The sequence below is a fragment of the Catenulispora rubra genome, from assembly GCF_015356825.1.
Lineage (GTDB): Bacteria > Actinomycetota > Actinomycetes > Streptomycetales > Catenulisporaceae > Catenulispora > Catenulispora rubra.
The window spans coordinates 1-57135 of the sequence record NZ_JAACYW010000023.1 but is presented as its reverse complement, the minus strand read 5'-3'; the positions used below and the strand labels follow the sequence as shown (position 1 = coordinate 57135).

Below are 57135 nucleotides of genomic sequence, written 5' to 3'. Positions count from 1 at the left end.
CCGCTGAAGGACGTGACTGTGGGACTGCGGTCACGTCCTTCAGCCTTGCTGGGGCGGCAGTCCCGCTTCCTGCTCCCCCGCCGCGTCGCGCCGGAAGCGCCAGACCAACTCCTTGGTGCCCCTCATCCGAGTGAACACGCGCGCCAGTTCGCCGCCGAGACTCACGCCGGCACCGATGGCCAGGCCCAGGGAGATGGCGGCCTCCAGTGAGTCGATGCCGCGGTGGCTGTCGCCGCTGGTGATCTCCAGCATGGCGAAGTACACCGCGGAGCCGGGGAGCAGGGGCCCTACGGCGGGAATCACATAGGGAAGCGCTGAAGTGCGGAAGCGGAGTGCGACGAGGTAGCCGATCAGGCCGACGATCATCGCGGCCAGCCCGGTCGCGACGACCGGGGACAGGCCCCACTCGACGGGATACGTGGCGGCCGCCCAACTGAACGCAGCGCCGATGGCGGCGAACGGCAGTATGCGCCGCGGAGTGTGCACCGCTACTGCGAACGACACTCCCAGAGCCGCCGCGACCAGGGCGATCAGAGGCTCGGCGCGGACCGGCGCCAGATGCTCGTCCACGATGAAGCTCGCCCCGACCTGGCGGCCCACCTTGAGCACCAGCGTGATCCCGGTGACCAGGGCGCCGACCAGGAACACCACTTCCAGCAGCCGTGCGGAGGCGGTGATGTAGAAGCCTGTCAGCCCGTCCTGGATCGCCGCCACCAGCGCCCGCCCCGGCAACACCGTGAACACCCCGCCGACGACCACCGCCGAGCTGTTGATGCGGACCCCGAGCCGGTCCAGGATGATCGCCGCGATCGCCCCCGGGACCGCCGCCACCGCCAGCAGGTAGAAGGACGGCAGGCCGGTCTTCGCCAGCTGTCTGTACAGCCAGTCCCCGAGGATCGCGCAGCCGAAGGCCACCAGGCTGGCCAGGTACCCGCCGCCGACCAGCAGAGCCGCGGTCGCGGCGATGGCTCCGAGGCTGCCGACGATCACCCACGGCGGATACGGGTACTTGTTCCGGCGGATGGCCGCCAGCCGTCGGTACGCCTCCTCCAGCGTCATCCCGTCCGTGCTGATGTCCACGGCGAGCCGGTGCAGCTCGGCCAGGCTCGTGTAGTCCACGGTCCGCCGCCGCACCACCCGCTCCAGCGAGAGCGGCGTGTCGGTCAGGCTCAGCTGGTAGGACAGCGTGACGACGGTGAAGGTGACGTTGGTCTCGCAGCCCGAGAGCCCGTACGCCTCGGTGATGCCGACCATCGCGACCTCGACGTCCTCGCTGCCCTCGCCGCTGGCCAGCAGCAGCTCGCCGATCCGGAGGCCGAGGTCGATGACGCGCGCCGCCGAGGACGGCTCGACGGCGCGTTCCTCCAGGCCGGGGGCACCGGGTGCGCCGGCGCGGATCCGGGTGCGGTGCTCGTGGGATTGCACGCACGAAAGATATCGAATCGACTCGTATCCGCTTGATCACCCATGGTGATGCCCTGATTCACCCGGCTGCCCTGAGCAGTGCGGTTATGGAACATCCGGACCCACAGTGAATGATTGTCCGATGATTCGCCCGCTCTTGTCCCGCTTCCCCGCCCGCAAGCAGGCCCTCGCCGCCGTCGCCGTCCTCGGCGCGGTCGGCATCGCCGCGACGGCGTGTGCGAGTGGCGGCTCCGGCGGACGGAGTGCGACGGGGTCCGGCGCGAGACCGGCGCCGACGCGGACCAGTCCGGGTTCCAGTCCTGGTCCCGACAGCCAGAACGGGTCGAACTCCTCCGGCGGCTCGACGTCCCCGTCGCAGCCGCAGTCACAGCCGCAGTCACAGTCGCACGGCGGCGGGTCCAGCTCCGGCGGCCCGAGCACCCCGAACACCTCTGGCACGACGCCGATCGCCCCGAACACCACCCCCGGCTACCGCCCGCCGGCCACGCCCCGCACCAACGCGAACGTCGACTGTTCGGTCGCCAAGTGCATCGCCCTCACCTTCGACGACGGCCCCGGCCCGGACACCGGCCGGCTGCTGGACCTGCTGAAGGCGCAGAACGTCCCGGCCACCTTCTTCGTCCTCGGCGACCAGGCCGTCAAGTACCCGGCCCTGGTCAACCGCGAGTACGCGGAGGGCAACGAGGTCGGCAACCACACCTGGGACCACAAAGACCTCTCGACCCTGTCCGCCGTCGCGGTCCAGAACGAGATCAATCGCGCCGCCGACGCGATAGCCGCGACCGGCATACCGCGCCCGACCTTGGTCCGGCCGCCCTACGGCGCGGTCGACGACACGGTCCGCACCGTCGCAGGCTTCCCGTTCATCATGTGGCGCGTCGACCCGGAGGACTGGAAGTACCCGGACCCGACCCGTATCGCGGACCAGATCGTCGGCCACGCCAAGCCGGGCCGCATCGTCCTGTCCCACGACACGCACAAGACCACGGTCGACGCGATGCCCGCGGTGATCCAGCGGCTCAAGCAGCAGGGGTACACGTTCGTGACGGTCAGCACCCTGATGAAGGGCACGGCGCTGCAGAACGGGAAGTCGTACTTCAACCGGCCGGCGGCGAGCAGCACGCAGCACTGAGCAAGTCTTAGAGAGCAAAAACCGCTGGCCCGCCGGAGGAATCCGGCGGGCCAGCTGTGCTCTAGCTGTTCAGTTGTCAGACGCTCGCGAAAGCGTCCGGTACCACAAGCAGGTTCTTAGAACTTGCCGATGGTGGTGACGTTCAGCAGGGCGGCGATCTCCTTGGCGACGGCGGGCGAGATCGCCGCGTTGCCACCGAAGATGTTGATCTCCTGGGTGGAGAAGCCGGCCACAGCGGCCGCGGTGGAAGCCGGCAGCACCTTCGGGTCGGTCAGCAGCAGCGGGCCGCCGACGGTGGCCTGGTAGGCGCCACCGGTCAGGGCGTCCGCGAAGACGGTGCCGGTGGCGATACCGATCTGAGCCCCCTTGCCGTTCGGCAGGAAGTGCGACGCGACCATGGCGGCGGTCTCGTAGCGGGTCGCGCCGACGGCGGTCGAGTAGGTGCCCGCCGAGCCCTTGATGGCCGTCATCGCTGTGGCGGCCTGGCCACCGATGGCGGCCACGTTCTGCTCGCCGGCGTGCAGCTTGCTCTGCACGTAAGCCTGGGTCGCCGGGTCGAAGGTCTTGAAGTTGCTCAGAACCACGGCCGAGCCGCCGCTGCCGGCGCCGAACACGTTGGCCGCGTACGGGCCCGCCGCCAGCGCGTCGGCGAAGCCGTCGTGGTTGGTGCCCTCGTCGCCGCGGGCGACGATGACGTGCGACGGGTCGTTCATGGCGTCCTTGGACGTGGCGACGTCCAGGGCGGTCGCGAAGCGGTCCGCACCGGCCAGGCGCTCGGTGGTGTAGCCGAGCTTCTGGAGCTGCTTCTCGATGCCCTCGTTGAGCGCCATGGTGCCGCCCAGCAGGAAGATCTTGGTGCCCTTGGTCGGCAGCACGCGCTGGATCTCGGTCAGCACCGCGGAGTTGGTCGTGGTGGCCAGACCGTCGGTCAGCAGCAGCGGGCCCTGGACCTTCTTGGCCAGCGGCACGGCGACCAGCGCGTCGGCGAAGTCGTTGCCGGTGGCCAGCACGACGGCCTTGGCCTGGGTGCGCGTGTCGGTGGTGACGCCGGTGCTCGCCCACTGGTGCTGCGAGATCTGGACGCCGGTGTCGTAGCGGGTCGCGCCGGCGGCCTGCACGACGACGGTGTCGCTGACCTTCACGGTGAAGGTCTTGGTCTGCACCGAGGTCTTGGTCTTCAGACCGTCGTCCAGGGTCACCGTGACGGTGTAGCTGCCGTCGGCGGCGAAGGTGTGGGTCAGGTTCGCGTCGCCGGTCTTGATCAGCGCCGGGTCACCCTTGATGGTCGCCGGGGTGCTCTTGTCGCCCCAGCTGATCGTGGTGACGGCGCTGTTGGCGACCGACTTGTCGACCGACGAGCCGGTCAGGTCCAGGGTCACGGCCTTGCTCTTGGTGACCGTGCTCGCCGACAGCGACGCGGCGAGCGTCTCGTCGGTCACCGTGACGGTGGTGGTCTTCGTGATCTCCGCGTTGGTGCCGTCGTTCACCTTCACCGTGACGGTGTACGTGCCGGGAGCGGTGTAGACGTTGGTGAGCGACGCGGTCTTCACCGCACCAGTCGTCGTGTCGAACACGAGCGGCGTGGTCGCGCTCTTCGTGCTGTCCCACGAGATGGTGCCCGTCGTGGCGGCCACGAGAGTCGGGTCCACCGAGGTGCCGGCCAGGCTGGCGGTCGCGGTCAGGCTGCTCGAGCCGGTGCCCGCGGTGACCGCGACAGCCGCGGCCGGGGCAGCGGTCACCGCGTTGGTGTTGCCGTGCGCCTGCGGCGCGGTCGCCGCGTTCGCCGCACCGGCGCCGACGACGCCGACGCCGACCGCGGCCAGGGTGGTGGTGATGGCCAGCGTCGAGAGGCGCTTGCGTGCCACAGAGTGGTTGTTCTGGTTTCCCATTATTGGGGGGACCTCCGGAATGGGCCGGGTGCCTGGGACGGGCTTCTCCGGCGTTTCTGGTCTGCAATCTTCAGTTGTGTGGTGCCCCGGTCGCCTTTCGGTGCCGGGGCCTGGTCGCGGGGCGGTGGCGGACCTCGTGGGTCCGTCGCCCGGCCGCGGCCAAGCTTTGGGGGTGCTGGCCGGTCAGGCCATGTGGCCGTGCACTGCGTCGGTCACGGCCTGGACCGTGGTGCTGCTGACCGCCACCGGGCCGCCGAAGACCTCGACGGTGCCGGAGGGGCCGACCGAGGCTTCGATGCCTTGGAGGGCAGCCCAGGTCGCGGGGGCGAGCAGGTGGGTCGGGGTGAGGACCAGCGGGCCGCCGGCCTGGGCCAGGTAGGCCGCGCCGGTGAGGGCGTCGGCGAAGTTCTCGCCGGTGGCGACGCCCGCGGCCTTCTCACCCTTGAAGGTCGCGGCGACCAGCGCCGCGGTGAAGTAGCGGTCGAAGCCGGGGAAGCTCGCGCCGGGGGCCACCGTGACGTGCGCGATCCGGGCCGCGGTGACCGCTTGGCCGCCGACCGCCGCCACGGCGTGCGCCTTGGCCAGGTAGGTCTTCACGTCGGCCGGCAGCTGCATGCCTTCAGTCAGCAGGATCGCCGCCGGGTGCGCGGCGTCGGCGCCGAAGACGTCCGAGGCGTACGGGCCGGCCGCGAGTGCGTCGGCGTAGTCCGCGCCGGTCGCCAGCACCACGTTGCCCGGGTCGCCGAGCCGGTCGGCGATCTTCAGCGCGGTCTGGTAGCGGTCGGCGCCGCCGATGCGGGTCACGTTCACCGAGCCCAGCGCGGAGACCACCGACTGCGAGACCGCGTTGGTGCCGCCGAGCACGTACACCGTGCCGCCGGGCTTCAGGACCCGCTTGATCTCGGCGGTGACCGCGGCGTTCGGGCCGGCGGTCGGCGTCAGCAGCAGCGGGCCGCCGACCTGCTTCGCCAGCGGCACGCCGGCCAGCGCGTCCGGGAAGGTCCCGCCGGTGGCCAGCACGACGGCCGGCGCGGAACCCGCGGCGAGCTTCGAGGAGATCGCGATCGCGGTCTGGTAGCGGTCGGCGCCGGAGATCCGCGAGACCGCGGTGCCGCCGGGCGTCCCGGACGTCGGAGTACCGACGGTGACCTGCTGCGTCGAAGTCGCGGACGCCCGGTCCTGGTCGACGACCGTGGTCTGGACCGAGTAGACACCGGCCGCGGTGTAGGAGTGGGCGACCGGAGTCGCCAGGTCCTGCGCGGTCGGGTTCTCGATCACGAGGGTTGATCCGTCACCCCAGTTGAGGGTGAGCTTGGCGATGGTCCCGCCGTGCGCCGGGGCGCACTTGGACAGATCCGCCGAGACCGCCAGAGAACCGGTCGTGGTCGTCACGGTCGTCTGCGCCGACACGATCGTCGCGGTGTACGACTGCGTCGCGTCAGCCGAGTCCGTACCGTCGGAGACGGTCAGCTTCACGGGGTAGGTGCCGGCGGCCTTGTACGTATAGAGGACCGTCACCTCACCGGTGTGGCCGGTCACCGGACCGCTGACCAGTTTCGAATTGTCCCCGAAATCCAGCGTGTAGGTCAGTTTCGCAGCGGGATCGGTGTCACCGGCGTGGACGGTGAAGACCGTCGCCAACGGATTGGTGCTGCTCGTGTCGTGGCCGATCTGCAGGGCCGCCGATATGAGACCGAGGGACGCCGGAGTTGATGCCGATGCCGGAAGCGGAGCCGCCGCCGCGAAGGAAGGTGCCGCCACTCCCATGCTGACCGCAGACGCGGCCACGGCGGCGACAGCCAGCCGGGCCTTGGTCGTGACATGCATGCGGTTCCTCCGTGGGCGGGGCGCGGGGCGGCAATATCTGATCCGCCCACGCAACCCTCCCCAGAGCCGGGAATCTGCGCATCCTGCGATCTGCGTAGAAAGCCATGGGACTAGATACGTAGCACTCCATGGTTGCCCCCGCGCAGGTAAAGTCTTCGAAACAGCTTTGTGACAATCACCGGACGTGGGGCCGATCCGGTGCGGTCACAGGGGTCATTCCGTCCAGTTCCCGGTGGCGAGCGCCACTCGCAATTGTTCGCTGTACGGTGCCAGATCGAGCCCTTGTTCAGCTAGCCATGCATCCGATTTATACGTGTTCCGATATCGATCGCCGCCATCGCACAACAACGTCACGATGGATCCCCGGCCGCCGACGGCGCGCAGCTCGCACATCAGCTTCACCACGCCCCAGAAGTTGGTGCCGGTCGATCCGCCGGCGTCCCGGCCGGAGAGCTCGGACACCAACCGCATCCCGGCGATCGACGCCGCGTCGGGAACCCGGATCATCCGGTCCACGACGTCGGGCTGGAACGACGGCTCCACCCGGGGCCGCCCGATCCCCTCGATCCGCGAACCCCTGCCGGTGACGTAAGAAGGGTCATGGCTGCGCCAGCCCTCGAAGAACGCCGAGTTCTCCGGGTCCACCACGCAGAGCTGCGTGGCGTGCCGCTGGTACCGCAGATACCGGCCGATCGTCGCGGACGTCCCGCCGGTCCCGGCCCCGACCACGATCCAGCACGGACAGGTGTGCCGCTCCTGGCTCATCTGCTCGAAGATCGACTCCGCGATGTTGTTGTTGCCCCGCCAGTCGGTGGCCCGCTCGGCGTAGGTGAACTGGTCCATGTAGTGCCCGCCGCCGGACTCCTCCGGGGCCGAGGCCGCGACCCGCCGCGCCTCCTCGTACAGCGCGCCGGGATCGTCGACGAAATGGCACCGACCGCCCTGGAACTCGATGAGCTCGCACTTCTCCTTGGACGTCGAGCGCGGCATCACCGCCACGAACGGCAGGCCCAGCATCCGCGCGAAGTACGCCTCGGAGACCGCGGTGGACCCGCTGGACGCCTCGACGATCGTCGTGCCCTCGCGGATCCAGCCGTTGCAGAGTCCGTAGAGGAACAGCGAGCGGGCCAGCCGGTGCTTGAGCGAGCCGGTCGGATGCGTGGACTCGTCCTTGAGATACACGTCGATCCCCCACTCGGGCCACGGATCCGGGAGCCGGAGCGGGATCAGGTGCGTGTCCGCGGAGCGGTTGGCGTCCGCCGAGACGCGCCGGATCGCCTCGTCCACCCAGGCGCGGCCGGACTGACAGAGGGGGTCGGAGACATCCGTGCTTTGCTGCATGGCCTCATGCTAGATCGTCGGTCTGACAGGAAACGCCCGAAACGGGAGATAACGCCTGCTGGAAGATCAGGAAAAGGCGGAGCCGCGGCAGCCCTGATCTGCCACGGCCCCGCCGTCTGAGGGGTGAGAGCGCCGTACGGCGCTCAGCCCGCGTTCTCCACGCCGCCCTTGCGCGCCGCCGCCAGCTCCGCCGCGTAGACCGCAGCCGGCGACACCGCCAAGTAGTCCAGCGCCGACTGCGTCGAGCCGTGGAACGAAGGGTGGTAAGACGGCTTGAGGTACTTCGGCACCTCCACGACCAGGCTCCCCAGCGAGGGCAGCCGCCCGCGCCGTGCGGCGTCGCGGAACCGTCCCAGGAACTCGCGCTCGGTCATCCGACTCGGCCGTCCCGGCCGCAGCCCGTGGGGATCGTGGGCGACCATGTACTTCGCACCGCGGCCCCAGATCCAGGCGAACGCCATGGAGGTCACCAGCATCGCGCGGGTGCGCCGGGCGTAGGAGCCGTCCAGGTGCATGAACACGTCGTAGGCCACCGACCGGTGCTCCACCTCCTCGGCGCCGTGCCAGCGCAGCAGGTCCAGCATCACCGGGTCGGCGCCGGCCGCGTCCAGGCCGCGGGAGTCCACGATCCACTTGCCGAGCACCGCGGTGAAGTGCTCGATCGCCGCGATGATCGCCAGCCGCTCGCGCAGCCACTTCTTGCGCGCGAACGGCGGCATCGTGCTGTCCCCGAGCAGCTGCTCGAAGAGCCACTCGATCTGTTCCACGAACGGATCCGGGTCCAGGCCCTGCACCTTCATGTGGTGCAGCACGTTCTGGTGCGCGACCGCGTGCGTGCCCTCCTGCCCCATGAAGCCCTTGACCTCGGCCTTGAGCTGCTCGTCGCGGATGTCGGGCAGGATCTGCTTGTAGACGTGCACGAACCAGCGCTCGCCGGCCGGAAGCAGCAGGTGCAGCACGTTGATGATGTGCGTCGCGTACGGGTCCTCGGGGATCCAGTGCAGCGGCGTGTTCTCCCAGTCGAACTTCACGCGCCGCGGCTTGAGATCCGGGTGCCGGTCGAGGTCCGGGGAGGTCGCCGAGTCCGCGACCACTGGAGTGTCAGCCATGGGATTGGAGCTCCTCAGCCAGTCGGGTCGATCTTCGCCATCCGGCGCGCCAGCGCCGGGGACAGCCGGGAAATGGCCTTGCTCGCCCTGGCCTCCAGCGCGACCGGCACGACCGGCTTGTCGCGCCGGACGGCGTCCACGATGCGCTCGGCCACCTTCTCGGGCCCGAAGTTCCGCCTCCGGTAGAGCCCGGTGACGCGCTGCCGGGTCCGCTCCTGCTGCTCCGCGCTCTGCCCGACGAACTTCGTGGTCCGGGTGATGTTGGTGGCGATGAAGCCGGGGCAGATCGCCGAGACGCCGATGCCGTGCCGCGCGAACTCCGCGCGCAGGCACTCGGAGAGCATGAGGACTGCGGCCTTGGACGTCGAGTAGGCAGAGAGCGTGCGCGACGGCGTATACGCGGCGGCCGACGCGAGGTTCACGATGTGCCCGCCCTCGCCGCGGTCCCGCATCATCTCGCCGAAGCAGCGCGCGCCGTGGATGACGCCCCAGACGTTGACGCCGAGGATCTTCTCCCAGTCCTTCACCTCTGTGGCGAGGAACGGACCGGACATCCCGATGCCCGCGTTGTTGACGACGACGTCGGGAACGCCGGCCGTCTCCTTCACCTCGTTCGCGAACTTCTCCATCGCCTCGCCGGAGGAGACGTCCACGGTGAAGGGATAGGCCCGCGCACCGAGCAGTTCCACGAGCTCGACGGTGCGCGCCGCAGCGACGCCGTCGATGTCCGCGACGACGATGTCCGCGCCCTTCTCGGCGAACGCCAGGGCGGTGGCCCGTCCGATCCCGGAGCCGGCGCCGGTGATGACGACCAGCTTGTCCTCGAACTCACGCCGGTCTTTGGTGCCCTGGCTGCCCGCGCCGAAGGCGCCAATAGACACAGCGGCACGCAATAGGGAACGCACAGGCTCGGGTCCTCCCGGAGTCGCGATGCTGGACTGGACGAACTCGCGAATCCGCTCGGCGATCAGTGCGGGCTTCTTGACGACGATCCAGTGGCCGCCATGGACCTTGCGCACATAGAGCCGTTCCGTCCACGGCGCCGGTGCCTGTGCGGCGAGCGCCGGGGTGACGAACCGGTCGCCGGTCGGTGTGAGCACCTGGACCGGAACGGAGGTCGGCCGTTCCTCGGGATGTAGCAACTTGGGCAGCATGTTGGCGCGGTAATAGAGGACACCGCGCGAGCCGTCTCTATGGAGAGTCGGAGAGGGATCGAGTCTGGTCCCCTCTATAGCCTTGACGATCCGCGGCCACTGCTTGGCCAGACCGAGCCGCCAAGCCACCCGCGGTCCCACCGGCAGGTGGAACACGACGATGTACCAGGACGCGAGTGCCTGCTTCAGGGAACGCGCGGCAGCCTTGGGCGTCGGCTTACGGATGCCGGAGCGCGTCCACATCGCCGCGTGGTCCAGACAGGGACCCGAGATCGACGTATAGGAAAGGAAACGCTGTGCGGAGTCCGCGCGCGTGACCGCTTCCCAGGCCTGGATGGAACCCCAGTCGTGGCCGACCAGATGGACCGGTCGGTCTGGGGCCACTACGTCCGCGACCGCGTATAGGTCGTCCGCGAGGTGCTCCAACGTATAGCCGTGCTTGAACAGTGGACCTTTAGAAGCGCCGATACCGCGGGTGTCGTAGGTGACGACGTGGAAGTCCTCGACGAGTTCGGAGACGACGCCGTCCCACACCGCCTGGGTGTCGGGATAGCCGTGCACCAGGAGAACGACCGGCTTGGAGGGGTCACCGTAGGTGCGAACCGAGAGCTTGCCGCCCTCCACGGTGACCGCGAGGGTGCGGACGTCCTGAGTCATGCGAGTGCGCCTTCCTTGACCCGGGCCTGCTCCTGCCAGCGCCGCACGTGCGGCAGGTCGTCGTCGAGCCAGAAGGCGTCGTCCTCGGTGACGACCAGCAGCTCCTCGAACTTCACCCCTATATTGCGGAAGCCGATGTGCGGCTCGACCGCCCACAGCCCCGGCGTCGGGGCGTGGTGCGAGGCGCGGCCGCCGGCCCACAGCGGGGAGCGGCCCTTGATGCCTTCCGTGACGATCTCGCGGCCCAGGGTCTCCAGCGTGCGCAGGCCGAACCCGAAGGCGTAGCGGCCCATGTTGCGGCGCTGGCTCATGTGGCCGACCTGGTGGCCGATGACGCGGCCCGGGTAGACCTTGTGCCGGGACTCGTAGCCCTGCCGCGCGATCAGCGCGTCGACCGCCGCGTAGACCTCGGAGAGCGTGTCCCCGGCCTTGATCCGTTGCAGGATCAGCGTCCGGTACTCCGCGAGGTCGCGCATGAGCGCGGCGAAGATTCGGTTGCTGCCGGGGTCCCCGAGGACGCCGGCGTACCCGATGTCGGAGACGTAACCGTCGACCACCGGCGAGCAGTCGAGGATGTAGGACATCCCCTCCTCCAAGCGCTTGGTGGTCGGGAAGAAGTGCAGCGGCGTCCACGGGCCCTTCAGCGAGCGGAACGCGGTGCGCTCCCCGAACCAGGCGAAGGGGATGTGGAAGAAGTCCTCGACGCCGTTCTCCCGCAGGTAGGCACGCATCCGCCGGGCGACTTCGCGCTCGGTGACGCCGGCTTCCAGTCCCGCGCCGACCGTCTCGGCGCAGCGGTAGGCCAGCGCCTGGGCGTCGCGGTGACGCCGCAGGGCATCGGGGGTGGGGCCGGTATTATTGGACACGGCGTCTAATGTAAGTGCCGAGTGTCCAACCGACAAGACCCCGTTTCCGAAACGGACACCTACGAGGACCAAAGAGCACCGACGAGCACCGACAGGTGCCGACGGATGGTCGGCCGATAGTCGGCGAATGCTCGGCGACGTTCAAGCAGATCCGGGCAGACCGAAGCAGATTCGAGAATGGTCGCGACACGCTTGCCGATTCGTTCCCGGCCCCGGACGTGGCAGCATGGCGATGTGCAGTCCGAGTCCCGCAGCTCCCAGCCCGTCCGCTCGACCACGCGCACGGCACCCCGCCGCCGGCTGTCGGTGGACCGCCGCCGCGACGAGCTCATCGAGGCGGCGCTGGACCTGCTCTCCAAGCGCGGTCCCGACGACGTCTCCGTCGACGACGTGGCGCAGGCCGCCGGCGCCTCGCGCGCGCTGGTCTACCACTACTTCGGCACCAAGCAGGAGCTCTACGCGGCCGCGCTGTCCAAGGCCGCCGCCGAGCTCACCAGGCGGCTGGCCCAGGTCGAGCCCGGCGACACCCCGCTGCAGCGGCTGGACCGCGCGGTGCGGGCGTTCGTGGAGTTCGCCGAGGCGCACTCCGCCGGATTCGTCGCCCTGCTCGGCGGTTCGGCGGCGTACGGCTCCGGCGCGGAGTCGGCGGCGCTGGTGCACTCCGTGGAGGACACCGTCTATGAGCTCCTGGTGGAGGGGCTCAGCGAGCCGACTCCCGTGGATCCGCTCGTCCGGATGACGCTCAAGTGCTGGGTGGCGGCCGCCGAGACCGCGGTCCTGGACTGGCTCAAGCACCAGGACCTGGCCCGCACCGACATCGAGCGGCAGCTGATCGTGCAGCTCGGCGCGCTGCTGATGGCGATCGGCCATGAAGTCCCGGTCTAGGACCCAATTCAGGGCGCTCGCAGGGAACGGAGAAACCCGGTCCCTGTTCCAACCACACGGACCATCCTCCGGTCATACCTGATGTGAGGAAACTCAAGAGCCCGCTGGCGCAAGGCGGTTCGGCAGACGCCCGCGAACAGTTCCGTGAGTACGCCGTGGGGGCTCAGCCCCATCTGCGCCGTAGCGCGTACCTGTTGTGCGGGAACTGGCACACCGCCGAGGACCTGGTCCAGACGACCTTCGGTCGGCTGTTCCGGTCCTGGCCCCGGGTGCTGCGCGCCGACTCGGTCGACGCGTACGCCCGAACGGTGCTGTACCGCGCCTTCCTGGACCTGAAGCAGAAAGACCGCGCGACCGTCGCGCTCGACGGCATCCCCGAACCGGCCTCCCCGGCCGACGACGCCGCCCTGCGGCTCGCGGTGCGCAGCGCACTCGACACGCTGCCGCCCCGGGCCCGGGCGGTCGTCGTCCTGCGGTTCTGGGAGGACCTCTCCGTCGACCAGACGGCCGAGGCGCTCGGGGTCTCCCCCGGGACCGTCAAGAGCCAGACGTCCCGCGCGATCGCCATCCTGCGGCAGCGGCTCGGTGCGGCCGTCAGCGAGCTCATCCGTGACTAGCTGGGAGAAGAGAACTGTGAAGGACATGCGTGAGCTGTTGTCCGGCGCCCTCCCCGCGCCGCAGGACGAGCCGCCGCAGCGGGACGTCATCGACCCCGCGATGGACTGGGGCGCTCGCCGGCGTCGCCGGGACTGGACGCTGACCGGAGCGGCGGCGTTGGCCGTGGTCGCGTTGGCGACCGGGGTCGCCGCGCTGAGCGGCGGGGGCGGAAGCCGGGGCGACGCCGCCGCCCCCGGCGGGCAGGCACCGACGGGCGTCTCGACGCACCGCTCGATGGGAGGCGTCTCGTCGCAGCCGACGGGTTCGGGGCCGACTCAGGACTGCCAATCCCCGGGAAACCTCAAGGGGAGTCTGGCGGATTTCTGCAAGGTGTTCGACGAGCAGCGGAACTTCAACGCCGACTTCGCCAAGGGCTCGGTGCCGTTCATCCAGGCGGCGCTGCCCCCGGGATTCAGCGTGCGGGCGACGAGTAGCTGGGTGCTCATCCTCACCGGGCCCGACGGCACCACGAACTATCTGTTCCCCTCGACGGAGCCGACAGCGACACTGAACGGGCAGCCGCCGGGTTGCGGCACACCGGCCCCTTCGGGCTGCCTCCAGACCAGCACCGCGGGCGGGCGCGTGGTCGTGAACACCGAGCCTTCGGGCCAGCAGAGTGCCGGCTATTTCGGCGACTTGCCGGACGACGCGCGCGTCGACCTCCTCGTCGGCACCTCCGTCAGCGGCGCGATGAACGGCATCGCGCCACCCACCGCGAAGGTGTCGCTGCTGAGCGACACCCAGCTGGCAAAGATCATGGGCGATCCCCAGCTGCTGCAGTACGCGAAAGCACAGCTCGGCTACCTCAAAGCCCTCAGCCGCCAGTTGGCGGCGCTGATGGAGCCGAGTTCGAGCGGGCCCTACTCCCCTCCGCCGGGATCGGCTTCGGGTTCCGGGGTGCCGTCGAGCGGGACGTCCGGTTGGTCGAGTCCGCCTCTGGGATGGCAGTCGTCGCCCGGGGATCCCTCATGGCACTCGCCTTCGGGAGGGCAGTCGTCGAGCGCGTTGCCGCCGGGGGAGTCGTACAGCCAGCCATCCGGAAGCCAGTCGTCACCTGGCTCGTGACGCTCGTGACCCTCGTGACGCGGTGAGACGAGGCCCTGAGAAGCGCTACGAGCCTTCTCAGGGCCTTCCGCCGGCTCAGGCGAAGATGACCGTCCGGTTCCCGTTCAGCAGCACCCGGTGCTCGGCGTGCCACTTCACGGCCCGCGCCAATACCTGGCACTCGACGTCCCGGCCGACCGCGACCAGCTGCTCCGGGCTGACGCCGTGGCCGACGCGCGCCACCTCCTGCTCGATGATCGGGCCCTCGTCGAGGTCGGCGGTGACGTAGTGCGCGGTGGCGCCGATCAGCTTCACGCCGCGGGCGTGCGCCTGGTGATAGGGCTTGGCGCCCTTGAAGCTCGGCAGGAAGGAGTGGTGGATGTTGATCATCCGGCCCTCCAGCGCCTTGCACACGTCGTTGCCGAGCACCTGCATGTAGCGGGCCAGCACCACCAGCTCCACGCCCCGGCTCTCGACCACGTCCAGCAGCGCCGCCTCGGCCTTCGCCTTGGCCTCGGCGTCCCCGGGGGCGACCGGCAGGTGGACGAAGTCCACGCCGTAGGAGCGGGTCAGGTCCTCGAAGTCGCCGTGGTTGGACACCACGGCCGCGATCCGCACCGGCAGCGCCCCCGTGCTGGCCCGGAACAGCAGGTCGTTCAGGCAGTGCCCGAACTTGCTCACCATCAGCACCACCGGCATCAGCTCGTTGGCGTCGTGGATCCGCCAGGCCATCCGGAACGTCGCGCCGACCGCCGCGAAGCTGCTGTTGAGCTGTTCCAGCGTCACCTCGTCGTGCACCCGCTCGAAGCTGACCCGCATGAAGAACAGGCCCGAGTCGGGGTCGCCGTACTGCTGGCTGTCCAGAATCGTGCAGCCCGTCATGAGGAGGTAGTTCGCGACGCCGTGCACGACACCGGGGGTGTCCGGACACGACAGGGTGAGGACCCACTGCTGCTTCTTCGGATCGGCCATGCCCGTCATTGTCGCTGATCGCGGGCGTTCGTCCCAGTAACCGTCCGGCTGGCGACACTGCCGACGACACCGGGACGCCGCCGGACAGCGGCTACCCGTCGATGACGTGCGGAACGAACCGCGCGTAGGTGTCCGTCACCAGCCCGTCCGACTCCCGGATCCCCAGGCCGGCCGGCTCGCCGTCGACCAGCCATGAACCGAGTACCGCGCGCCCGCCGCCGTCGCTGCCGGGGAACGCCGGAAGTGCGGAGAACTCTTGGTAGACGTACCCTTCCCGACCGTAGTGTCCCGGCTGCTCGAAGTGCTCGCCGCCGGTGACGATACGGATCGAGGCGCCCTCGCGGCCCAGCAGCGGCTTGGCGACGTAGTCCTTCAGGTCGGCGAAGCGGTCGCGGGACACGATGTGCTCGGCCGCGGCCAGGCACATGGCGTGCAGCTCCGCGGTGGTGTCCTCCAGCGCGTCGACCTCGGCCGTGGTCAGGGTGTAGTGCGCGGACTCGTACCAGTACGGGACGACGCGGCCGTCGTCCATGGTCGTCACCGGGAAGACCAGGCCCTGCGACTCGACCGCCTGCTGCCAGCCTTCGCGCGGCTTGCTCTGGACCCTGCGCATCAGCCGCCGTGCCCGCCTTCGCCACCGCCGTGGCCGCCCTCGCCCCCGGAACCGCCGTGGCCGCCGAAGCCGCCGCGGACCACGCCGTGCTCGCCGACCTCGCCGCCGGAGACGCGCTGGCCCAGCCTCAAGCCGCTGCCGCCGCGGTACCAGTGCGCGTAGGTGTAGTTCGTGCCCGTGTCGCCGCAGTACTGGTCCGGGATCACGGTGTTGTCGCGGGTGTCGACGCACCGCTGGTGATCGTCATGGCTGCACCCCGCGACGCCCCAGCCGATCACCGCCGCGGACATCATCCCGCCGACGATCAGTTTCGCGCGCTGTCGTTTGACCTCTTCACGCATGGTGTTCCCCCGATTCCGAGCCCCCGATGCCAAGCGAAGCGCAGCTTACTCCCTTGTTACAAACCGGAACGGCTGCGGAAACACCGTCGAAGCGACCGGGAAACGTCGGTCGGCCATCGTGGGGGCATCGCGTCGCCGACCGAAGGGATCCCACGATGACCAGGAAGATCGTCGTCGTCGGCTGGGGCCTGGCGGCCCACCGCCTCGTCACCGGCCTGCTGAGCGCCGACGCCGACGTGGACGTCACCGTCTACGCCGGTGAGGGCGCCACCGCGTACGACCGCTCCGCGCTGCCCGGCACGCTCGCCGGCGCCGGCGCCGTGCTGCCCGCCCCGGCCGACGCGCGGCTGAACCTGCGGGCCGGGGTCCGGGCCGTGGCCGTGGACCGGATGCACCGACTCGTGCACGGCTCCGACCAGTGGGTGCAGCCCTACGACACCCTGGTCCTGGCCACCGGCGCCAACCCGGTGCTGCCGCCGATCAAGGGCCTGCGCACCGCCGACGGCGAGGATCTGCTCCCGGGCGTCCACTCGGCCCACAACGCCGCCGACTTCCGGCGCCTGGCCGAGGCCGCGGGCACGGCCACGCACGCGGTCGTCATCGGCGGCAGCACCACCGGCCTGGACACTGCGGCGGCGCTGCGCACGATGCGCGCCGAAGACCAGCTGCACGTCGAGCTCATCGACCAGACGCCGGCCCGGCCCGAGATAACGCCGACCGACGCTTACCTCACGCTCCGCCGCACCGGCGTCATCGCCTACCAGGACTGCCGGGTCCGGGCCCTGACACCCGGCCCCGACGGCGCGCTCGAAGCCGTCCTGCTGGCCGACGGCCACCGGCTCTCGTGCGACCTGGCGGTCATCGCGTGCGGCACCGCGCCGAACACCGCGCTGGCGTGGACCTCCGGCCTAGCGGTGGCCCGCGGCATCGTCGTCGACGACACGCTGCGCAGCGTCTCCGACCCGCACATCCACGCGCTCGGGGCGTGCGCCGAGCACCGGCGCAGCCTGTCGGGGCGCCGGGAGACGGTGCTGGCGCAGGCCGACGTGCTCGCGGCCCGGCTGTCCGGGGTCGATCCGCAGCGCACCTACCGCGGGCCCGTGGCGCCGCCCGCGCCGAACGCCACGCCGAGCACCGTCACCGTCGTGGCGGAGGCCGAAGCACTTCTCAGGGCCGCAGCAGCCTGAGAACGGGGTCGATCAACGACGCCCGACCCGTAGGTGGCGGTACCAGTACACCCCGCTGGTACCGCCACCTCGTACTAGTCCCGGAACCGGGCCACCAGATCGCGTTTGATGACCTTCCCGGTCGGGTTCCGCGGCAGGCAGTCCACGACTTCCAACTGCTCCGGCAGCTTGTGCGTGATCAGCCCCGCCGCCTTGAGGAACGCGACCATCTCGGCGAAGTCCAGCGGCTCGGCATCCTCGGTGCTCCCCGCCCCCTCCGCGGCGACGACCACCGCGCAGACCCGCTCCCCGCGCTCGGCGTCCGGCAGACCGATCACGGCCGCCTCGGCCACCCGGGGGTGGGTGAACAGCAGGTCCTCGATCTCCTTGGCCGAGATGTTCTCGCCCTTGCGGATGATGATGTCCTTGAGCCGTCCGGTGATGCGCACGAAGCCGTCGGCGTCGATCGTCCCCAGGTCGCCGGTGCGGAAGTAGCCGTCTGCGTCGAACGCGTCGGCGTTCAGCCCGGTGTCCACGTACCCGAGCATCAGCTGCGGTGCCTTGGCCCGGAGCTCCCCCTCCTCGCCGGGCTCGGCGCGCTTGCCCTCCAGCGTCACCACCCGCAGCTCGACGCCGGGCATCGCGCGGCCCTCGGAGTCGTCGAGCGCGGACTGCGGGTCGTGGACCGTGGACATGGTCAGGATCGGCGCCTCGGTCAGGCCCCAGCCCGCGACGACGCCCAGGCCGCCGACCTCGTCGCGGATCTGCGCGTGCAGCGTCGGCGGCCGCGGCGCCCCGCCGCCGTTGCAGAGCCGGAAGTACGGGAACGCGCGCTGCCCCGGCCGGGTCTTCACGAACTCGCGCTGGGCTTTGAGGTAGGCCAGGTGGAACGGTGTGCCCGAGCCGCCGAGCGTCACCTTCTCCCGGCCGAACAGGTCGACGGCCGCCGCCGGGTCGAACCGGTCCAGCAGGACGTTCGGCAGCCCGGCCATCAGGGACGACGCCAGCCAGATGGGGCCGGCGACGTGCGTGAGCGGGAAGGCCATCCCGTTGATGTCCTCGGCGGTCAGCTCCAGGCAGGCGCGCATGCCGCGCGCCGCCGCGAGGATCGCGGTGTCGGTGTGCCGGGCGCCCTTGGGGTCGGCGGTGGTGCCCGAGCTGTAGAAGTACCAGCGCAGCTCGCGCTCCGCAGGGGCCTGATAGGCCGGGAGCACCGCCGGATCGCCTTCGGGCAGCGTGCGATCGGCGGCCATGTGCCGCGTCGCGGTGCCCTCGGTCAGCCGCGCGATCATCGCCGCGAAGTCGAAGCCGCCGAACTCTGAGGGCGTGATCACCACCTCCGGCGCGATCTGCCGGATGATGAACCCGACCTCGCGGTCGCGGTAGATGGGGATGATCGGGTTCTGGACCGCGCCGAGCCGGCTCAGCGCGGCCATCAGGACGTAGCCCACGTTCCACGTCGGCAGCTGCCAGGACACCACGGTCCCGGCGCGTACGCCTAGGTCGTAGAGCCCGGCGGCGGTGCGCAGCGCGGCGTCGCGGAACTCGCCGTTCGTCATGCGCGAGCCGCCGGAGTCCACCAGCAGCTCGCACTCCGGGTCGGCCTCGGCGCGGCGCTCGATCAGCTGCCACAGACTCTCGGCGTCCAACATCTCCGCGTCCTCCAGCTCAGATCTGACGGTGAGTCAGTCTTACTCCGGCCCGCGATCAGGCGGAAGAGCCGTGCCTCTTGCGACCGCAAAGCCGATCAGTACGATATCTGACGGTGCGTCAGATGGCACTGTGTCAGCCCGCGCCCTCCCGCGCTCAACACGACCGACGAAGGAGCACACCGTGGAGTTCGGCCTCTTCAACAGCCTCTACGTACCGCAGAACCACCCCGACATCACGGAGGCCAGCCGGCTCCGCGATGAGATCGAGCTGGTCAAGGCGGCCGACCGGTCCGGCTTCAAGTACACCTGGGCCACCGAGCACCACTTCCTCGACGAGTACTCGCACCTGTCCGCCAACGAGGCCTTCCTGGGCTACCTCGCCGCCGCCACCGAGCGCATCCACGTCGGCTCCGGCATCTTCAACATCACCCCGCCGGTCAGCCACCCGGCCCGCGTCGCCGAAAAGGTGGCGGTCCTGGACCACCTGTCCGGCGGCCGCTTCGAGTTCGGCGTAGGCCGCGGCTCCTCAACCACCGAGACCAAGGGCTTCGGCATCGAGGACTCCGACCTGACGCGCGAGATGGTCGACGAGACCCTGCCCCAGATCGTCCGGATGTGGAAGGAGACGGACTACTCCTTCCAGGGCCGCTTCTTCTCCATGCCCCAGCGCAACGTCCTGCCCAAGCCCCTGACCAACCCGCACCCCCCACTCTGGGTCGCAGCCGGCTCCCCGGGCACCTTCAAGAAGGCCGCCGAAATGGGCATCGGCGTCCTCTGCTTCGCCCAGGCCTCAATGGACGATCTGGCCAAACTGATCGCCATCTACAAGGAGGAGATCGACCGCTGCGAGAACCCAGTCGGCGGCTACATCAACAACAACGTCATGGTCACCTCCCAACTGGTGTGCCTGGAGGACGGCCAGCGAGCCCGCGAAGTCGCCGCCACAATGGGCTCGGGCTACCACCAGAGCCTGCTGTGGAAGTACCTGGACACTTTCCCGCGCCCCCAGTGGGTGAACGACCTCGGCGGCCGGATCCCGGAGATGGACCGCGCCACAATCGACGCGGTGATCGAAGCCAAGCAAATGTGCATCGGCACCCCGGAGGAGGTCGCCGGCGCGGTAGCGGCAGTGGAGGCGATCGGCGCGGACCAGCTGGTGTTCGGGATGCTGTCCACGGCGATGCCGATCGACGTGGCGATCGAGTCGGTGGAGACCTTCGGACGAGAGGTGCTGCCGCGATTCGACACCGATCCGGTGCACTCGACGACGCGGCAGCGGGAGGCTCAGATCGGGCGCTGAGTCTGGCGAACCCCCTGCCTCACCGGCTCCAGGCCGCGGCGAGACCGGTGCTGGTCGTCAGCACGGCCAGCACCGCCAAGGTGTTCTCGATCATCGCCTCCGCATACGCCGCCGGCACCCCGGCCACCGCGTCCCGCGGCAGCACCACGTCGAAGCCGGCGTTCACGGCGTCCATCACCAGGTTCGTGATCGCGACGTTCACCGACAGCCCGACCGGGATCAGCGTCCTGGCGCCCAGGTTGCGCAGCACCGCGGCCAGGCCGGAGTCGTACATCGGCCCCAGCCCGTGGTACCGGGGCAGTTCGATGTCTGTGTCCAGCAACCCGATCTCATCGATCACCGCGGCCGCCTTCGACCCCGGCAGCAGGTCCTCGACGTCCTCGCGCCGCGCCGACTTCAGCGCCGCTGCGAACAGCCGGGCGTTGGTGTTCGCGCCGCGGGTGTCGGGGCGGCGGTAGACCGTGGCGTGGATGACCGGGACGCCGGCCGCGCGGGCGGCGTCCACCACCCGCACCATGGCCGGGATGTGCGGCCGCGCCGCGGCGGCGAGGTCCGGGAAAAGGGCCGATGGGCCCAGGACGCCGTTCTGCACCTCGGAGGTGACCACGGCGCAGCGGGACGGCTCCAGCATCGCGTTCAGATCGACCGGCATGCCGGGCACGGTAGCTGACGCGGCATCAGAAGTGGAGCGGGTCTTGTCGCCTGCGAGCGCTGGCAATACGCTCACCTGACGGACCGTCAGATTCACTCGACCCGCTATTCACCTCCAGATCCAGATCCCGGATACCGCCAGGAGCCGCCGTGCAGCTGCGTGACACCCCGGACCAACAGCGGTTCCGCGAAGACCTGCGCACCTGGCTCCACACCGTCCTGCCGACCCTGGACCCGCAGCCCTCCCAGGACGACTGGCCGGCCCGCCGCACCTACGACTCCCACTGGCAAGCCCTGCTCCACCAAGCCGGCTACGCCGGCCTGAACTGGCCCATCGAATACGGCGGCCGCGGCGCGACCCCGACTGAGCACCTGATCTTCCTCGAAGAGTCCGAACTCGCCGGCGCCCCTTACGTCGGCGTCAACTTCGTCGGCCTGCTGCACGCCGGCCCCACGCTGATCGCGGAGGCGACGCCGGCGCAGCGCGAGCGCCACATCCCGGCGATACTGCGCGGCGACGAGATCTGGTGCCAGGGCTTCTCCGAGCCGGACGCCGGCTCCGACCTGGCCGCGCTGCGGACCCGCGCGGTGCGCGACGGCGGGCACTACGTCGTCAACGGCCGCAAGATCTGGACCTCGCACGCCGAGGTCGCAGACTTCTGCGAACTGCTGGTGCGCACCGGCCCGGCGGACGGTCCGAAGCACCAGGGCATCACCTGGCTGATCATGCCGATGGGCGCCCCCGGCGTGACGCTGCGCCCGCTGATGACCGCCGGCGGCTCGACCGAGTTCTCCGAGATGATCCTGGAGGACGTGCGGATCCCGGTCACGAACCGGGTCGGGGCCGAGGGCGACGGCTGGCGGATCGCGATGGTGACGTTCGCCTTCGAGCGCGGCACGGGCTTCGTCTCCGAGGTGGTGTGGGCGCGCCGACGGCTGGTGGAGATCGCCGCGCTGGCCCGGGAGAACGCGACCTGGGAGGACTCCGGCATCCGGCGACGGATCGCCCGGCTGGCGGCCGAGTTCGACGCCCTGTGGGCCCTGGTGAAGCGGAACGTTTCAGAGGCCGAGCATTCCGCGGCGGGCATCCCGGGCCCCGGTTCCTCAGTTTTCAAGTTGAGGTTTTCCGAGGCCCGACAACACCTTGACGATCTCCACGCCGATGTCCGCGGCCGGGACGCACTGTCGTTCGACGACGACCTGTGCACCTACGATGGCGAGCCGGGCTACGAACGTCTCAGATCCCTGGCATACACGATCGCCGCCGGAACCTCGCAGGTCCAGCGCAACATCATCGGCGAGCGGATCCTGGGCCTGCCCAAGGAGCCCTCGGTGTCGGCAACGGCGGCAACAGCGGCGGCGGCACCAGCACCGGCACCGGCACCGGCACCACCCTCGGCGACAGCGGCCAGGACCGTGAAGGAGGGCGCGCGCTAATGGACTTCCGGCCGACCCAGGACCAGCAAGCACTCGCCGGCGCGGTCCGCGACGTGCTGGCCAAGCACCCCGCGCCGGGAACCCCGGGACAGGAAGCAGCAGAAGCACCCGGGCCCGGCATCGGCGGCGTGGACGTCGCCCTGTGGCGTGACCTGGCCGAGCTCGGGATCTTCGGCGTCCGGGTCCCCGAGACGGACGGCGGCCTGGGCCTCGGCCACCCCGAATCAGTGCACGTCTTCGAAGAGCTGGGCCGCGCGCTGGCGACCGGCCCCTTCACCGCGACCGCACTGGCCGCATCGCTGCTGCCGGAGTACGCGAGCGGCCGGTACCGAGTGGGACTCGGCGACCTGACATGCGGCGATCAGCAGATACAGATCCTGGAGCACCTGGACGCCCTGGACGCGCTGCTGGTCATCGAGATCGTCGAAGGCGAGACCCCCGGCGTCGCCGGACACAGCCAGGTCCTGCGCGTGGAGCCGATCGAGCTGCGCGCCGATCCCGTCCCCCACCCCGTGGACCCCTGCGTCCCGCTGCACCGGCTGCGCCAGAAGCCGCTGCGCGGCGAGATCGTCGGCGACGCCGGCACCGCCGACGCGCTGCTGCGCGAGGGCGCCCTGCTCACCGCTGCCTACCAGGTCGGCATCGCCGCGGTCCTGACCGAGCGCGCCGTCGCCTACGCCAAGCAGCGCACGCAGTTCGGCCGGGCCATCGGCTCCTTCCAGGCGGTCAAGCACCTGTGCGCGGACATGTTCGCGCGCGCCGAGCTGGCCCGCGCCGCCGTGCACTCGGCCGCGGTGCTGCTCTCGGACGAGGCGGCCGGCCACGACGGCACCGACCTGCCGACCGCCGCGGCCGCGGTGTCCACGGCCAAGCTGCTCGCCGACGAGGCGGCGGTGGCGAATGCGAGGTCTGCGATCCAGGTGCACGGCGGCATGGGCTGCACGTGGGAGATGGGTCTGCACTTCTACCTCAAGCGGGCCTGGGCCCTGTCGCTGGCGTACGGCCGCGCCGCGGACCACGCGGACCTGATCTCCGAATCCCTGTAAGGGAAATCCCGCGCGACACACCCGTCACAACGGCACGCCACCCGCCTGCGGCAAGCACCGGTCATCACCCCCACACTCAGGCGTTGATTGATGGCGAATATTGACACTCTGGGACGCGGCGCCTATACAGGGTTCTCTGGCGTAATCACAGAGAACCCCCAGCTCAGCACCTCACCGGCGGCCTCAGGGGCCGCACATCGGAGCAGGTGGGACCCTGCTCGCCCGGCGCGACAGGGCCCTGCGACACCGGTGGCGATCCCGACCAATCCACAGGACTACATCGGTCGCGACTGGTTACAACTGAATCAGAGTTCTCATTGGTTTCAGCGGGAACCCGACAGCGTCGAAACGATCAGAATAAGTCCGCGCAATGCCACACAGAACCACCGCGCTACCGAACAACCGGGAAAGAGCTCAGCCGATGTGTACCGCACCCGCCCCACCGCCCGCCGGCGGCGGCGTCAGCCCGAGCGCGCCGTCCGTCCCGCCGACGGCGGCCGCAGCAGCAGGCCGCCGCCCGGTCCGACGTCCGGTCCGACGACCGCGGGGACCCGCGACCCCGGGTGCGCCATGGCGATGATCTGCCTGGTGTCGGCCAAGAACTCGCCCGGAGTGACCACCACCGCGGTGGCACTGGCCGAGGCGTGGCCGCGTCCGGTGCTGCTGGCCGAGTGCGACCCGCGGTACGGCGACATCGTGGCCGGCTACCAGCAGGGCGGCGGCGACGTGGCCAAGGGGCTGCTCGGACTGGCCGCGATCCACCAGCACGCCGACATCCGGCAGGAGGTCTTCCGCTACGTCCAGCCGCTGAGCCCGAGCTCCCCGGCCCGGTTCCTGGCCGGAGTCCAGGTGCCGGCGCAGGCCGCCGCGGTGTCAGTGCTCTGGGAGCCGCTGTCCCGGGTGCTGCCCGCGCTGGTGGTGAAGCGGCGCACGGTGGACGTGCTCGTGGACTGCGGGCCGCTGCACGCCCCGTACGCGCCGCTGCCCCTGATCCAGCACGCCGACCTGGTGCTGATCGTGACCGGCGACCACCTGGAGCAGATCCGCGCGGCGCACGACGCGGTCGGGACGATCACCGAGCGGCTGGCCGCCGCCCGGCCGCACGCCGACCCGCGCTGGTGCCTGGCCGGCGTGGTGATCCCGCCCGGCGCGCGCCGCCACAACGAGCGCGCGGCGATCGAGCAGGCGCTGGACATCGACGTGATCGCCGAGGTGCGGCACGACACGAAAGTCGGCGCGGAGCTGCTGGGCCGCCGGAACCTCCCGAACGGTTATTCACGCTCGGGATACATGAGGGACATCCGGGAGTTGCAAGCTGCTATCGACCGCCAGTTGAACCGCCCGGCTCCGCCGGCGCGCACCGTCGCCTCGAACCGCCGGCTGACGGTGGTACCCGGGGAGGCCGCCCATGCCGGCTGACAAGTTCGACCCGAGGCACGCACAGGGCGGCGGGCCGGGCCGGTCGCGCGGCAGCGGCCGCAGCGACCAGGTCTCGGAGCTGCGCGACGCGATCGCCTTCCTGAACCGGGAGAGTGTCGCGCTCCCCGATCCCGGGCCCCCGCCGTGGGAGAACCACCCGCCGGCCGATCCGTCGCGCCCTGCCGCTGCCGTCCCCGGAGGACCGAAGCCGCCGCTGGCGCCGGTCCGCGAACTCGGGCCGCCGCCGGGCAGGCCTGCCGCCCACGCCCTGCCTCCCGCGCCGCCCCCGCTTGTGGAGAACGCCTTGCACTTCCAAGGAGCGCAGGGCGCCAACCGTCGCCAGCTCCCACCGCCACCACCGTCCCAGCCGCTGGCCCAGCCTCTGTCCCAGCCCCAGCCCTTGTCCCAACCCCCGGCCCCGGCCCAGCCCCTGGACGAAGGGACGAACCGCTCGCGGCACGAGCTCGCACTCCGCTTCGGCGGCGGCTCGGAGTTTCCGCCGGATCCCAAGCCCGCGCAGGGGATCCACGCGTTCTCGGCGGTCGACTGGCCGGGCGTCGACGTCATCCGCAAGCAGGTGCGCGAGCGGATCACCGAGCAGTTCCCGCGCCCCGACTCCGGCACCGACGAGCAGCGCCGGGCCTTCGGCATGGCGGTCATCGAGGAGGCGGTGAACTCCTGGTCGGCCCGGGCCACGGCGCGCGGGCAGTCGGTCGACGACGCGCGCCAGGACGCGATGCGCCGGGCCGCGGGCGCCTCCGTCTTCGGCATGGGCGGCCTGGCCCCGATGCTGGACCACCCGGACGTGGAAACGATCGAATACCGGGGCTGCGACGACGGCCACGTCGTCTACACCGACGGCCGGGTGGAGAAGGCGCCGCGGATCGCCTCGTCGGACGAGTCGCTGCTGGCCGACATGCGGACCTGGGCCGCCCGGCGTCATCGGGTCCTGACTCCCGCCGAGCCGCTGCTCGACCTGACCGTGGACGGCGGCGCGCGGCTGACCGCTACCATCGGCGTGTCCCGGCGCCCGACGCTGGTCGTGCGCCGGCACCGGGTCGTGAAGGTGACGCTGGACGACCTGGTGGTGCGCGGCATGGTGTCGCCGGCGATCGCGGCGTTCCTGCGCAGCGCAGTGCTGGCCGGGCAGACGATCGTGGTCACCGGGCCGCTCGACGCCGGCAAGACGACGCTGCTGCGCGCGCTAGCCGCCGAGATCCCGGTGATGGAGCGGTACGCGACGGTCGAGGCGGAGTTCGAGCTCAACCTGGACGAGATCGGGCGGCATCCGCGGATGGTCGCCTACCAGTCCTGGCCGGGGACCGCCGAGCGCGGCCCGGACGGCCGCCGGATCGGCGAGGTGACGCTGTCCGACGTCATCGAGGTGGCGCTGCGGATGAACGTGGCGCGGCTGGTGGTCGGCGAGGTGCGCGGCACGGAGGCGGCCACGCTGCTGGAGGCCGTGTCGACCGGCGGCCGGGCGGCGCTGTGCGCGATCCACTCCGGATCCTCGCGGGAGGCGTTCAACAAGTTCGTGATGCTGTGCATGCGGACGACGATGAGCAGAGATTTTATGAGCAGAGACTCGGCGGTCCAGCTGGCCGCGGAGACCCTGCACTACATCGTCGACATCCGGATGGACACCGAACCCGCGACCGACATGCGGGAGCCGCGCGCCACCGGCCGTTATGTGGACCGGGTGGTCGAGATCAACGGGCTCGGGGACCGGCTGGCGCCGGTCGTCACCGAGGTGTTCGCCCCGGGGCCGGACGGCCGCGCGGTGTTCGCGCAGCGGCCGGAGCGGCTGGCGACGTTGCAGCGCGCCGGGTTCGACCCCAAGTGGTTCCTGTACGGGAACGACCAGTGGTACGTCGCCCCGACGCCGGCCGCGCAGAACGTGTCCCGGCCCGCGCCGCACCAGCAGCGCGAGGGCGGGCGTGGCTTCCAGAACATGACACCGGTGCCGAAGCCGTCCCTGACCGAGCAGGACGTCTTCGACCGGCAGTACCTGCACGAGCGGCGGCGGTTGGACCAGGAGTGACATGGCGGACGACGGGGGCGTCGCGCAGGCGAGGCCGCGATCGGGTGCGGTTTCCGTTTCGGCTTCGGGGCAGGAGGCCCCGGAGTACCAGACGTATGTCGTGCGCAAGGGCGACTCGCTGTGGCGGATCGCCGAGGAGCAGTTGGGCGATCCGAACCGCTTCGCGGACATCGCCGAGCTGAACGACGGCCGGCGGATGCCGGACGGGACGGTGTTCAGCTACGTCGAGTTCCTGCAGTCGGGGTGGGTGCTGATCATGCCGCCGGACATGGGGCGACACCGGCCGGCCCCGGCCGGGGAGCGCGGGCGGTTGGCGCTGGAGGCGGGGACTGGTACTAGCGGTTCTGACGTTGCCGCCGGCGGTGCGGGAACGGCCGGCGACCCGCGCCGCGAGTCCACGTTCGCCATGACCCGCAACGACTCCGGCAAGACGGTCGCGGCGACCGGCGGGCTGCTGGCCGCCGGCGTGTTGAGCGCGCTGGGGGACCGGCGGCTGCGCAAGGTCATGCGGCGGCGCCCCGGCGAGCGGATCTCGATGCGGCAGCCGGGGGAGTGGGAGCTGGAACTGAGCCGCGTCGACAACCCGACCGGCCAGGTGCTCATCGACGCCGCGCTCAGGACCCTGAGCGCCCGGCTCACCAAGGCCGACCGGGGGCTGCCGGACATCAGCACGACGGTGCTCAAGTCGCACGGCCTGGAGCTGCACCTGGCGCGTCCGCAGCCGCCGGTCGCGCCGTTCTACGCGGACCCGCAGCGCCCCGGGGTGTGGATCTGCCCGCTCGGGGCGCAGGTCGGTTCGCACCCGGGGCACGCGCCGGCGCCGTATCCGGCGCTGGTGTCGCTGGGCTTTGATGGGGAGGACGACACGGTCCTGGTCGATCTGGAGGCGACCGGCGGGGTCTCGCTGCTGGCCCCGGAGGCCGAAGCAGTATCGGTGCTGCGGGCGATGGCCGTGGAGCTGGCGACCGGGATGGCGGCCGAGCAGGTCGAGGTGACGCTCGTCGGCTTCGGGGCGGAGCTGCCGCCGCTGTTCGCGCCGGGGACGCTGAACCACACCGAGGATCTGGTGCGCGCCGTGGAGGCGCTGGCGCGCTGGTCGGCCGGGGTCGAGGCGGTGCTGGACCGGCGCGGCGTGACGGTGCGCAAGGCGCGGACGCACCCGGACGACGAGCTGGCGCCGATCACGAAGACGCATGTGCTGCTCTCGGCGGTGGCGCCGGACCTGAGGCTGACGCACCGGCTGCGGCACCTGCTGACCGGGCGGCAGCGCACGTCGATCGCGGTGGTGGCGGTGGCCGACGACCGGGAGCAGCTGCTGTCGCCGTGGACGATCGGCGGGCCGGCGTTCCACACGCCGCGGTCGCAGGCCGGGGTGCCCGGGGTCGCGCTGCGGGTGCAGGCGCTGCGGGAGGAGCGCTACGCGGCGGTCGTGCGCGAGCTGTCGGCGGCGGATTCGGATCAGGAGAAGCCGGCGCCGCGCGAGGACGGGGCTTTCAACCTGCCGTCGGTCGCGGCGGTGGAGGCCGAGGGTTCGGGGACGAAGACGCCGTTGCCGAAGCGGAAGCCCGCGCATCCGCGGCGGCATGTCGCGGGGCGGGGGGCCGGTGGTGGTGCCGAGGATGCTTCTTCGTCCCACTCCGAGATGTATCCGGTAGAGCGCGTCGAGCTGATCGCGACGCCGGATCCGGTGCAGCCAAACCGTTTCCGCGTGCCTGTCGACGACCTGTTCCGCGTGGATGCGCTGCTGCCGACCGCACTGCCGACGACCACCGCGCCGTTGCCGGGGCCGGGGACGGCGAAGCAGGTCCGGCTGGCGCTGAAGCCGGCGAACCTGCCGCAGTTCGATCCGGCGGCGGACGGGGAGGAAGAGCCGCCGCCGCCTCGTGCCGAGGATCGGTTGGTGGGAATCGAGGCGGACCTGCCGGGACCGCACGGACGTGCCGCGTTGGCTGCGCCGGGCGCTCAGAGCGCTCACGCCCCGACGGATGCGCGACCGGGTCGGCTGGCGTTGCCGTCTTCTTCGCCGGCGCTGCCCGAGCCTGCCCGCATGGCGACGCCTCGGAAGCCGGGGCAGTGGCAGGGTGCGTATTGGAGTCAGCGCAGGGCTGCTGCGGCGGGGATGCCGAACCGCGCCGAGACGCTCGACGAGTCCGTCGTGCTCGGTCCGTCGTACACGATCGACGTCTTGGGCCCCATAGTGCTCGCCGGTGCGGCCGACGACACGCCGGAGCTCGCCGAGATCGCGGCGTACGTGATGCTGCACCCGGGATGCTCGATGGACCAGCTGGCCGAAGACCTGTGGCCGGCGCGCGCCGGCGCGCTGGGGATCGTGGACGCGCAGGTGATCCAGCTGCGCGAGGCCCTCGGCGCGGACGCCAACGGCGAGCAGCTTCTCCGGATCGCACCGGAGAGCGTGACCCTGGCGCCGTCAGTGTCCTGCGACTGGCTGGAGTTCGTGCACCGCACCCAGAACGGCGAACTGGTCGGCGCCCTGAGCCTGCTCCGTGGCCGCCCCTTCGAAGACGCACCGCTCCGCCGCTACGGCTGGGCCGAAACCCTCCGCCACGAAATGGCGGCGCTGGCGATCGACACGGCCCACTACGTCGCTGAGGCGTGCCTGCGCGAGCAGAGCCCCCGCAGCGCCCGCAAGGCGGCCCTGCGCGGTCTGGCGGCCGCCCCGGAATCAGAACTCTTGTACCGCGACCTCCTGTCCGCGCTGGCCGCCCTCGGCGACCTGCCCGCGGCCCGCCGCCACGCCGACACCCTCCTGGGCTACGCCGAGCGCGAGGGGCTGCCGCTGCAACCGGAGACGGCCGCGATGCTGCGCGACGTGGCGCAGGCGGCCGCGCGAAGCTGACCGGCGACCAGCACCAGCACCCAGCGACGCCGACTCCGACTCCCACGCCAACACCGACACCGACACCGACACCGACCAGGCCAGCGCCGTCTCAGCCGTGGAAGTCGAAGCGGTCGATCAGCGATTCGCGCACCCGGTATGCCGCCATAGCGCGGAGCGGATCCTCGGGCACACCGCGCGCCTACTTCACCGCAACCGGAATCACCGGCGCCCCGACCGCCCGCGTGAAGGGCTCCGGCGAAGCGGTCAGGAAGAACTCGTACACCCCGTCCTCCGCGCAGTCCTCGGCCAGCGCCTCCAGATCCCAGTTCTGCCCCTGCAACATTCCCATCTCCACCAGGTGCAACAGATGCACCGGCAACTGCGCGTCCTCACGCTCCGGCGGGTACACCTCGAAGGCCACGTTGTCCGTCGCGACCGCCGCCACATCGCGTGCGTGGAACCACGGCACCGTCTGCATCGACGGTCCCGACGTCGGGTAGCTGTACGCCAGCTTGTCCCCCGCCTTCAGCGCCGTCATCGCGCCGGTTCGCAGCAGCACGATGTCGCCCGGGCGGATCCGTACCTTCCCGAACTCCGCCGCCGCGTCCAGGTCCTCCGGCGTCAGCGCGTGTCCGTGCGCTGCGTCGCCCAGCCGGGGGACGCCCAGGGCGCGCGCCACGTCCAGCAGCACGCCGCGTCCGACGATCGGCCCCGCCTTGTCGATCCCGCAGTGCGCCGCGCCCGCCGCGGTGATCTCCGAGGCGTCGAAGCCGTTGTAGAGCCGGCCCTCGTACGACACGTGCGCCAGCGCGTCCCAGTGCGTGCACGCCTGGAGGCCCATCTCCACCCGGTCGTCCGAGGTGCGGAACGCGTGCTGCTCCCCCAGCACCTGCGCGTTCACCGTGATCATGGTGCGCTTCGGGTTGTCGCGCCCTTCGACCATGCCGATCTGCGGGCCGTCCTCGTCCAGCGGCACCGCGAGGGTGAAGCGGCGGCCGGCGCGGATCAGCGCCGCCGCCTCCACCACCCGCTCTGGCGTGATCAGGTTCAGGGTCCCGCGTTCGTCCTCGGGGCCCCAACGGCCCCAGTTGTTGACGCGGCGGGCGAGGTCGGTGAACTGCTCGGGCAACGGCATCGCGGTGCTCCCAGGTGCTCCCAGTGATATCTGACACAGCGTCAGTTGGTGCTGTCCACTGTCGCGAACCTTAGCTAACATGCCGTCAGATTCGTACCGTCAGATCTCTCCGAGGAGCGAGCAAGGTGGCCGACTTCCTGGCAGGCAAGGTCATCGTGGTGACCGGCGCGGGCCGCGGCATCGGGCGCGCCGTGGCCCTCGGCTGCGCCGCCGAGGGCGCCTCGGTGGTGGTCAACGACTACGGCGTCTCCGTCGACGGCAGCGAGCCGTCCAGCGAGGTCGCCGAGGCGGTGGCGCAGGAGATCCGGGACGCCGGCGGGCAAGCGGTCCACTGCGCCGACTCGGTGACCACCATGGCCGGCGGGCACCGCATCGTGCAGACCGCGCTGGACGCCTACGGCCGGCTCGACGGCGTGGTGTGCGTGGCCGGGATCCTGCGCGAGCGGATGCTGTTCAACATGGCCGAGGAGGAGTGGGACCCGGTCATCGAGACCCATCTGAAGGGGACGTTCACCGTCTTCCGCGCCGCCAGCGCCGTGATGCGCAAGGCCGGCGGCGGCGCGCTGGTCGGCTTCACCTCCGGCAACCACGCAGGCAGCGTCTCGCAGGCCAACTACAGCGCGGCCAAGGGCGGCATCGTCAGCCTGGTCCGCAGCGCGGCCCTGGGCCTGGGCAGGTACGGCATCACCGCGAACGCCGTGGCCCCGGTGGCGCGCACCCGGATGAGCGCCAACGTCCCGTTCGACATGGCCGAGATGGGGGAGCCGGAGGATGTCGCCCCGCTGGTCGCCTACCTGCTCTCAGAGGCCGCGCGCGACGTCACCGGCCAGATCTACACGGTCGCGGGCCGCCGGATCGCGGTGTGGAACCAGCCGCAGGAGATCCGCTCGATGTACGGCGAGGAGCCCTGGACCGCCGAGTCGATCGCGAAACGGCTGCCGGAGGCGATCGGCGTCGAGACGATGCCGATGATCGCCAAGATGGCCGCCTACGCGAAGGCGACCGAGGAACGCAAGGCGACCGAGGCCGGCCAGGAAGGGGCAGCATCATGAGGGCGGCGGTCTTCGAGAACGGCAAGCTGGAAGTCGTCGACGGTATAGAGGTACGCGGCCCGCGCACCGACGAGATCGTCGTCCGCGTCGGCGCCGCCGGCCTGTGCCACTCCGACCTCAGCGTCGTCAACGGCACCATCCCGTTCCCCGGCCCGGCCGTCCTCGGCCATGAGGGAGCCGGCGTCGTGGAGGAGATCGGCGCGGCGGTGACCCGGGTGAAAACCGGCGACCACGTCTGCCTCACCACGATCAACCACTGCGGGGTCTGCCCTGCCTGCAGCAAGGGCCACCCGACGATGTGCCGCGCGACGTTCGGCAAGATCAGCAAGCCGTTCACCCGCGAGGGCGCCGACGGCGAGATCGAGAAGCTGTTCTCCTTCGCCAACACCTCAGTGTTCACCGAACGCGTCGTAGTCAAAGAAGTACAGGCCGTCCCGATCCCCGAGGACGTGCCGATGGCCTCGGCCGCACTCGTCGGCTGCGGCGTCCTGACCGGGGTCGGCGCGGTCCTGAACCGCGCGAAGGTGGGCATCGGCGAGACCGTCGTGGTGATCGGCGTCGGCGGCATCGGCCTGAACGCGATCCAGGGCGCGCGGATCGCCCGCGCCGGCCGGATCGTCGCGATCGACACCAACCCGCGCAAGGAGGAGGCGGCGCGGCGGTTCGGCGCGACCGACTTCGTCGACCCGAGCGGCCAGGACGTGGTCCAACTGGTCAAGGACCTGCTGCCGCGCGGCGCGGACTACGTCTTCGAATGCGTCGGGCATCCCGCGCTGATCCGCGCCGCGACCGACCTGCTGGCCTGGTCAGGGACCGCGGTGCTGCTCGGCGTGCCGCGCAGCGACGCCGAGGGGACGTTCCTCGTGTCCGGGATGTATATGGACAAAACGATTATGGGCTGCCGATACGGAACCTCACACCCCCAGTTCGACGTCGAAAGGTATGTCGACCTCTATCGGAAGGGAGAGCTACTCCTGGACGAACTGGTCACAAAGACCTACCCTCTGGAGCACATCCACGAGGCGATCCACGACCTGGAGAACGGCTCATTGGCAAGAGGGGTCCTCTTGCTCTGAGACCTACGAGGGGAAGCTAAGGCCGTGACGGAGAGCCCGCGCGGGCAGGGCGCACCGGAGCACGACAGCGAAGCCGCACTGCTCACGGAACCGTCCACGCCCACCCAGCCTTCCGTCCCGGGACAACCCACGCGTGACGATGTCGAGACCGACGGCGTCGGAGCGGCGGTTGTCGGGGACGTCGCAGACGACACGTACACCGCCGACGACCTGGATGCCGCCGGCGACCGCGCCGATGGAATCGACAGCACTGACGGAACCGACAGCACCGCAGACCCCGACGAAACTTCCGCGCCGCACGGCTTCCCGATCGACTCGACCAACCCCCTGGCCCGCGCCGCGAACCGGGTCGTCGAGGAACTCCTCAATCCCAGCACCGGCCTGCTGGTCTCGCTCTGTTACATCGTGGTCGCCGGCTTCCTCACCTGGAAGCTGCTGTTCCACCCGATCGCCGGCGTCCTGGCCGGCAACCCCTACGACCAGTTCTACTTCGAGTGGCAGCTGACCGCCGTCGAGCACGCGCTGACCCACTTCCAGAACCCGCTGTTCACGCACACGATGAACGCCCCCGACGGCATGAACCTCGCGGGGAACCCCCAGATCATCGGTCCGGCGGCGGTCCTGTCCCCGATCACCTACCTGTTCGGCGCACCGGTCTCGTTCGCCCTGCTGACCACCTTCAACCTCGCGGCCACCGCGATCACCTGGCGCTGGTTCCTGCGCCGGCACGTGGTCCGCACCGAGCCCGCGGCCTTCGTCGGCGGCCTGTTCATGGGCTTCTCGCCGTCGATGATGTCGCACTCGCTGGCGCACCCGAACCTGGCCGGACAGTGGCTGGTGCCGCTGATCCTGGCCGGGGTGCTGCGCCTGCGCGAGCCGGAGCATCGCACGCGCAACGGAATCGTTCTCGGCGCTCTGATCGCGGCGCAGGTGTTCGTCGGCGAGGAGCTGCTGTTCCTGACCGCGATGGGCGTCATGCTGTTCTTCGTGGCCTACATCGCGCAACGGCCGCGGCAGTCCTGGGCCGAGGCGGCGACCTTCCTGCGCGGCGCCGGCGTGGCGATCCTCACGGCCGGCGCGCTGCTGGCCTATCCGCTGTCGTTCCAGTTCTTCGGGCCGATGTCGTTCAAGGGCATCCCGTTCGACATCGCCTACTACTCGGCGGATCTGAAGTCCTACGCGGTGTATCCGAACCTGGAGCTGTGGGGCGACCCGGCCAAGCTGGACCCGCTGGCGCCGGGCAACACCGAGCAGGCCGCGCTGGTCGGCTGGGCGCTGCTGCTCGTGGTGGCGCTGCTGGCGGCGTGGCTGGTCCGGAACGCGGCCGCGCGGGCGCTGGTGATCGCCGCGCTGGCCCTGGTGGTGCTGTCCATCGGTCCGACGCCGGTGTTCGACCACGCCTCCATCACCTGGTGGTGGTGGCCGCTGCCGTCGGACGGCGTCTGGGCGCACATCCAGCACCTGCCGCTGTTCTCCTCCAGCCTGCCGATCCGCAGCGCGCTGGCGGTGAGCTGGATCATCGGCATCCTGCTGGCCCTCGGCCTGGACAAGGCGGTCCTGCACCCGCAGCAGGTGCTGCGCGGCGTGGTGTTCGGCAGCGTGGCCGCGGCGCTGATCCCGCTGCTCCCGCGGGTGTTCGACACGTCGCCGCGCACGCCGATCCCGGACTACTTCACGTCGGACGCCTGGAAGGAATGCGTCTCGCCGGGGCACGACACGATCGTCGGCGTCCCGCTGTCCGACGGCGGCGACCGCACCAACCAGACCTGGTCGACGGCCGCGGACACCGGCTTCGCCATCCCGCAGGGCCCGGTGATGTCGCCGACCTCCGCCACCGACAAGCAGGTCGCCTGGGGCAAGAACAACGTGCTGTGGACCGCGCAGTGGCTGTCGTACATCTTCAAGAACGGCGGCGGCGCCACCCCGGCGATCACCCCGTCGATCCAGAACCGGGTGAAGCTGGACCTGGCCACGTGGCAGGCGAACTGTGTCGTCATGGCCGACGGCACCCAGAACCTGGCAGCCGTCAAGACCTTCCTGGACCAGGCGATCGCCCCCGGAAGGATCGAGGGCGGCGTGGTCGTGTGGAAGGAACCCACCGGCTGAGGCGTCAGCCGAACGCGCCCTTGTGGAAGATCAGCGGCGTCGACTCGCCGTCCGCGTCCAGGCCGTGCACCCGCCCGACCACGATCGTGTGGTCGCCGCCGGGATACGTGGCCTCGATCGTGCAGTCCACCCAGCCGTGCGCGCCGGCCAGGATCGGCGAGCCGAGCTCGGACCGGCTCCACTCGACGCCGGCGAACTTGTCGCCGCCGCTGACCGCGAACGCGCGGCACAGCTGCTCGTGGTCGGCGGCAAGGAAGTTCACGCAGAAGCGGCCGGTGGCCTCTATGCGCGGCCACGTGGTGGACGTGTGGCCGACGGAGAACAGCACGAGCGGCGGGTCCAGGGACAAGGCGGAGAACGCTTGGCACGCGAAGCCCACGGGCCCGTCGGCGTCCTCCGACGCGACGACGGTCACCCCGGAGGGGAAGTGGCCGAGGACGCGGCGGTAGTCCGCGGCGACGACGGCGGTGCCGTCTACGATCCCGTCGGCGCGGACGTTCGCGACGTTGTTCGCGACGTTGTTCGCGACGTTGTTCGCGGCCTCGTTCGCGGCCGTGTCGGCGTCGGCGTGAGCGACGTCGGCGACGTCGGCGACACGCCCGGCGTGCTCACGTGCGGTGGCCTGTGCAGGCATGGTCCCAGCCCCTAGGTGTCACGCTGTGTGCGGCTGCGCGGTGCTCCAGCTCGTTCGCTATATCAAAAGTGCAGCTCGACCCAGCATACGTGGACGGACATCGCCAATATGGAGGGGAACTGACGGCCCGTCAAGAGAGACGGCGTTCGACATACCGAACACCCTTCGGACATCGCAGAACCCTGTGGTAGCACGGGTAACAACGATCAGTGCCCGGTGAATTCCGGCGCCCGGCGCTCCACGAAAGCCCGCACGCCCTCCTGGCCGTCGTGGGTCGCCATGTTCAGCTCCACGGCGTCGGCCTCCTCGCGGAAGGCCGTGGCGCGGTCCACCTCCAGCGCGCGGTTCACGAGGTTCTTCGTGAGCGCGAACGCCCGCGTCGGCCCCGCCGCCAGCCGCTCGGCCCACTCCCGCGCGGCCTTCTCCAAGTCGGCATCCGGCACGACCCGGTTCACCAGCCCCAGCGCCAGCGCCTCGGCGGCCGGCACGTCGTCGGCGAAGAACATCAGCTCTTTGGCTTTGTGCACCCCGACCAGCCGGGTCAGCAGATGCGCGCCGCCGCCGTCGGGCACCAACCCGCGCCGCGCGAAGATCTCGATGAACTTCGCCGACTCCGCCGCGACCACCAGATCGCAGGCCAGCGCCAGATGCGCGCCGATGCCGGCGGCGATGCCGTTCACCGCGCCGATCACCGGCTTCTCGCAGTCCAGGACCGCGGCGATGAGGGCCTGCGCGCCGTCCCGGATGGTGCGGGCGACGTTCCCGGGCTGCGGCTCGGACGGCGCGACGCCCGGCTGCGGCCGCAGATCAGCACCGGTGCAGAAACCACGGCCGGTAGCGGTAAGGACCACGACGCGCGTCTGCGGATCGGCAGAGGCCTGGCGCAGCAAGGCGATCAGCCGATCGCGCTGGTCGGCCGTGATCGCGTTCAGGGCTTCCGGGCGATCGAGGGTGATCCAGCCGACACCGCCGGACAGCGAGTGCCGGACGGTTTCTTCCAGCGAGGGATCTTGCACCTCTGACATGGGGTCTCCCATCGAATGAGTCAGCGCCGGACCGCGGTCGCGCAGCAGCACGACAGCGTTCCGGCGCTGGACCGGTCTATGTCTCCTCTATCAGTACGACTCAGCGCGACTGAGTGCGGCTCACTGCGACTCAGTGCACGATCAAGCGCGCCGAGGCGTCCAGCGCCACGGTCCCGCCCCCGCGCCCCAGCACCCGCAGCGGCGCGATGTCGAAGCTCTCCAGCACGTCGCCGAGGTCCAGGGCCATGCGCTGCACCCGCAGGATGGTGTCGGCCAGCGCCTCCAGGTCGGCGCCGGCGGTGGTGAGCAGCGGCAGGCAGTGCAGTTCGTCGAGCATGCGGTGCGCCTGGTGCGCGTCGAAGGGGGCGACGCGGATCGCCACGTCGCCGAGGGTCTCGGCGTAGGCGCCGCCGACGCCGGCCACGACGGCCGGGCCGAAGCGGTCGTCGCGCCGGATGCCGACCATGGTGTCCACGCCGCCGGTGATCTGCTGGCCGATCAGCACACCGTCCAGCGTCCCGAAGCCCTGGCGGCCGGCCGAGTCCATCAGGTCCTTGAAGTTCTCCCGGACCTGCGAGGCCGACGTGATGTTCGTGCGGGTCAGACCGGCCGCCGAGGCCGAGGGCAGTCCGGCCACCGACGCCTTCATCACCACCGGGTAGCCGATGGTGGCGGCGGCGCGCACGGCCCAGGCCGCGCTGGTGACCAGTTGTTCCCGGGGAGTGCGGATGCCGTAGGCGCGCAGGAGTTGGTGGGTCTGCGACTCCGACAGGCCCTTGGCGGGGTCGGTGTCCCGCTTGCGGACCGTGCCCGGGGCGCCGCCGGAGGTCAGGATCTGGCGCGCCTTCACGCCGGCCATCGCGTTGTCCTCGACCAGCGAGGGGATCCGGAAGCGGTAGTCGCAGTGGTCGTAGTAGGCCTTGGCCGCCGCGACCGCGTTGGTGAGCGTGCGGAACGTCGCGATCTCCGGCGAGCGCTGCAGGATCAGGCGATAGCCGGTCTCAGTGCCGCCGGAGGAGCACCACACCACGCCGATCGGAGTGTCGCTCTCGCGCGCGGCCTCGACGAGCGCGGCGGCCGTCCACTCGCCGGAGGACCCGGTCTCGGTGACCGCGTACAGCAGCATCCCGGCGCCGGGGCGCGCGGCGAGTTCGGTGATGTCCGGGGCGTGCCCGGCGTCCTCGACCTCCAGACCGGCGCGGCGGGCGAGGTCGGCCAGGAGGGTGGCGGCGCCGCCGGAGTCGGCGGCGATCCGGACCGGACCGGGACGCTGCGCCGGCCGCGGGAAGCGGGCCAGCGTGGCGGCGCAGTCCAGCAGCTGGTCGAAGCCCTCGACCCGGACCACCCCGGCCTGCCGCAGCACCGCGTCGATCACCCGGTCGGCGCCGGTGGCCAGCACGACCAGCGGACGCCCCGCCCCGGACGCGGCCTCCGCGGCCCGCATCAGCGCCCTGCCGTCCAGATCGGTGCCGATCGCGTCCACGCACGCGGCGATCGCCCCGACGCCGTCCGCCTGAGCGAACGCCTCGACCGCGTCCGCAAACGTCGGACCGTCCTCGCCGGGGCCGCAGTAGGTCCAGCCGGCCACCGGAACGCCCAGCTCGTCGGCGGTCACCAGCGGGCATCCCGTGTGCGCGCCGGTGGTGATGAGCGCGATCGCGGGGGCGCGCGGCGCCGGATCGGGGTCCAGGGGCAGTGCCGGAACGTGCTGGCGCCGGTCCTCGGAAACAGGCCGACGCCGGGTCACCTTGATCTGCTCGGTAGACATGACGCTGGTGGCAGGCATCGCACCGCCCTCTCAGGAGCCGACTCACAAGTAACCTGACGCTGCGTCAGTTTAGGACGGAGATGCGAATTAGCACAGAGGAAACAAGCAAGAGATCTTGCGTTCACACAGATTTGTTCGTCATGAGCCGATCCGCTTTCGCAATGCCGAACGATCCACCTTCTGCCCCGCGGTCAACGGTAGGGTCGGAACCACCCGCACCTCCTCGGGCAGCTTGTGCCTGGCCAGCCGGGACCCGGCGAACAGCCGCAGCTCCTCGACGGTCGGCGGCGCGTTCGGATCGCGCGGCACCACGAAGGCCACGCCGACCTGTCCCATCACCGCGTCCGGGCGCGGGACCACGGCGACTTCGCGGACCCCGGCGTGCTCCTGGAGGACCGCTTCCACTTCCTGGGGATGCACGTTGTAGCCGCCGCGGATGAACATGTCGTCGCGACGTCCGGCCAGGCGCAGGCAGCCGGTGTCGTCGAGGAGGCCGACATCGCCGGTGCGCAGCCAGCCGTCCGGGGTGAGCGCCGCGCGGGTGGCGGCCGGGTCGTGCCAGTACTCGGACATCACCGAGGCCGAGCGGATCCAGACCTCGCCGGTCTCCCCGGCCGGGATCTCCTTGCCCTCCTCGTCGCGCACCGAGATCTCGGTGCCCTCGCGCGGGCGGCCGACAGTGTTGAAGAGCTCTTCGTCGGGCGCGTCGAAGGCCGTCAAAGTGCCGAGGCCGCCGGATTCCGTGGAGGAGTAACGGATCGAGTAGGCCGCGCCGAACGACTCGCGGGCCTTCCGGACCAGCTCCGCCGGGGACGGGCCGCCACCGATGATCAGGGCTTTGATGGCGTCGGTGCGGTAGCCGTGCAACTCGGGGACCCGGAGCAGCAGGGCCACCTGAGCGGCTACCCCTCCTATCACCGGCACGCCCTCGTCGCAGATCAGGCCCAGCGCCTCCCGGGCCCGCCAGCGCGGCAGGATGTGCAGCCGGTTTCCGGCCAGCAGGTGTCCGGCGAGCTTGGTCATGAAGCCGACGTGGTTCAGGCCGGTGGCGACCAGCAGAGGCATCGGCGCGGACTGCGCGCGGTTGTCCATGTCGGATATCGCAGCGATCTGCTTCGCGCCGAACAGCGCTCCCTTCGGCAGACCCGAGGTTCCGGAGGTGAAGACGATGGTCTCGGAGTCGTTGTGGGAGCGCGGGCCGGGGAAGGTCCGCCGCCGCTCGCGGCCCAGCATCGGCAGTCCGGCCGCGAATTCCCGACGGTCCTCGGCCTGGCGGACCGGGATGATCTGAGCGTCGGGCAGCCGGCCGTTCAACAACTCCTCGGTCCCGATCACCACATCGGGCCGGACCCCGTCGAGCATCGCCTGCCGTTCGGCGGGCGAGTAGTGCGCCCCGACGCCGGCGGTGACGGCACCGACCTTCGCCAGCGCGCAGTAGGCGACGACGTAGTCGAGGGAGGCGGGTAACAACAACGCGGCCACCTGGCCCTGGCCGACGCCCCGCACCGCGAGCCGCGCCGCCATGGCCTCGGAGGCCGCGTTGAGTTGCTGGAAGGACAAGGAGAGCGGGCCACGGTCGGCCACCAGCGCGGTGGCGGCTCCGTGCTCCCGGGCGGCTTTGCGGACGGCGAGGGCGAGGAACGTCATCGGAGCTCCCTGCAGGGATGGGTACCGATCTGACTCGGGGTCAGGGTTTCCCCTTCCTCCGGGAGCTAATCCGAAGGCAGGCCGTGGCGCTAGACCGCGACCGGCTTCTTCTGCGTGATGCCCATGAACACCAACCCGATCATCGCCGCGCGCAGCTCGGCCAGCTTGATGCTCCAGGCCTCGAAGACCCGCTGGTGCGCCGAGATCGAGGCCAGCATCGCCACCAGCGCGCCGGCGGTCGCGGTCGGCGGCATCACGGCGTCGGCCTTGCCGGCGGACTGCAGCTCGGTGATCGCGTCGGCCAGGGAGATGGTGACGTTGTTCAGGATCTTCATGCGGATCTTGTGGAAGCGCTTGTCGCCCTCGGCGGTGGCCAGGTCCACCACGCGCAGGATCGCCTCGTGCTCGTTCCAGAACTCCAGGAACCCGTCGACCAGTGCCTCGGCGGCCTGCATGCCGGCCCGGCCGGACCAGGTGCGGCCGTCCGCGAGCTCCTTCAGGTGCGCGCCGTCCTTGGCCATGTCGTTGGCGATCTCGATGATCGCCGACTCGATGTCCGGGAAGTACTGGTAGAACGTGGCCGGGGAGGTGCCGGCCAGCCGGGCCACGTCGATCACCGTGATCGAGCGGTACGGCTGCCCGACGAGCATCTCGCCGAGGCACTCCAGCAGCCGGGCCCGGGTGGCCTGGCCGCGCTTGCCCGCGATCCGCCCGTCGACGGTGCGCACTTGCTGAGCTGTCATGTCGTCAGTTTATGCGGTGTGGACCCCTTACCCGGCACTTTGGTTTCTTGATCAGCCAATGCTGCCCTGGGTGGTTGTCCATGATCGGGATTCGTTATCATGCTCGTCACGTCCCGGCTGTCGCGATACCGCGGCCCGCCGCCCCGGACTCGCGGTTGAAGCGCGGCGCCTCACCGCCGCCGTGCACCAGCAGTTCCGCGCCGGAAACCTGGCCGGCCTCGTCGGAGGCCAGGTAGAGGCAGGCCCCGGCGATGTCCGCAGGCTCGGCCATCCGTCCCATCGGCAGCCCCTGCCCGACCAGCGCCGCAGCCTCCGGGCCGCCGTAGTACGCGGTCAGCGACTCGGTGAGCACCGGCCCGGGCACCACGCAGTTCACCCGCACCCGCGGCGCCCACTCAAGCGCCAGGCTCTTGGTGAGCGATGCCAGCGCGGCCTTGGCGGCGCCGTAGACGGCCGTGCCGGGGCTCGGCCGGGTCCCGGCCACCGAGCCGATGTTCACGATGGAGGCGCCGCCGTGCTCGGGCGTCAGCGGGTACATGCACTGCGCGGCGTGCAGGACACCCAGCACGTTGAGATCGAACGCGGCGCGGGCCGCGTCCTCGGGGTAGTCCAGCGCCCGGCCCGGCCGCGCGCCGCCGGCGTTGTTGACGAGCACGTCCACGCGCCCGAACTCGTCCTCGATGGCCGCGAAGGCGGCCCGGATGGCGACCGGCGAGGCCAGATCGGCGGCGATGAAGCGGCCGACGGCCTGCGCCGGCTCGGTCCGTGCGAGCGTCACCACGGTGGCTCCGGCGGCTTCGAAGCGCGCCGCGACCGCCCGTCCGATGCCCTTGGTCCCGCCGGTGACGACGGCGACCCGTCCGGTGAACGACGTCACACCTCCGTGTGTATCAGAGGCGGCTTTTACTCGGAAGCACTTCCCTATCACCTGTTCGGTCGATTGACCGTGACCGATGTGCGTTGTCGACTCTTGCACAGTCCGGAGGAGATGACGACGATGGGCGAATCCGCCGCAGTACCGCAGAACGACCCCGCCGGCGGCGGGGACGACGAACCCTTTTTAGGCCTGGCGTGGGCCGAGGCCATCGAGGCCACGGAGCTCTTGCGCTCCGCCCTGGCGGCCCTCGGGCTGGCCGGGGAGATCCCGCGCTTGCGGGGTGACGTGAACGTGTACGGACGGCCGATGGTGACGGTGGGCCGCATCAGCCCGACGGCCGCCCGGCGGCTGGCCGCGGCCCTGAGCCGGGCCGCGCAGCACCAGCCCCGGATCTACGGCCAGGCGCAGCCGGCGGACGGTGAGACGGCCAGCTGCGGGCTGCCCGCGCCGAACGGGTCCGGGGCCGCCGGCGAGCCGCACCGGAGCCTGCGGCCGCCGCGCACCGCGACGCCGCTGAACCTGCCGGTGGCGGTGCCGATGGCGACGGTGCTGCCGGCCGCGATCCCGGCTCCGACGGGGGCACCGGTAGCCGCGGCACCGGGGGCCTCGCCCGCCGACTCCATGCGGCTGCCCGCCTGATCCCCACGCGCCGGCAGAACGATGACGGCCGGGTCGGCGGGATGACTCGGCCGCCATCGTGCGTCGAAGGTAGCGCTTCCAGGCTGGAAATGACCATGGTTTGCGCTGAAGACTGAATACCGGCGAAATCGTTACCGCCGGCGGTTGCGGTATGTCAGCAATCGAATACCGATTGCGGACACGAAGAAGCGGCTGGAGCCCGACACGGCTCCAGCCGCGATCCCGGCTGACCCGGGGGGATCGTCAACCGGGCTGTGGGTGCCGATCCCGCGGCCACCCACGCCTTGACTGCGACATGCAGATTACGAGTCAGGGCTCGAACCCGGCCAGCGTTTCGCCCCAGCGGCGAAAGGCTGGCGACCCGCCTCGGCGCCTCAGCGGGGACGCCAGCCGCCGCCCTTGGCCCGCGCCGCGAACAGCTCCGCCTGCTGCTCCGCGCCGAGGTTGCCGAGCCGCACCAGATGCGGCGCCAGCCCCAGCGCCTGCGCCTTGGCCATCTCGCGCGCCGCCCAGACCGCGCGCACCGTGCCCTCGACCGCGGCGGGTTCGGATTCGGCGATGGTCCGCGCCGCCTGCTCGGCCGCCGCCAGCAGCGCCGCGTTGTCCGGCACCACTTCGCTGACGAAGCCGATCTCGTAGGCGCGCCGCGCGGTCATGCGCTCGGCCGTGCCGAGCAGCGCCAGGCGCGCCAGCTCGCCGTGCGGCATGCGCTGCGCGAGGTGCACGGCCTCGTACGCCATCACCATGCCGTAGGTGACGTGCGGATCGAAGAACGTGGCGTGCTCGGCGGCGATCAGGAACTCGCACTCGCCGAGCAGGTAGAACGCCCCGCCGCAGGCCATCCCGTTGACCGCCGCGATGACCGGCTTCCACAGGTCGGCGGTCTTCGGTCCCAGCGCCATGCCGGGGTCGTCGACCATGAACGGCGACGACGGCTGCGGCACCACCGCGTCCCGGTCGATCCCGGTGCAGAAGGCCTTGTCGCCGCTGCCGGTCAGCACCACGCAGCGCACGGAGTCGCGGTGCCGCAACGTTTTCCACAGCCTGTGGAATTCGTCCGCCATCGCCAGATCGAAGGCGTTGTGGCGCTCCGGGCGGTTCAGCGTCACCCACGCGACGCCGTCCCGTTCCTCGTACAGGAGGGTACTGAACTCCAAGTCACTCATCCGGCGTCCAGGCCGCCACGAAAACCCCTTCGATCTCCTGGAACACGGCGCGCACCGGCTGCCCGATCTCGATCGTCGCCGGATCCACCGAGTTGATCGCGGCGCCCTCGGACGCCACGAGGTTCCCGACCAACCGCAGCCGCCGGTCCTCCGCCAGCTCCACGACGACCACCGGATACGGCGCCAGCGCCGCGTAGTCCGGCAGCAGCGGCGGACGCGGCACCGCGTAGGACCAGACGTGCCCGCGGCCGGACATCAGCTTCCACTCGAACTCAGTGCCCTGACACCTCGGGCACATCGGCCGCGGCGGGAACAGCACCTCGCCGCAGTTCGCGCACGTCTGCATGCGCAGTTCGCCCTTGGCGGCGTACTCGAAGTACGGCGCGCCGTCGTCGTCGACGAGCGGTTTGAGCATCGTGGGTGACCCTCCGTTCGGTGCGGTGCGGTGCGGTCAGCCCCGGCGCAGCAGGACGGCCGACGTGGGTACAGCTTCGCCTGCGGTGACCAGGCATGTCGAGGCCCCGGCGACCTGGTTCGTGGAGGTGCCGCGCAGCTGCCGGACGCCCTCGTTGATCAGGTTGAAGCCGTGCACGTAGGCCTCGGACAGGCCGCCGCCGGAGGTGTTGATCGGCAGCCGGCCGGACAGTTCGAGCCCGCCGTCGTCGGCGAAGGCCGCGCCCTCGCCCTTGCCGCAGAAGCCGTAGCCCTCCAGGGACAGCGGGATCAGCGGCGTGAAGGCGTCGTAGATCTGCGCCACGTCCACGTCGGCGGGGCCGAAGTCGGCGTGTTTCCACAGCTGTCTCGCCGCGGTCCACGACGGCCCGGCCAGCGGGTCGTCGTTCCAGTAATTGACCATGCCGTGGTGCTGGGCCGGCAGGCCCTGACCGAAGGCGTGGACGTAGACCGGCTCGCCGCGGCAGTCCCGGGCCCGCTCGGCCGAGACCATGACGACGGCCAGCGCGCCGTCGGTCTCCAGGCAGTTGTCGAACAGGCACAACGGATCCGAGATCATGCGAGCACTGAGATAGTCGTCCATGGTCAGCGGCCGCTCGTACATGATCGCCGCCGGATTGGCGTTGGCCCGGTTGCGGCAGGCGACGGCCACCGCGCCCAACTGCTCGCGGGTCATGCCGTACTCGTGCATGTACCGGCGGGCCAGGACCGCGATCTCGTCGACCGGCCGCAGCAGCCCGAAGGGCCGGGTCCACTGCGCCGGCGTGGCGAGCTGGTTCACGGTGTCGGTCCACGGCCGCGGGCCGCTACCCCGCTTGCGGGAGCGCCACGCGACGCCCACGCTCGCCTGGCCGGTGGCGATCGCCATCGCCAGGTGGCCGACGGTGGCGCAGGATCCGCCGCCGCCGAAGCCCACGCGGGAGAAGAAGGTGACGTCTCCGGCGCCGACCGCCTTGGCGATCTCGACCTCGTCGGTGGCCTCCATCGTGTACGCGGCGAACGCGTCCACCTCGTGGGCGGCGATGCCGGCGTCGTCCAGCGCCATGGCGATGGCCCGGCAGGCGAGCGCTTTCTCTGACGGCTCAAGGTGTTTGGCGAACTCGGTCTGGCCGATGCCGACGATGGCGGCCCGGTCCTTCAAGGGCGTCGGATTCATACACCTTCCTATCTGACGCTGCGTCAGATATCTGCCTATCATGGGCCCCGGCACGGTGCCAGAGCCAAGTTCCCTTGTGCGTTCCTCTGCGTTCCTCTGTGCGAAAGGCCGCTGAACATGACGGTGCAGCTCGGCACGACGATCCCGGACCTGGTGGCGCGGGCCGCCGCCGACCACGGCGAGCGGGAGGCGGTGGTCGACGGGGAGCAGCGCCTCACGTTCGCCGAGCTCGCCGCCCGCGTGAGGCAAGCGGGCCGGGCGATGATCGCCTGGGGCGTGGCGCCCGGCGACCGCGTGGCGATCTGGGCCCCGAACTCGGCGGAGTGGATCGTCACGGCGCTCGGCGCGGTGTCGGTCGGCGCGATCCTGGTGCCGCTGAACACCCGGCTGAAGGCGGCCGAGGTCGGCTCCATCCTGGAGAAGTCGCGGACGAAGCTGGCCGCGGTCTCCGGGGAGTTCCTGGGCGTGGACTACGTAGGGCAGCTGGCTTCGATCCGTGACGAGCTGCCGGATCTGGAGGTCATGACCGCGTTCACCGACGGCGGGATGCCGCCGGTGGTTTCGCGCCGGCAGTTCCGGGCGCCGGGGATGAAGGTGCCGGCGCCGGTGTTCGACGAGGTCGCGGCGTCGCTGACCCCTGATTCGCCCGGCGACCTGTTCTTCACGTCCGGGACCACCGGTGCGCCGAAGGGCGTGCAGACCACGCACGGACAGACGACGCGCGCCTTCCATCAGTGGTCGGAGATAGTCGGCCTGCGCGCCGGGGACCGCTATCTGATCGCGAACCCGTTCTCGCACACGTTCGGCTACAAGGCCGGGATCCTGGCCTGCCTGACGCGCGGGGCGACGATGGTCCCGCTGGCCTCGTTCGACGCCGAGGCGCTGTTCGCGACGATCGAGCGCGAGCAGATCACGGTGTTCCCGGCGGCCCCGGCGGTGTACCAGATGCTGCTGGCGCACCCGGACCTGGCCAAGCACGATCTCAGCTCCCTGCGGGCGGCGGCGACCGGCGCGGCGGTGATCCCGGTGGAGCTGATCGAGCGGATGCGGGACACGCTGGGCCTGTCGACGGTGATCACCGCCTACGGCCTGACCGAGGCGACCGGCGTGGTGACCATGTCCCGCGACGGCGACGACCCCGAGGTCGTCGCACGCACCTCAGGACGCGCGATCGACGGCGTCGAGGTGCGGACCGCCGAGGACACCGGCGAGATCCTGGTGCGCGGCTACAACGTGATGCGCGGCTACTTCGAGGACGAGGCGGCCACCGCCGAGGCGATCGACTCCGACGGCTGGCTGCACACCGGCGACGTCGGGGAGCTGGACGCGGCGGGGAACCTGCGGATCACCGACCGGATCAAGGACATGTTCATCTGCGGCGGGTTCAACGCCTACCCGGCGGAGATCGAACAGGTGCTGCTGACGTTCCCGGGCGTCCAGGAGGCAGCGGTGGTCGGCGTCCCGGACCCGCGGCTCGGCGAGGTGGGGAAGGCGTTCGTGATCGCGGTGCCGGGGCAGCGGATCGAGCCGGACGCGCTGATCGCGCACGCCCGGGAACGCCTCGCCAACTACAAGGTGCCGCGGCATGTCGAGGTGGTCGAGGCGTTCCCGCGCAGCTCCCTGGGGAAGGTGCTCAAGCGCGAGCTGCGGTGAGAGCGGCGGTAAGGATGGCGGCGGTCAGAAGCGCGACTTCATCGCCTCGGGGCTGCCCGCCGGTACCGGCACGCACTTGCCCGGCATGCCGGTCAGGATGACGAGCATCGACATCCGGTGCTCGGCCTTGCCGGTGAAGTCGAACCGGAAAAGCGCGACCACGTCCTCGGCCGGCAGCGTTCCGGGGCGGAACTCGTACAGGACGGGCGAGCCCTCGCCGGTCGGCTTGGTGATCGCCGGACCCGAAGAGCCGGGCCCACGTGGCACGGATGGCGCGTCCAGATTCGGCACGCGCCTCGCCTGCCCCCCGGGGCCGAGGTTGGGCGGCATCCCGTGCGGCGTGTTCTCGAGCGCCTCGGAGATCGCCTTCTCGTCCCGCTCGACACCCGCGGACGCCGCGCAGTCGATCGGCGTCATGGCCGGCCAGTCGGACGGCATCCTCACATCCTGGACATCGCTCTTGATGCCGGCCTTGGTCAGCGCGGCCTGGAGCTTGGCGGGGTCGAACACCTCCTGCATCGTCAGGTCGACGACGCCGTCCGCATGCTTCTGGAGCGTGAAGCCGGCGTCCTGGATGTCGAGCGTCACAGGGTTCTTGGCTGTCGACGTGCCGCCGGCCCCCGTCCCCGCCGACGGCGCCAGCACCCCGACCGCCGCGACGAGCGCCGCCGCGCTCGTCCCGATGCCGGCGGCCAGGGCGCGGTGCCGGTTGCGGGTGCGGCGGCCGAGGACCGCCACGTCGGCGGCGCTGGTGGGCAGGGTCGCCCCGGCGACGGAGCGTCGCAGGCCGGCGAACACCTCCTCGTCGTCGATCATGTCGTCGAAGTCTTCTGTGTTGATCACTTCACTTCCTCCCGCTCGGTCTGATCTTCGAGCTCCGTCCGCAGCGTCTTCATCGCGCGGTGGAGGTGGGCCTGGACGGTGCCGGGGGCGATGCCGAGTGCTGCGGCCGTACCCCGGGTGTCCAGATCGAGGAAGACCCGCAGCACCACCACTTCGCGCTGCCGGAGCGGCAGTTTGCGCAGGGCGGCGCGCAGGACGGGCTCGACGGCGGTCGCATCGCCGTCGGGGCCCGGGTCCGCGGTCGCTCCCGCGCGCGCTCCGGCGCCCGGCGCGTCGGGATACGCGAGCGCGTCCCACGACACCTCGCGGCGGCGTCTTCGCCACCAGGAGACGTGCGTGTTCAGCGCGGTGCGCACCACCCACGCCGCCGGCGCCGGGTGCTTGCGCACCTTGCGCCAGTGCCCCCACGCCCGGGCGAAGGCCTCGGCCGTCAGCTCCTCGGCGAGGTGCCGGTCGCCGACGCTGACCAGAACCGCCCGGAAGCAGGGGTCGCGGTGGCCTTCGTAGAAGGCTGCGAAATCCTCGGATCCTCTGTCCACGGTCCTTTCACGCTTTCGAGTGATGATGCGTTTACCGCGATCCACGGCCGAGTACGAATACTCTTAATCCATGGCACAGCGGGCAAAAGCTGGAATGATCCTGATCTGATGAGCCACACACAGTCTCCGCGCCGCCGGCTCGGCGCCCTCGCCACCCTCGCGGCCCTGGCCGCCGTGGCGCTGTCCATCGGCTTCTGCGGCGCGCCGATGGCCGCCGCGGACGAGATCGTGGACGACCCGCCGGTCCTGGCCACCGCCGCCGTCCTGGACGGCAAACCGGTCGACGGCATCCCGGCCGGCCCGATGGTCGCCGGCGGCTACCACGTGCACTCGCACCTGACGCTGTACATCAACGGCATGGAGCAGTGGGTCCCGGCCGGCGTGGGGGTGACCCGCCCGGTCGTCCTGGACCCCACGCGCCCGGACCCCTCGATCACCGAGGCGCACAGCTTCTACTGGCTGCACACGCACGACGAGTCCGGCGTCATCCACGAAGAGGCGCCGACGCCGCACGACTTCACCCTCGGCCAGTTCTTCGACCTGTGGGGCCAGCCCCTGGACCGCCACGAGGTCGGGCCGGCGCAGGGCGACGTGACGGTCTGGGTGGACGGCAAGAGCTACGACGGCGACCCGCGCGCCGTGGCGCTGAAGGACCACACGACAGTGCAGCTGAACGTGGGACGGGACGTACCGTTCGTGCCCTACGACTTCCCGACCAGGTACAACTGAGGCCGGCGGGCCCGGTATACCGGGCCCGCCGAAACACCTACGCCAGCGGCAGCATCGTCCGCAGCAGCCCGCGCGAGTCCGCCTCGCGCGCCGCCTGGATGCGCTCGGCCGGCACCTCGCCGTACAGGGTCGAGCGCTGGCGCGTCGGGCGGCCGAGCGGGGCGCAGATCTCCTCCAGTTCCGCGATGCCCTTCGCCGAGCCGTACTCGGAGCCGGCCATCCGGGAGATCGTCTCCTCCATGAGCGTGCCGCCCATGTCGTTGACGCCGCCGGCGAGCATGAGGCGGGCGTTGTCGGTGCCGAGCTTGACCCACGAGGTCTGGATGTTCTTGATGCGGCCGTGCAGCATGACGCGCGCCATCGCGTGCACCGCGCGATTGTCCCGCATCGTCGGTCCCGGGCGCGCGATGCCGGCCAGGTACACCGGTGCGTTGGAGTGGATGAACGGCAGCGGCACGAACTCCGTGAACCCGCCGGTCTCGTCCTGGATCCGGGCCAGCACCCGCAGGTGCGCGACCCAGTGCGCCGGGTTGTCGACGTGCCCGTACATCATCGTCGAGGTGGTGGGGATCCCGACCTGGTGCGCGGTGGTGATCACCTCGATCCACTGCGCGGCCGGCAGCTTGCCCTTCGTCAGCACCCAGCGCACGTCGTCGTCGAGGATCTCGGCGGCGGTCCCCGGCAGCGAGTCGACGCCCGCCTCCTTGGCCGCGGTCAGGAACTCGCGGATGGACATGCCGGTCCGGGAGACCCCGTTGATGATCTCCATCGGCGAGTACGAGTGCAGATGCAGCCCCGGGACGCGCTTCTTGATCTCGGCGGCCAGGTCGAAGTACGCGGTGCCGGGCAGGTCCGGGTGGATACCGCCCTGCATGCAGATCTCCGTGGCCCCGACCTGCCACGCGGCCTCGGCGCGGTCGCCGACCTCGGACACGGAAAGGGTGTACGCGTCCGCATCCGTACGCCGCTGCGCGAAGGCACAGAACCGGCAGCCGGTGTAACAGACGTTGGTGAAGTTGATGTTCCGGTTGACGACGTACGTCACCTCGTCGCCGACCGCGTCCCGCCGCAGCCCGTCGGCCAACGCGGCCAACGCCTCCAGCGCGGGACCGTCGGCGTGGATCAACGCGAGTGCGTCGGTGTCCGACAGGTTCCCCGGGTCACGCTCAGCAGCCGCCAGCGCGGTCTTCAGCGCCGCGTCGATGCGCTCCGGAGCGCTGTGGTCGACGGAAGTCCGAGAGGCGTGCTCACGGAGCTCGTCCCAGTCCCCGTAGACGTCGGAGAAGTCGGAGCGGCGGTCCTCGCTGCGGCCGTCGGTGTCGATGGTGGTGTGCAGGTCGGTACGGCCGCTGGAGGTGTCCCAGCCGCCGTCAGGCTCCTGCCACCGGATCCCGGTGGGGATCCGTCCCTCCACGGCCATCCCGGTCTCCGGGTCGGCCAGCGCCTTCACGTGCGGCATGATCCGAGGGTCCAGCCACGGCTCCCCGTGCAGCACGTACTCGGGGTAGATCGTCAGGCGTTCCTTCAACGTGAAGCCCGCGGCGGAGGACTGCTCGGCCAGTTCGTCGATGGCCGGCCAAGGCCGCTCGGGATTGACGTGGTCCGCGGTCAGCGGCGAGACCCCGCCCCAGTCGTCGATACCGGCCCGCAGCATCAGCGCGTACTGCGCGTCCACCAGGTTCGGCGGCGCCTGGATCCGGACCGAGGGCCCGAGCACGACGCGCGCCGTGGCGATCGTCGCCGCGAGCTCTTCCAGGTCCGCGTCGGGGGTGTTCATCATCGCCGTGGCCGGCTTGGCCCGGAAGTTCTGGATGATGATCTCCTGGATCCCGCGATACGCCCGCGCCACCTTCCGCATGGCGAAGATCGAGTCGGCGCGCTCCTCCAGCGTCTCGCCGATCCCGATGAGAATCCCGGTGGTGAACGGAACCGAAGAGCGTCCCGCGTCCTCCAATACCCGGAGCCGCACCGCGGGTTCCTTGTCCGGGGACCCGTAGTGCGGCCCACCAGGCTCCGACCACAGCCGGGTGGCGGTGGTCTCCAGCATCATCCCCATCGACGGCGCCACCGGCTTGAGCCGCTGGAAGTCGGACCAGGACAGCACGCCCGGGTTGAGGTGGGGGAGCAGGCCGGTCTCCTCCAGCACCCGGATCGACATGGCCCGCACATAGTCCAGCGTCGAGTCGTAGCCGTGCGCGTCCAGCCATTCCTTGGCCTGCGGCCACCGGTCCTCCGGCCGGTCCCCCAGCGTGAACAACGCTTCCTTGCAGCCCAGCGCCGCACCCTTCGCGGCGATGTCGAGCACCTCGTCGGGCGACAGGTACAGGGAGTCCAGGCGGCCGGGAACCGTGACAAAAGTGCAGTAATGGCATCGGTCTCGGCACAGCCGGGTCAGGGGGATGAAGACCTTGCGCGAGTAGGTGACCACGCCGGGCCGGCCGGCCGCCTCCAGGCCCTGATCTCGCAGGCGGGAGGCGACGGCGCACAGGACGTCCAGGTCGGTGCCGCGAGCGGCGAGCAGGACCGCCGCCTCCTCGACGCTGAGCGCGACTCCCTCACCCGCCCGGTGCAGGGCACGGCGCATGGCATTGGCGGTCGGCTGCATCGTCATTCCAGTTCCTACGCGGCAATGAACCGGATCTATTCCCGTTCGACATAGCGAGCGTAGTCGTCGAGCACCGGCAAGATCCGGTCCGCGGGCGCCGATGGGACGTTGAACACAATCTCCTCGATGCCCAACGCCTGGTAGTGCTCCATCTTGCCGGGGGTCGGCTCGGTTCCGAAGGGCACGATCCGCAAGGCGTCCGGGTCCCGTCCGGCTTCCTCGGCCGCCGCCCGCAGCACCGGCATCGCCTGCGTCAGCCCGCGTCCGCCGATCGGCATCCAGCCGTCGGCGTAGTCGATCACCGCCTTGAACAACTTCGGTCCGGCCGCACCACCGATCAGGACCGGGACGGAGCCGGCCGCCGGCTTCGGCCAGGACCACGAGGGGTCGAAGCCGATGTGCTCGCCGTGGTACGACGCGACCTCCTTGCCCCACAGCTCCTTCATCGCCAGCACGGTCTCCCGCACCTGCTCCCGCCGGGTTCCGAAGTCGACGCCGTGGTCGGCCATCTCCTCCTTGTTCCAGCCGAAGCCCACGCCGAGGTCCAGGTTGCCGCCGGTGACCAGGTCCAGGGTCGCGACCGTCTTGGCCAGCAGCAGCGGATCGTGCTGCGCGGCCAGGCAGATGCCGGTGCCCACGCGGAGGCCAGGGGCGGCGGCCGCGACGGTGGCGAGCGCGACGAAGGGATCCAGCGTCCGCGAGTAGTAGTCCGGCAGCGGCTCCCCGAGCGGCGCCGGGGTGGCCCGGCTGACTGGGATGTGGGTGTGCTCGGGGGCGTAGTACGACTGGAAGCCGCGCTCGGCGAGCGCGCGCCCGAGCTCGGCCGGACCGATGGTCTGGTCGGTCAGGAAGACCGTGACGCCGATGCGCAAGACAGCTCCTTCTGCAGAAGTGGTTCTCGGGGGTGAATCCTGGATCCATCGTTGTTTACACGGTTACTTGCCCAACGCCGCGGCGGCACTGCGGAACCGCGTGGTCCGGTGCACCGGATCCTTGTCGATCTTGGGGATCACGTGCCGGCCGATCAGCTCGATCGTCTCCAGCGTGTCGGCGAGCGAGAGCTGGATCGGCAGGCCGAACACCAGCTGGTCGATCCCCGTGGCCTCGTAGCGCTTGATCTGCGTCAGCACCTCGTCGGGGTCGCCGCAGATCAGGTACCCGTTGTGCGCGCGCCACTCGACCTCCTCCAGCGTCGGCTCGGGCAGTACCGCCGGCCAGGCCGGGATCCAGTCGGGCCGCGGGAAGGTGTCGTGGTAGCGGAACACCAGCGACTGCAGGCGTCCCATCCCCATCGTCGTGGCCGCGTGCCGGGCCCGGTCGCCGTCGGCCAGGCACACCGCCGAGGACGTCACCATCACGTTGTCGTTGACGTACGCGCCGATCGGCTCGGCGGACAGGACCGCCTTCTTGTAGGCCGCGACCGCGGTCTCGGCGTCGGCCGCGGAGCCCACCGAGAAGCCCAGCACGCCGAGCCCCATCCGCGCGGCCATCTCGTACGACGGCGGGTTCCCGGCCGCGTACCACATCGCCGGATGCGGCTTCTTCCACGGCTTGGGCAGCACGTTCCGCTCCGGCATCGAGAACCACTTGCCGTCGTGCGAATACGAGTCCTGCATCCACATCTTGGGGATCTCGCGCACCACTTCGGCCCAGATCTCCTTGGTGACCGTGGTGTCCGGCAGGCCCAGACCCAGGATCTCGCGCGAGCCGGCGCCGCGTCCGGTGCCGAACTCGAACCGGCCGCCGGACAGGTGGTCCAGCGTGGCCACCTTCTCGGCGACCTTCACCGGATGGTTGGCCTGCGGCAACGGATTGAAGATGCCGGAACCCAGGTGGATCCGCTCGGTCGCGGCGGCCAGGTAGCCCAGGAAGACGTCGTTGCTCGCCAGGTGGGAGTACTCGTCGAGGAAGTGGTGCTCGGAGGCCCACACGTACTTGAAGCCCGCTTTGTCCGCGGCCTTGGCGATCGCGACGTCGTTCATCAGCGAGGTGTGCTCGAAATCGGGGTCGGCGGCCAGCTGCGCGAGCGGCACGTGGCCCTGGACGAAGATGCCGAACTCCATGGCGCCTCCTGGTCGGTCGTCTCGTCGGATCAGTCGTCTAGTCGAAACGGACGCCGGCCAGCGCTCCGCCGTCGAGGACGAAGTCGGCGCCGGTGCAGTAGGACGAGTCGTCGGAAGTGAGGAACAGCGCGGCCTTGGCGATCTCGTTCGCGGTGCCGACGCGCTTGAGCGGGACGCCGGAGTAGCCGGCGTTCGGGTCGGCGTCCTCCGGCATCAGCTCGGTGACCATCGGGGTGTGCACGCCGCCGGGGCAGATGCAGTTCACCCGGACCGTCGGCGCGGCCTCCAGGGCCGCCACGCGCGTCAGGCCCCTGACGGCGAACTTGGTGGAGACGTAGGAACCCAGGTATGCCATGCCGGCCAGCCCGTCGACGCTCGCGGTGTTCACCACGGTGCCGCCGCCGGCCGCCCGGATCCGGGGCAGGCACACGTGCAGCCCCAGGAAGACACCGACCTGGTTCACCGTCACGACCTGCATGTACTCCTCGACGCTGGTCTTCTCGATCTTGTTGAAGCGCAGGATGCCGGCGTTGTTGATCAGGCCGTCGAGCTTGCCGAACTCGGCCTCGGCGAAGTCCGCGGCGGCGGTCCACTGCGCCTCGTCGGTGACGTCGAGGCGCACGAACCGCGCCGCGTCGCCGATCTCCTCGGCCACCTGGTCGCCCAGGTCCTCCAGCACGTCCGCGATCACCACCCGCGCGCCCTCGGACGCGAACAGCCGCGCCTCCTCGGCGCCCTGGCCCCGCGCCGCGCCGGTGATCAACACCACCCGCCCGTCCAATTTGCCCATCTGCCGACCGTCCCCTGTCCTCGGATCGCGCTTGACATCTGACTAGGTGTCAGATTGATTCCTTCCAGGCGAAAAGTGAAGGGGAGGCGGCCCATGAAGTTCTGGCTCTCACCGGCGTTCTGCGACACCGCGCACCTCACCGGCCTGGCACGGGCCGCCGAGGAGTACGGGTTCGAGGGGATCGCCATCCCGGACCACCTGTTCCATCCGGTCGAGTTGTCCTCCCCCTACCCGTATACGCCGGACGGATCCCGGTACTGGTCGAAGGACACTCATTGGCCTGAACCGTGGGTGGCGATCGCGGCGATGGCTGCCGTGACGACGCGGCTGCAATTCACCACGAACATCTACGTGGCCCCGGCCCGCGATCTGCTGACCGTCGCGAACCAACTCGCGACGGCCGCCTACCTCTCGCAGGGCTCCGCCGACGGCCACCACCGCGTCGCGCTCGGCGTCGGTCCGGGCTGGAGCAAGGACGAGTTCACAGCCACCGGCCAGGCCTTCGCCAAGCGCGGGGCACGGCTGGACGAGATGCTCGGCGCGCTGCGCCGACTGTGGACCGGCGACGTGGTCGAGGTGTCGGGGCCGAACTACACGCTCCCGCCGTGCTCGATCACGCCGACGCCGAACGACCCGATCCCGGTCTACATCGGCGGCGTCTCGGACATCGCGATCCGGCGCGCGGCACGGAACGACGGCTGGATCGGGATCTACCACACGGTCGACGAGACGCGGGCGATCATGGAGCGGATCCGTGCGGCCCGCGAGGAGGCGGGGACTCTTGATCGGCCCTTCCGCGCCATGCTCGCAGTCCTGGCCGAGCCCACGCCGACCTTGTGCGAGCAGGTGGAGGAGTGGGGCGTCACGGACCTGTTGGGCGCTCCGTGGATGAAGAACATCAAGGCCATGACGGCGCCCGGGCCCTCGCTCGACGAGATGGTCGAGGCTGTGGCGGAGTTCGCCGAGCGCTATGTGAAGTAGCGCGTTGGTCCCATATTCGTAGTCGTAGTAACAGCAAACGCCGCGGGCGCCAGAAGCCTCAGCTTCTGGCGCCCGCGGCGGCCTCGCGTACTCGTCGCGTACTAGTCGATCAGTACACGCAGGGGATGCCGTTCTGCGACGTGACCGCGCCACCGGAGCTCAGCCCGGAGGAGTCGGCGGAGTTGTCGCTGGCCACGCTGGTCGGGGCGCCCGAGGGCTGGTTCGACGGCTGGTTCGACGGCTGCGTGGTCGTGGTCGCCGGCGGCGTCTTGTAGTCGTAGCCGACGGTGACCGTGATCGTGCCCTTGGCCAGCGAGTCGCTGGCGATCGGCGCGGTCTTGGTGCCGAGCTTGGCCTGGATCTGCTTGGCCAGGGCCTCCTCGCCGCTGCCGTAGCGGATGATCGTGTGCTGCACGCCGTTGCCGCCGTTGCCGGTCTTGCTGGTCGGGATGCCGGCGTCGAACAGCTGCCCGGAGACCTTCAGCGCCAAGCCGGTGGTGGTGGTGCCGTTCAGCACGGTGATGGTCGCCGGGGGCGTCGCCGTGGTGGAGGGCGCCGCCGGGGGCGGGGTCGAGCTGGAGGCCGTGGTCGGCGGCGGGGCCACCGCGGCGTCGTTGTTGAACGTCGCGGCCATCGTGCTCTTGATCGCGGCCGGGTCGACGGTCAGCGCGCTCTCGCCGGCTATCGTGACGGTGCCGGTGGTCGGCAGCGTGATGAACTCGGTGTTGCCGCCGGTCAGGTTCGAGGCCTGGGACGCGAAGTCCAGCACGCTCCAGCCGTTGTCGATGACGATGTCGTTCTTCACGACGTTGAACAGGCCCTGCATGGACCCGACGTCGCCGAGGACGCCCTTCTTCTTCAGCGCCTGCGTCACCGAGGACAGGAACGCCTGCTGGCGGTGCGTGCGGTCCAGGTCGCCGTTGGGCAGGTGGAACCTTTGGCGCACGAACTGCAGGGCGGTCGCGGCGTTGATGGTGGACACACCGGCCGGCAGGTTGATGCCGGTACCCGCGCCGTCCATGATCGGGTCGTAGGCCGGGGCCTTCAGGCACACCTGGATGGTGCCGATCGCGTTCACGATGTCGTAGAAGCCGACCAGGTTGACCTCGGCGAGGTGGTCGACGTGCTGGCCGGTGAGCTTCTGCACGGCCCGGATCGTGGCCTCGCGGCCCACCTCGCGGCTCTCGGCCTCCTCGGTGGCCTTGTCCACCTTCTTGCCGGAGGCGTTGATCTTCTGGTCGGCGTAGGCCTTGGCGTCGCCGTAGGCCTCCTTGATCTTGCCCATGCCCATGTCCGGCACCTGGACCGTGCCGAGACCGGGGATGTTCGCGCTGCCGCCGGGGCGCTCCACGTCGCTGTCGCGCGGGATCGAGTACGCGGTGACCTTGCCGCCGTTGGCCGGGATGTGCATGAGGATCAGCACGTTGGTGTTGTAGCCGCCGATGGAGGAGGAGCCGGCGTGCAGCTCGTCCTCGACCAGGGAGGTCGGCAGGTCGTTGCCGTTCATGTCCTTGCGCGAGTCCAGGCCGATCAGCAGCAGGTTGACGTCGGCGCCGAGGTGCGGGGCGACGTAGCCGTCCTGGCCGGGCTTGATCTGGTTGATCGAGTCCGAGGTGTGCAGGCCGTCGGTGAGCTGCTTGTTCTCGAACCAGACGAAGCCGGTCGCCAGCACGACCACCGCGCTCATCGTGGCGGCGGTGATCCGGCCGGCGAGCACGCCGCGCTTGCGGGGCGGCTTGGCCGGGCCCGTCGCGCCGCGGCCGCCTGCGCGCCGGCCGCCGCCTCCGCCCCGGGGGTGGGACTCGAGGTAGTCCTCGTCGTAGTCGTCCGGACCGTGGAAGTCGTCATGGCCCTGCTGGGCCATGACGTTGGTCTGCTCCGCGGCGTACCAGTCGCCGGGGGCGCCGTGGTGCGTCGGGTCGTCGAGGCGTGCGGGCGGCGGCGGCATCGGCGACCAGGCCCGGTTGTCGCGCTGCGGCGGGGGTTCGGGGC

The 57135-nt window shown here is 70.6% G+C and carries 47 protein-coding genes; 18 read left to right on the top strand and 29 right to left on the bottom strand.

The genetic code is table 11. The annotated features are described in order from the left end of the window. Positions 1 to 39: 39 nt before the first annotated feature. On the bottom strand, positions 40 to 1425 hold the full coding sequence (locus GWK61_RS09530) for a threonine/serine exporter family protein (RefSeq protein WP_194907266.1): 1386 nt from the start codon (positions 1423 to 1425) through the stop codon (positions 40 to 42). A 121-nt stretch (positions 1426 to 1546) separates the two neighbouring features. On the opposite strand from GWK61_RS09530, the gene GWK61_RS09525 reads away from it, so the two are divergent. Next, positions 1547 to 2557: a polysaccharide deacetylase family protein gene (locus GWK61_RS09525; RefSeq protein ID WP_194907264.1), complete on the top strand. Its 1011-nt coding sequence runs from the start codon at positions 1547 to 1549 to the stop codon at positions 2555 to 2557. 116 nt (positions 2558 to 2673) lie between these two features. Here GWK61_RS09525 and GWK61_RS09520 read toward each other — a convergent pair whose 3' ends face one another. From GWK61_RS09520 to GWK61_RS09495, 6 genes are all read right to left on the bottom strand, one after another. After that, positions 2674 to 4422 carry a cell wall-binding repeat-containing protein gene (locus GWK61_RS09520; RefSeq protein WP_194907255.1) on the bottom strand — a complete coding sequence of 583 codons (1749 nt, stop codon included), beginning with the start codon at positions 4420 to 4422 and terminating at the stop codon, positions 2674 to 2676. A gap of 207 nt (positions 4423 to 4629) precedes the next feature. Continuing rightward, positions 4630 to 6273 carry a cell wall-binding repeat-containing protein gene (locus tag GWK61_RS09515; RefSeq protein ID WP_194907253.1) on the bottom strand — a complete coding sequence of 548 codons (1644 nt, stop codon included), beginning with the start codon at positions 6271 to 6273 and terminating at the stop codon, positions 4630 to 4632. Positions 6274 to 6486: 213 nt separating this feature from the next. Further along, positions 6487 to 7614, bottom strand: a complete 1128-nt coding sequence (cds1, locus tag GWK61_RS09510; protein WP_194907251.1) for an L-cysteine desulfhydrase Cds1 — start codon at positions 7612 to 7614, stop codon at positions 6487 to 6489. Positions 7615 to 7757: 143 nt separating this feature from the next. Then, positions 7758 to 8723: a metal-dependent hydrolase gene (locus GWK61_RS09505; protein ID WP_228562012.1), complete on the bottom strand. Its 966-nt coding sequence runs from the start codon at positions 8721 to 8723 to the stop codon at positions 7758 to 7760. A gap of 14 nt (positions 8724 to 8737) precedes the next feature. After that, positions 8738 to 10534: an SDR family oxidoreductase gene (locus GWK61_RS09500; protein WP_194907248.1), complete on the bottom strand. Its 1797-nt coding sequence runs from the start codon at positions 10532 to 10534 to the stop codon at positions 8738 to 8740. Further along, positions 10531 to 11400, bottom strand: coding sequence for a M24 family metallopeptidase (locus GWK61_RS09495; protein ID WP_194907246.1), 870 nt, complete (start codon positions 11398 to 11400; stop codon positions 10531 to 10533). Before GWK61_RS09495 ends, GWK61_RS09500 begins: the two co-directional genes overlap by 4 nt. 234 nt (positions 11401 to 11634) lie before the next feature. Between GWK61_RS09495 and GWK61_RS09490 the strand changes: the two genes are divergently transcribed. From GWK61_RS09490 to GWK61_RS09480, 3 genes are all read left to right on the top strand, one after another. Further along, a complete protein-coding gene (locus GWK61_RS09490) occupies positions 11635 to 12285 on the top strand; it encodes a TetR/AcrR family transcriptional regulator (protein WP_323747475.1) in 651 nt (216 codons plus the stop codon). Positions 12286 to 12368: 83 nt separating this feature from the next. Further along, on the top strand, positions 12369 to 12902 hold the full coding sequence (locus tag GWK61_RS09485; RefSeq protein WP_194907242.1) for a SigE family RNA polymerase sigma factor: 534 nt from the start codon (positions 12369 to 12371) through the stop codon (positions 12900 to 12902). 25 nt (positions 12903 to 12927) lie between these two features. Continuing rightward, the gene (locus GWK61_RS09480; RefSeq protein ID WP_194907240.1) at positions 12928 to 14007 is read left to right on the top strand and encodes a hypothetical protein; all 1080 of its coding nucleotides are present in this window, start codon (positions 12928 to 12930) and stop codon (positions 14005 to 14007) included. A gap of 75 nt (positions 14008 to 14082) precedes the next feature. Here GWK61_RS09480 and purU read toward each other — a convergent pair whose 3' ends face one another. The 3 genes from purU to GWK61_RS09465 all read right to left on the bottom strand — a co-directional run bounded on the left by purU (position 14083) and on the right by GWK61_RS09465 (position 15912). Next, on the bottom strand, positions 14083 to 14967 hold the full coding sequence (gene purU, locus GWK61_RS09475; RefSeq protein WP_194907238.1) for a formyltetrahydrofolate deformylase: 885 nt from the start codon (positions 14965 to 14967) through the stop codon (positions 14083 to 14085). An 82-nt stretch (positions 14968 to 15049) separates the two neighbouring features. Beyond that, complete coding sequence (locus GWK61_RS09470; RefSeq protein ID WP_194907230.1) at positions 15050 to 15571, bottom strand: glutathionylspermidine synthase family protein; 522 nt, start codon at positions 15569 to 15571, stop codon at positions 15050 to 15052. Next, the gene (locus GWK61_RS09465) at positions 15571 to 15912 is read right to left on the bottom strand and encodes a hypothetical protein (protein ID WP_194907219.1); all 342 of its coding nucleotides are present in this window, start codon (positions 15910 to 15912) and stop codon (positions 15571 to 15573) included. The genes GWK61_RS09470 and GWK61_RS09465 overlap by 1 nt, the downstream gene beginning before the upstream one ends. 155 nt (positions 15913 to 16067) lie before the next feature. Between GWK61_RS09465 and GWK61_RS09460 the strand changes: the two genes are divergently transcribed. Beyond that, positions 16068 to 17099: an NAD(P)/FAD-dependent oxidoreductase gene (locus GWK61_RS09460; protein ID WP_194907217.1), complete on the top strand. Its 1032-nt coding sequence runs from the start codon at positions 16068 to 16070 to the stop codon at positions 17097 to 17099. A 74-nt stretch (positions 17100 to 17173) separates the two neighbouring features. Here GWK61_RS09460 and GWK61_RS09455 read toward each other — a convergent pair whose 3' ends face one another. Continuing rightward, entirely contained in the window at positions 17174 to 18730 is a 1557-nt protein-coding gene (locus GWK61_RS09455) for an AMP-binding protein (RefSeq protein ID WP_194907215.1), read from the bottom strand. 181 nt (positions 18731 to 18911) lie between these two features. On the opposite strand from GWK61_RS09455, the gene GWK61_RS09450 reads away from it, so the two are divergent. Beyond that, complete coding sequence (locus GWK61_RS09450; protein ID WP_194907214.1) at positions 18912 to 20030, top strand: LLM class flavin-dependent oxidoreductase; 1119 nt, start codon at positions 18912 to 18914, stop codon at positions 20028 to 20030. A gap of 19 nt (positions 20031 to 20049) precedes the next feature. Here the strand turns inward: GWK61_RS09450 and GWK61_RS09445 are convergent, their stop codons facing one another. Further along, positions 20050 to 20682 (bottom strand): cysteine hydrolase family protein, encoded by a 633-nt coding sequence (locus tag GWK61_RS09445; RefSeq protein ID WP_194907212.1) that lies wholly within the window; start codon positions 20680 to 20682, stop codon positions 20050 to 20052. Between the two features lie 149 nt (positions 20683 to 20831). On the opposite strand from GWK61_RS09445, the gene GWK61_RS09440 reads away from it, so the two are divergent. From GWK61_RS09440 to GWK61_RS09420, 5 genes are all read left to right on the top strand, one after another. Further along, the gene (locus GWK61_RS09440) at positions 20832 to 22118 is read left to right on the top strand and encodes an acyl-CoA dehydrogenase family protein (RefSeq protein ID WP_323747474.1); all 1287 of its coding nucleotides are present in this window, start codon (positions 20832 to 20834) and stop codon (positions 22116 to 22118) included. Then, a complete protein-coding gene (locus GWK61_RS09435) occupies positions 22118 to 23164 on the top strand; it encodes an acyl-CoA dehydrogenase family protein (protein WP_194907210.1) in 1047 nt (348 codons plus the stop codon). The genes GWK61_RS09440 and GWK61_RS09435 overlap by 1 nt, the downstream gene beginning before the upstream one ends. Before the next feature lie 423 nt (positions 23165 to 23587). After that, complete coding sequence (locus GWK61_RS09430; protein ID WP_194907208.1) at positions 23588 to 24583, top strand: CpaE/TadZ family protein; 996 nt, start codon at positions 23588 to 23590, stop codon at positions 24581 to 24583. Continuing rightward, positions 24573 to 26624, top strand: coding sequence for a TadA family conjugal transfer-associated ATPase (locus GWK61_RS09425; protein ID WP_194907206.1), 2052 nt, complete (start codon positions 24573 to 24575; stop codon positions 26622 to 26624). The genes GWK61_RS09430 and GWK61_RS09425 overlap by 11 nt, the downstream gene beginning before the upstream one ends. A 1-nt stretch (position 26625) precedes the next feature. Further along, entirely contained in the window at positions 26626 to 29481 is a 2856-nt protein-coding gene (locus tag GWK61_RS09420; RefSeq protein ID WP_194907204.1) for an AfsR/SARP family transcriptional regulator, read from the top strand. Positions 29482 to 29662: 181 nt separating this feature from the next. Here the strand turns inward: GWK61_RS09420 and GWK61_RS09415 are convergent, their stop codons facing one another. Beyond that, positions 29663 to 30598 (bottom strand): cyclase family protein, encoded by a 936-nt coding sequence (locus GWK61_RS09415; RefSeq protein ID WP_194907202.1) that lies wholly within the window; start codon positions 30596 to 30598, stop codon positions 29663 to 29665. A 125-nt stretch (positions 30599 to 30723) separates the two neighbouring features. On the opposite strand from GWK61_RS09415, the gene GWK61_RS09410 reads away from it, so the two are divergent. Genes GWK61_RS09410 through GWK61_RS09400 form a run of 3 tightly spaced genes read left to right on the top strand, consistent with a single transcriptional unit; the run spans position 30724 to position 34832 of the window. Continuing rightward, positions 30724 to 31650: an SDR family oxidoreductase gene (locus GWK61_RS09410; protein WP_194907200.1), complete on the top strand. Its 927-nt coding sequence runs from the start codon at positions 30724 to 30726 to the stop codon at positions 31648 to 31650. Beyond that, complete coding sequence (locus GWK61_RS09405) at positions 31647 to 32726, top strand: Zn-dependent alcohol dehydrogenase (RefSeq protein WP_194907198.1); 1080 nt, start codon at positions 31647 to 31649, stop codon at positions 32724 to 32726. The genes GWK61_RS09410 and GWK61_RS09405 overlap by 4 nt, the downstream gene beginning before the upstream one ends. Positions 32727 to 32750: 24 nt before the next feature. After that, entirely contained in the window at positions 32751 to 34832 is a 2082-nt protein-coding gene (locus tag GWK61_RS09400) for a DUF6311 domain-containing protein (RefSeq protein ID WP_194907196.1), read from the top strand. A gap of 4 nt (positions 34833 to 34836) precedes the next feature. On the opposite strand, the gene GWK61_RS09395 is transcribed toward GWK61_RS09400, so the two are convergent. The 6 genes from GWK61_RS09395 to GWK61_RS09370 form a co-directional block, all read right to left on the bottom strand. Then, positions 34837 to 35466: a flavin reductase family protein gene (locus GWK61_RS09395; RefSeq protein WP_228562009.1), complete on the bottom strand. Its 630-nt coding sequence runs from the start codon at positions 35464 to 35466 to the stop codon at positions 34837 to 34839. 206 nt (positions 35467 to 35672) lie between these two features. Continuing rightward, positions 35673 to 36491, bottom strand: coding sequence for an enoyl-CoA hydratase/isomerase family protein (locus tag GWK61_RS09390; RefSeq protein WP_194907194.1), 819 nt, complete (start codon positions 36489 to 36491; stop codon positions 35673 to 35675). A gap of 130 nt (positions 36492 to 36621) precedes the next feature. Next, on the bottom strand, positions 36622 to 38259 hold the full coding sequence (locus tag GWK61_RS09385; protein ID WP_194907191.1) for an acetate--CoA ligase family protein: 1638 nt from the start codon (positions 38257 to 38259) through the stop codon (positions 36622 to 36624). Positions 38260 to 38397: 138 nt separating this feature from the next. Next, entirely contained in the window at positions 38398 to 39906 is a 1509-nt protein-coding gene (locus GWK61_RS09380; protein WP_194907189.1) for a class I adenylate-forming enzyme family protein, read from the bottom strand. An 89-nt stretch (positions 39907 to 39995) separates the two neighbouring features. Further along, complete coding sequence (locus tag GWK61_RS09375; RefSeq protein ID WP_194907186.1) at positions 39996 to 40649, bottom strand: TetR family transcriptional regulator; 654 nt, start codon at positions 40647 to 40649, stop codon at positions 39996 to 39998. A 106-nt stretch (positions 40650 to 40755) separates the two neighbouring features. Then, the gene (locus tag GWK61_RS09370; protein WP_194907185.1) at positions 40756 to 41526 is read right to left on the bottom strand and encodes an SDR family oxidoreductase; all 771 of its coding nucleotides are present in this window, start codon (positions 41524 to 41526) and stop codon (positions 40756 to 40758) included. A 120-nt stretch (positions 41527 to 41646) separates the two neighbouring features. On the opposite strand from GWK61_RS09370, the gene GWK61_RS09365 reads away from it, so the two are divergent. Next, positions 41647 to 42165, top strand: coding sequence for a hypothetical protein (locus GWK61_RS09365; RefSeq protein ID WP_194907182.1), 519 nt, complete (start codon positions 41647 to 41649; stop codon positions 42163 to 42165). A gap of 374 nt (positions 42166 to 42539) precedes the next feature. On the opposite strand, the gene GWK61_RS09360 is transcribed toward GWK61_RS09365, so the two are convergent. From GWK61_RS09360 to GWK61_RS09350, 3 genes are read right to left on the bottom strand one after another with little or no spacing between them, the layout of a single operon-like run. Then, complete coding sequence (locus GWK61_RS09360) at positions 42540 to 43331, bottom strand: enoyl-CoA hydratase/isomerase family protein (RefSeq protein WP_194907180.1); 792 nt, start codon at positions 43329 to 43331, stop codon at positions 42540 to 42542. Continuing rightward, a complete protein-coding gene (locus tag GWK61_RS09355; protein ID WP_194907177.1) occupies positions 43324 to 43746 on the bottom strand; it encodes a Zn-ribbon domain-containing OB-fold protein in 423 nt (140 codons plus the stop codon). The genes GWK61_RS09360 and GWK61_RS09355 overlap by 8 nt, the downstream gene beginning before the upstream one ends. 36 nt (positions 43747 to 43782) lie before the next feature. Beyond that, positions 43783 to 44940 carry a lipid-transfer protein gene (locus GWK61_RS09350; protein ID WP_194907168.1) on the bottom strand — a complete coding sequence of 386 codons (1158 nt, stop codon included), beginning with the start codon at positions 44938 to 44940 and terminating at the stop codon, positions 43783 to 43785. 117 nt (positions 44941 to 45057) lie between these two features. On the opposite strand from GWK61_RS09350, the gene GWK61_RS09345 reads away from it, so the two are divergent. Then, positions 45058 to 46593, top strand: a complete 1536-nt coding sequence (locus GWK61_RS09345) for a FadD3 family acyl-CoA ligase (RefSeq protein WP_194907165.1) — start codon at positions 45058 to 45060, stop codon at positions 46591 to 46593. A gap of 24 nt (positions 46594 to 46617) precedes the next feature. On the opposite strand, the gene GWK61_RS09340 is transcribed toward GWK61_RS09345, so the two are convergent. Both GWK61_RS09340 and GWK61_RS09335 read right to left on the bottom strand, forming a co-directional pair. Then, positions 46618 to 47436, bottom strand: coding sequence for a hypothetical protein (locus GWK61_RS09340; RefSeq protein WP_194907163.1), 819 nt, complete (start codon positions 47434 to 47436; stop codon positions 46618 to 46620). Next, on the bottom strand, positions 47433 to 47975 hold the full coding sequence (locus tag GWK61_RS09335) for a SigE family RNA polymerase sigma factor (protein ID WP_194907161.1): 543 nt from the start codon (positions 47973 to 47975) through the stop codon (positions 47433 to 47435). The genes GWK61_RS09340 and GWK61_RS09335 overlap by 4 nt, the downstream gene beginning before the upstream one ends. Positions 47976 to 48083: 108 nt before the next feature. Between GWK61_RS09335 and GWK61_RS09330 the strand changes: the two genes are divergently transcribed. Next, entirely contained in the window at positions 48084 to 48704 is a 621-nt protein-coding gene (locus GWK61_RS09330) for a hypothetical protein (RefSeq protein ID WP_194907159.1), read from the top strand. A gap of 37 nt (positions 48705 to 48741) precedes the next feature. Here the strand turns inward: GWK61_RS09330 and GWK61_RS09325 are convergent, their stop codons facing one another. The 4 genes from GWK61_RS09325 to GWK61_RS09310 form a co-directional block, all read right to left on the bottom strand. Next, positions 48742 to 51315, bottom strand: coding sequence for a bifunctional FO biosynthesis protein CofGH (locus tag GWK61_RS09325; RefSeq protein ID WP_194907157.1), 2574 nt, complete (start codon positions 51313 to 51315; stop codon positions 48742 to 48744). A 29-nt stretch (positions 51316 to 51344) separates the two neighbouring features. Beyond that, positions 51345 to 52181, bottom strand: a complete 837-nt coding sequence (locus GWK61_RS09320) for an LLM class F420-dependent oxidoreductase (protein WP_194907125.1) — start codon at positions 52179 to 52181, stop codon at positions 51345 to 51347. Positions 52182 to 52244: 63 nt separating this feature from the next. Further along, entirely contained in the window at positions 52245 to 53372 is a 1128-nt protein-coding gene (locus GWK61_RS09315) for an LLM class flavin-dependent oxidoreductase (protein WP_194907124.1), read from the bottom strand. Positions 53373 to 53409: 37 nt separating this feature from the next. After that, on the bottom strand, positions 53410 to 54162 hold the full coding sequence (locus GWK61_RS09310) for a glucose 1-dehydrogenase (protein WP_194907122.1): 753 nt from the start codon (positions 54160 to 54162) through the stop codon (positions 53410 to 53412). A 93-nt stretch (positions 54163 to 54255) separates the two neighbouring features. Here GWK61_RS09310 and GWK61_RS09305 point away from each other — a divergent pair, with 93 nt between their 5' ends. Next, positions 54256 to 55143 carry a TIGR03619 family F420-dependent LLM class oxidoreductase gene (locus tag GWK61_RS09305; protein WP_194907120.1) on the top strand — a complete coding sequence of 296 codons (888 nt, stop codon included), beginning with the start codon at positions 54256 to 54258 and terminating at the stop codon, positions 55141 to 55143. A gap of 109 nt (positions 55144 to 55252) precedes the next feature. Here the strand turns inward: GWK61_RS09305 and GWK61_RS09300 are convergent. Further along, a partial coding sequence (locus GWK61_RS09300) for an LCP family protein (protein WP_194907118.1) occupies positions 55253 to 57135 on the bottom strand: 1883 nt, incomplete at its 5' end.

Excerpts from the sequence above, each read along its gene's own strand:
- GWK61_RS09525 (WP_194907264.1), top strand. The coding sequence starts at position 1,547 with ATGATTCGCCCGCTCTTGTCCCGCTTCCCCGCCCGCAAGCAGGCCCTC.
- GWK61_RS09515 (WP_194907253.1), bottom strand. The coding sequence starts at position 6,273 with ATGCATGTCACGACCAAGGCCCGGCTGGCTGTCGCCGCCGTGGCCGCG.
- cds1 (WP_194907251.1), bottom strand. The coding sequence starts at position 7,614 with ATGCAGCAAAGCACGGATGTCTCCGACCCCCTCTGTCAGTCCGGCCGC.
- GWK61_RS09505 (WP_228562012.1), bottom strand. The coding sequence starts at position 8,723 with ATGGCTGACACTCCAGTGGTCGCGGACTCGGCGACCTCCCCGGACCTC.
- GWK61_RS09500 (WP_194907248.1), bottom strand. The coding sequence starts at position 10,534 with ATGACTCAGGACGTCCGCACCCTCGCGGTCACCGTGGAGGGCGGCAAG.
- GWK61_RS09480 (WP_194907240.1), top strand. The coding sequence starts at position 12,928 with ATGCGTGAGCTGTTGTCCGGCGCCCTCCCCGCGCCGCAGGACGAGCCG.
- purU (WP_194907238.1), bottom strand. The coding sequence starts at position 14,967 with ATGACGGGCATGGCCGATCCGAAGAAGCAGCAGTGGGTCCTCACCCTG.
- GWK61_RS09470 (WP_194907230.1), bottom strand. The coding sequence starts at position 15,571 with ATGCGCAGGGTCCAGAGCAAGCCGCGCGAAGGCTGGCAGCAGGCGGTC.
- GWK61_RS09465 (WP_194907219.1), bottom strand. The coding sequence starts at position 15,912 with ATGCGTGAAGAGGTCAAACGACAGCGCGCGAAACTGATCGTCGGCGGG.
- GWK61_RS09460 (WP_194907217.1), top strand. The coding sequence starts at position 16,068 with ATGACCAGGAAGATCGTCGTCGTCGGCTGGGGCCTGGCGGCCCACCGC.
- GWK61_RS09455 (WP_194907215.1), bottom strand. The coding sequence starts at position 18,730 with ATGTTGGACGCCGAGAGTCTGTGGCAGCTGATCGAGCGCCGCGCCGAG.
- GWK61_RS09445 (WP_194907212.1), bottom strand. The coding sequence starts at position 20,682 with ATGCCGGTCGATCTGAACGCGATGCTGGAGCCGTCCCGCTGCGCCGTG.
- GWK61_RS09435 (WP_194907210.1), top strand. The coding sequence starts at position 22,118 with ATGGACTTCCGGCCGACCCAGGACCAGCAAGCACTCGCCGGCGCGGTC.
- GWK61_RS09425 (WP_194907206.1), top strand. The coding sequence starts at position 24,573 with ATGCCGGCTGACAAGTTCGACCCGAGGCACGCACAGGGCGGCGGGCCG.
- GWK61_RS09420 (WP_194907204.1), top strand. The coding sequence starts at position 26,626 with ATGGCGGACGACGGGGGCGTCGCGCAGGCGAGGCCGCGATCGGGTGCG.
- GWK61_RS09415 (WP_194907202.1), bottom strand. The coding sequence starts at position 30,598 with ATGCCGTTGCCCGAGCAGTTCACCGACCTCGCCCGCCGCGTCAACAAC.
- GWK61_RS09405 (WP_194907198.1), top strand. The coding sequence starts at position 31,647 with ATGAGGGCGGCGGTCTTCGAGAACGGCAAGCTGGAAGTCGTCGACGGT.
- GWK61_RS09395 (WP_228562009.1), bottom strand. The coding sequence starts at position 35,466 with ATGCCTGCACAGGCCACCGCACGTGAGCACGCCGGGCGTGTCGCCGAC.
- GWK61_RS09390 (WP_194907194.1), bottom strand. The coding sequence starts at position 36,491 with ATGTCAGAGGTGCAAGATCCCTCGCTGGAAGAAACCGTCCGGCACTCG.
- GWK61_RS09385 (WP_194907191.1), bottom strand. The coding sequence starts at position 38,259 with ATGTCTACCGAGCAGATCAAGGTGACCCGGCGTCGGCCTGTTTCCGAG.
- GWK61_RS09380 (WP_194907189.1), bottom strand. The coding sequence starts at position 39,906 with ATGACGTTCCTCGCCCTCGCCGTCCGCAAAGCCGCCCGGGAGCACGGA.
- GWK61_RS09375 (WP_194907186.1), bottom strand. The coding sequence starts at position 40,649 with ATGACAGCTCAGCAAGTGCGCACCGTCGACGGGCGGATCGCGGGCAAG.
- GWK61_RS09365 (WP_194907182.1), top strand. The coding sequence starts at position 41,647 with ATGGGCGAATCCGCCGCAGTACCGCAGAACGACCCCGCCGGCGGCGGG.
- GWK61_RS09360 (WP_194907180.1), bottom strand. The coding sequence starts at position 43,331 with ATGAGTGACTTGGAGTTCAGTACCCTCCTGTACGAGGAACGGGACGGC.
- GWK61_RS09355 (WP_194907177.1), bottom strand. The coding sequence starts at position 43,746 with ATGCTCAAACCGCTCGTCGACGACGACGGCGCGCCGTACTTCGAGTAC.
- GWK61_RS09350 (WP_194907168.1), bottom strand. The coding sequence starts at position 44,940 with ATGAATCCGACGCCCTTGAAGGACCGGGCCGCCATCGTCGGCATCGGC.
- GWK61_RS09345 (WP_194907165.1), top strand. The coding sequence starts at position 45,058 with ATGACGGTGCAGCTCGGCACGACGATCCCGGACCTGGTGGCGCGGGCC.
- GWK61_RS09330 (WP_194907159.1), top strand. The coding sequence starts at position 48,084 with ATGAGCCACACACAGTCTCCGCGCCGCCGGCTCGGCGCCCTCGCCACC.
- GWK61_RS09325 (WP_194907157.1), bottom strand. The coding sequence starts at position 51,315 with ATGACGATGCAGCCGACCGCCAATGCCATGCGCCGTGCCCTGCACCGG.
- GWK61_RS09315 (WP_194907124.1), bottom strand. The coding sequence starts at position 53,372 with ATGGAGTTCGGCATCTTCGTCCAGGGCCACGTGCCGCTCGCGCAGCTG.
- GWK61_RS09310 (WP_194907122.1), bottom strand. The coding sequence starts at position 54,162 with ATGGGCAAATTGGACGGGCGGGTGGTGTTGATCACCGGCGCGGCGCGG.
- GWK61_RS09305 (WP_194907120.1), top strand. The coding sequence starts at position 54,256 with ATGAAGTTCTGGCTCTCACCGGCGTTCTGCGACACCGCGCACCTCACC.